Genomic DNA, 55,445 nt, shown 5'->3' with positions numbered 1-55,445 from the left:
CGGGTGTCCGCCGGCAACGCGGCCAGATGCGTCGCGAAACTGCGTTCGATGCGGCGCGACAGCGGCCGTCCGTGTCCGACCAGTCCGAAGCCGCCGGCGAGGGCCGGCAGGTTCGCCGTGCGGGGCAGTTCCCGCAGGGCCAACGGGTTGCCCCGCGCCTCGGCGAGAATCCGCTCCCGCACCCGCTCGTCCATCGGACCGGGCATCGTCGTCGCCAGCAGGGTCCGTGAATCCCGGTCGCAGAGCCCGGTCAGAACCAGCTCGGGCAGCTGCGCCAGGCCCGCCAGAGCCGCGTTCTCCCGGCTGTCACGGACCGCGAACACCATCGCCACCGGATCCGCCCGCAACCGGCGCGCGACGATCGACAACGTCCGTACCGAGGCACTGTCGAGCCACTGCGCGTCGTCGACGACGCACACCAGGGGTTGCTCCGTGGCCGCGGCCGCCAGCAAGGTCAGCACGGCCAGCCCGACCAGGAACAAGTCCGGCGGCTTACCCTCGGCGAGGCCGAACGCGGTGGCCAGCGCGGTGCGTTGCGGAGCCGGCAGGCGATCGAGCCCGTCGAGGTGCGGCGCGCACACCTGGTGCACACCGGAGAAGGCCAGCTCCGCCTCCGACTCCGCACCCGACACGTGGATGACCTGCAGATCGGCAGCCCGCGTGACCGCGTGATTCAGCAACGAGGTCTTGCCGACGCCTGCCTCGCCACGCACCACCAGCACGGCGCTGCGCCCGTGGCGCACCTCGTCCAGCATCTTGTCGAGCAGCTCGGCCTCGCCGCGCCGGCCGAGCAGGTCCGGATCGCCGCCGCCGATCATCGAAATCCCACGGCCGAGCCGGGTCTCATGACACTCCAGAAAGCGAAAAAAGGGCATTGAGTCACGTCAGGCTCGATATCAACGCACGGCGACGTGCACCCGATTTCGCTTCCGATCGACCGCCGCGGGGGCGCTCGGGACCGGCGTTCGCGTATCCACTCGAAGCCTTGGCCGCGCCGACCGCGCGTCGCGGGTCGATGCCGGACCGCACGAGCGAGGGATGAAAGTGAAGAAGCTTCACCTGTCGGCGGAGAGCGAACCGGTGAAGCTCCGGCGAAGCCTCGAGGTGGATCTCGGTTCGATCACCTGACACAGCCGAAGCCTAACCGCGCTTCACCGCGGAGTACACCCCGCCTCGGCCATTTGTGGACTTTTGCGTCCACTGTCACAGCGGCACCGGACTGCGGACGTCGGCGGGACGCCCGCAGTCCTTTCGGTGCGGTGCTTGTGTTGTGCGCCCGGGCTAGTTGCGGCCGGCCATGACACCACCGTCGACGTCGACGATCGCGCCGGTCATCCAGCTCGCCTTGTCCGACAGCAGGAAGGACACCGCGTTCCCGATGTCCTCCGCGGTGCCGACGCGCCCCAGCGGGTGGAAGCCCGCGAAGCTGTCGACGCTTTCGTCGAGCTTGTCCGCGCCGAACACGCCGAGGTACAAGGGAGTCTTCACGACCGCAGGCGCGACCGCGTTGACCCGGATGCGGTGCGGCGCCAGCTCGATCGCGAGCGCCTTGGTGAGCGAGTGGAGCCCGCCCTTCTGCACCGAGTAGCCCGCGTGCGGGGTCGCCGCGATGCCCTGGTGCGCCCACATCGAGCCGACGTTGACGATGGCGCCGCCGTTGCCGCCGGCGATCATCCCCGAGACGACGGTCTGCGTGATGAAGAACAGCGCCCGGTTCAACTCGTTGTACGAGTCGTAGAACGCTTCGTCGTACTCGATGAACGGCTTCGGGACGAAGAAGCCCGCGGCGTTGACGAGCAGGGTCGCGTCGGCGTGCTCGGCCGCGAGCTGCTTCCGCAGTTCGGGCACCTGGCCGCGATCGGTCAGCTCCGCCGGGATGCCCCACGCTTTCCCGTGCTGCGACAACGCTTCGACCGCCGCTCGGAGCTTGTCCGGGTCCCGGCCGGTGATGACCGCACTGCCGCCTCCGGCGACCACCTGCTGCGCCGCGGCCAGACCCATGCCGCTGCTGCCGCCGGCCACCACGACTTTCCGGCCCTCGAAGTTCTCACTCATGACACGTTTCTTCCTTCCGCAATCACACCCGAATTGTGCTGGCAGACCCCGGAATCACCGGGTGCGAGGCGACATCCGCAGAAGCGCTGCCGGCCTTACGAGAACCTCGCCGACAGAGAAATGCCGGCGGACCGGCCGAATGTAGCCTCGGCAGAACTGGTCGGTCAAGTCCACTTTCGAGGCCGCAACGGTGCTCCGTCCAGGCGCCGGAACCCGGTTCGTGGACGGCCGATCACGCGATGAACTCGTTCTCGACCAGGTAGGCGTGAATGTTGCGCCGGGCTTCGAAGATCGCTTTGTAGATCGCATTCCGGTTGGTACCCAGTTGCTCGACGAGGGCGTCCACGGGAACCCCGTCGATCGCCACGGCGACGAAGACGCGCCGCTGACGCGCGGTCAGTGCCCTCTCGATGGCGTGGCCGAGGGCGGCGCTGAGCTCGACGGCCTGCACCCGCTGAGGTGGTTCGTCGCCGGCCGCGGCGCGCACGCCGTCCGCCTCGCCCTGGTTCGGGAACACCCGGTGGTCCCGCCAGAAGTGCCGCCCGACCTTGCTCGAGACCTCGAGGGCGACGAACCTGAAGGCCCAGGTCTTGAACTGCGCGTCACCGCGGAAATCACCGATCTTGCGGGTGATCCGCATGAGGGCGTCCGCCGCGGCCTGGTGGGCGAGGTCGTCGAGCTCGGGGCCGCCGATCCTCGAGGCCGAAGACCTGCGCGCAGCCTCACTCCTGGCGATCTTGACGAGCATCGCGTAGAGCCGGCGGCAGGCATCGTCGAACTTCGAGCTGCCGGGGCTCAGCTCCTCGACCCAGACGGCGGACTCGCGGTCGAAACTCCGCCCGCCGACCAGGACTCGTCCGGCGAACCCCGAAACGGTCGTGGCGGTGGTTCCCGTCCGGCGCCGGCGACATCCGCCGTCCGCACGCGGTTCGCTCCTGGTGCCCTGTCCGCTCACCGTCTCCGTCACTGTCGACATCCCCACCGCACGTTCCCAGATCCTTGATCGCGTCTCGAACCGACTCGTGCACGACCCGGGGGATCCTGCTCCGGTTCCAGTGAGCCCCACCGGGGTCACGGACGGGACCCGTGGCGATCCCGGGTGAACAAGACCGGTGGACCGCAGGACCCCGGAGGCCGGCCCATCATATGGACTTTATGGTCCACGAAGGGCAGGATCGGCACGGTCCACAATCAACCGAGGAAGACGGCAAACATGATTACTACCAGAGGTTTCGTCGGGCGCCGGCGCTCTGGTCAAGACCCGCGGCTGCCACCAGGCCAGCACGACGCGGGTGGCGACTGGCCGGTTCTGCACGCGGAAGCGACTCCCTCGATCGACACCGGGGACTGGACTTTCACCATCGACGGCCTCGTCGACACACCGACCAGCTGGACCTGGGACGAGATCCACGCTCTCGCGCCCGGCCGTTACGAAGGCGCCATCCACTGCGTCACGACGTGGTCCAAGTTCGACATGGCCTTCGACGGGGTCTCCGTCGACACGCTGCTCGACATCACCGGGCTGCACGACGATGCGGCGTACGTCATGGCGCGCTCGCACACCGGCTACACGACCAACCTCCCGATCGAGGATGTCGTCGACGGTCAGGCCTGGGTGGTGTGGGACGTCAACGGCGCGCCGCTGGACGACATCCACGGCGGGCCGGCCCGCCTGCTGGTGCCGCACCTGTACTTCTGGAAGAGCGCCAAATGGGTCTCCGGGCTTAAGTTCATGGCCGAGGACGAGCCCGGTTTCTGGGAGCGCAACGGGTACCACGACCACGGCGACCCGTGGCTCGAGCAGCGTTACCAGGGTGACTGATGACCGTCACTTCATCCTGGCAAACCGGTGTCGTGACCGCGATCGTCGCGGAGACACCGCACGCGAAAACCTTCCGGCTGCGGCTGACCGAGCCCAGAACTCATCACGCCGGCCAGTTCTACGTCATCCGGCTGACCGCTCCCGACGGTTACCACGCCCAGCGCGACTACTCGGTGGCCAGCACTCCCGGCGGAGACGAGATCGAGGTCACGGTCGAGCTGCTGCCGGACGGCGAGGTGTCGACGTTTCTCCACAGCACCGTCGAAGTCGGCGATGTCCTGCAGGTCCGCGGCCCCGTCGGCAGGTTCTTCTCCTGGGACGGCACCGCACCGATCCTGGGCGTCGCCGGCGGCTCCGGAGTCGTCCCGCTCATGTCGATGCTGCGGCTCGCCCGAAGCACCGGCCGCACCGACCTGATGCGCCTGATCGTGTCCGTCCGATCGCCTGCCGACCTGTACTACGCCGACGAAATTCGCGGTCCCGAGACCACGGTCGTCTACACCCGTGATTCGCCCGCGGGCAGTGCACGGCCGGCGGGACGCCTCACACCCGACGACGTCCGGCCTCTGGTCGAGGCCGATCGCGAGGTCTACGTCTGCGGTTCACCGGGCTTCTGCGACGGGGCGACCGCATTGCTGGCCGGGGCCGGCGTCGACGTCAAGCGGATCCGCGTCAGCCGGTTCGGTCCGACCGGCTGAGCCGCGGCTCTGGCCCTGCGCAAGATCGTCGAGCTGTTCCGTCGTGAACAGGATGACGGCCCTTGCGCAGGGCCACGTTTCCTAGCCGTCCGTTCCGGTTCGAGTGCTCGGCGGCTCGTGCCGTGCCGCCGGATCCACCGCCGGGGCCGTCGTGTCGAGCGGAACCGCGGCCGATCGGACGAGCCCGAGCTGGACGGACTGGTGTCCCAGGACGGCGTTCAGCAGCCAGTCGACCGCCGTCCGAATCCGGTTTCCCGGCATCGACAGCAGGTGGTAGCCGCGCGTGACGATCTTCGCGATCCACCCCGACATCGGGACGTGGAGCGGGTTCGCGGCCGCTTGTTTCCCGCCGAGATCGACGACGAACCCGAGGTCGTGGTGCTTGTACTCGGCCAGGTGACCGTATCCGAGTGACGCCGCGACGTTCCGTCCCGCGAGTGTGCCCTGGCGGCTCGCGTGTTGTGCCGTCATCGCCGTGACCTCGCCGGGCCGGGTGACGTCGGGGACCGCCGCGGCGTCGCCGCACGCGAACACCCGGGACTGTCCCGGGACGGCGAGTGTGGTGTCGACGACCAACCGGCCCTTCTGCGTCTCGAAGCCCGCGCCGTGGACCAGCGGATCGGGCCGGACCCCGACACACCACGCGATCGTGCGAGTCGGGACGAACTCTCCCGTGGTGAGCCGCACACCGTCGGTCGTCGCCTCGCTCACCGAGGTGCCGGTGAGCACTTCGACGCCCCGCTTGCGCAGCACCCGGTCCGCGGCCCGCGAGAGCCGCGGATCGAGCTCGGGCAGCACTTTCGGTGCGAGGTCCAGCAGGAGCCAGCGCATCTTCTGACCGCTGAGCTCAGGGTGGCGCCGGGCTACCGCCTGGGTGAACAGCGGGCCCTGCGCGGCGACTTCCGTTCCGGTGTAGCCGGCGCCGACGACGACAAACGTGCACCGCGCCGCTCGTTCGTCCGGATCGTCGGTCGCGTCCGCCAGCTCCACCTGGCGAATGACGTGGTCTCGCAGGTACAGAGCCTCCGCCACTCCCCGAAAGCCGTGCGCGTGCTCGGCGACGCCCGGAATCGGCAACAGTTTGTTGACGCTGCCCACGGCAAGGATCAACCGGTCGTATCGCAGCTCGTGCGCCCGCCCCTCCGGATCCGTGTAAGACAGCGAATCCTTGTCCGGCGCGATCGCGGTCACCTCACCGAGCGCGAGCCGCACCCCGGGAAGCGTCCCCGGAATCGGCACGGTCACCCGCCGCGGATCGACCACCGCGGCCGCCACTTCGGGCAGCAGCGGGAGGTAAAGAAAGTAGTCCGTCCGGTTCACCAAGACGATCTCGACATCAGCCTTGCGCGGAAGGGCGCGGCGCAACGCACGAGCCGCGTTGAAACCGGCAAAGCCGCCGCCGACAATGACCACTCTCGTCGGTTCCCCACTCATCGATCAACCTCTCTGCGGCGTATTTCCGGCACCATCGGAATCACATTCGGGAATTCCCCGACACCTTGTCTCACACCTTGGCTGGATCGGGGAGCCGGGCGGCCGGCACGCACACGGTAGCCCAGGTGCTGCGTTCCGGCGGCGTTCGTCACCCCGGTTCCGCCCTCCGGCCCCGTGCCACCCACGGGTTTCCTTCACCCGGGCCGGGCACGGGTCCTCCCCACGCCGGTCACCGAGACCACAATGGACTATAGAGTTCACCGAATCGACCCGATCGGGTCCGGACCGGACGCAGGGAGGCGCCGAATGAAGGCGATCGTGGTGACAGATCAAGCCGCGGGACGGGCTGGGATGACGTTGGCCGAGCGGCCCGGTCCGGACGCCGAGCGGCTCGCCGACCTCGCGGGCGCCAACTACGGTGACGTCGTCGTCGAGGTTCACGCTTCGGGGTTCACCTGGGACGAGCTGTCGTGGCCGTCGACGTGGGTCGACCGGCTCGGCCGTGACCGGACGCCGTCGATTCCCGGCCACGAGGTGGCCGGAACCGTTACCGCTCTCAGCTACGGCACGGCCGGGCTCGCGGTGGGACAGCGCGTGTTCGGGCTGACGGACTGGACTCGCGACGGCACCCTCGCGGAGTATGTGGTCGTGGAGGCGCGGAACCTCGCGCCACTGCCGGGCGACGTCGACTTCACCACCGGCGCGGGCCTCGTCATGTCGGGCCTGACCGCGTGGCAGGGGCTGTTCGAACACGGCCGTCTGCGAGCCGGCCAGAGCGTTCTCGTGCACGGTGCGGCCGGCGTGGTCGGGTCGATGGCGGCGCAGCTCGCACGGGAGGCAGGAGCCTATGTCATCGGCACCGGACGCGCGGCCGGCCGCCAGGCGGCACTCGACTTCGGCGCGCAGGAGTTCGTCGACCTCGAGAGCGACAGCCTGGACGAGGTCGGTGCGGTCGATCTGGTCTTCGATGTGTTCGGCGGCGACATCGGGCGGCGGTCAGCGCGCCTGGTCCGTCCCGGAGGAACGCTGGTGGGCATCGCCGGTCCGCCCGAGGCCCGGCCTGCGGAGGGCCTGGCGGTCGACTTCGTGGTCGTGCCCGATCGCATGCAACTGGACGAGATCGTCCGGCGGACGCGCGAGGGCCGCCTGCGGACGAACATCGGCACCGTCGCGGCCCTCGACGACGCCGTCGCCGCCTTCAACCCGGCCGAGCACCCCAAGGGCAAGACGATCATCCGCGTCCGCCCCTGAGGCGCGGCGAAGTGAGACAAGCATCCCCGTTGTGTCGCCGGAACGAGCGAAGATCGGCTCGGCATCGGTTTCACTGCTGTATCGAAACTGTATTGGACGCTATCGTCCAGGAAGCCACGGCAGGTGGCCAAAGGGCGCCGAAGTGACCGTGAAACATGGAGGTAGAGGATGAAGGCGATCGTCGTGACCGACCAGGCCGCGGGGGCGGCCGGGTTGACGTTGGCGGACCGTCCGACCCCGGATCCCGCGGGGAATGACGTGCTGGTCGAGGTGCACGCGTCGGGTTACACCCCTGGTGAGCTGACCTGGGAGGGGACGTGGACCGACCGGCTGGGGCGGGACCGTACGCCTTCGGTCCCCGGCCACGAGATGGCCGGCGTGGTGGCCGCGCTCGGGTACGGAACCGCCGGGCTGGCGGTCGGACAGCGGGTGTTCGGCCTGGCCGACTGGACCCGCGACGGCACGCTGGCGGAGTACGTGGCCATTGAGGCCCGCAATGTCGCGCCGCTGCCCGGCGATGTCGATTTCACGGTCGGTGCGAGCTTGGTGATCTCCGGTTTGACGGCCTGGCAGGGACTGTTCGTGCACGGCCAGGTGCAGTCCGGCCAGAGCATCCTGGTGCACGGGGCGGCCGGCGGCGTCGGGTCGATCGTCACCCAGCTGGCCAAGGAGGCGGGCGCCTACATCATCGGCACCGGGCGCGCGGCCGACCGCCACGCCGCGCTCGGTTACGGCGCGCAGGAGTTCGTCGATCTGGAGAACGACTCGCTGGCCGACGTCGGTGGCGTCGACCTCGTGTTCGATGTCATCGGTGGCGACATCGGGGCGCAGTCCGCCGCGCTGATCCGGCCTGGCGGCACCCTCGTGACGATCGCCGGGCCGCCCGAAGTCTGGCCCACCCACGGCCGAGCGATCGATTTCGTGGTCGAGGCCGACCGTGCGCAGCTGGGTGAGCTGGCCGCACGAGTACGGGATGGACGGTTGCGCACCAACATCGACAACGTCGTTTCCCTTGACGACGCCGTCACCGCGCTCAACCCGAAGACGCGCGCGAAAGGGAAGACGATCGTCCGCGTCCGTCCCTGAGGTCACGGCGACGACGGGCACGGCGTGTTCAGGCACAGGCCGCGGTCAGAACTTCCGGTAGTGCCACCGCCGTCCCCGTCCCCGTCCCCCACCGCACACCGGGCTCGTCACGCGGCGGACGTCGCGGATGTACTTCTCGCCCGGGGCGCTCGTCCGGGCTCCAGGTTGTCGATTTTCCGAGCGCGGCGAAGCGCGCGCTCGCGCGGCCGGAGTCCTCGTCATCACGGGTCGGGCATCACACGATGCCCGCCTTGATTTGGACCAAGTCGTCCAAGTAGCGTTCGTCGTGCTCCGAGCTGAGCCTTCGAGAGGAAATCATGCGGACAGCAGCACCCCGTCCTGTCGCGACCCGTCCTTTTCCCACGCGGGAAACGGTCAAGGGTTCGTACCTGCTGCGGTTGTTCCGCACGACGGACCACAAGCAGATCGGCATCATGTATCTGGTCACCGCCTTCGCGTTCTTCATGGCGGGCGGAGCGATGGCCATGCTGATCCGCACGGAGCTCGCGCGGCCGGGGCTGCAGTTCCTGTCGCAGGAGCAGTACAACCAGCTGTTCACCATGCACGGCACGGTGATGCTGCTGCTCTACGCGACCCCGATCCTCTTCGGATTCGCGAACTTCGTGCTGCCGCTGCAGATCGGTGCGCCCGACGTCGCGTTCCCGCGGCTCAACGCGTTCTCGTACTGGCTCTACCTTTTCGGTGGGCTGATCGTGATCGCGGGCTTCCTGACGCCCGGAGGGGCGGCGGAGTTCGGCTGGACCGCGTATACCCCGCTCTCGGAGGCCACGCACACCCCCGGGGCCGGCACGGATATGTGGATCATGGGCCTGATCATCGGCGGCCTGGGCACGATCCTAGGTGCCGTCAACATGATCACCACGGTCGTTTGCCTGCGTGCGCCGGGCATGACGATGTACCGGATGCCGATCTTCACCTGGAACATCCTGGTCACGAGCATCCTGATCCTCGTCGCGTTCCCGATCCTGACGGCCGCGTTCTTCGGGCTGGAGGCCGACCGGCGCTTGGGCGCCCACGTCTTCGACCCGGCCAACGGCGGCGCGATCCTCTGGCAGCACATGTTCTGGTTCTTCGGCCATCCCGAGGTGTACATCATCGCGCTGCCGTTCTTCGGGATCGTGTCGGAGATCTTCCCGGTCTTCAGCCGCAAACCGATCTTCGGTTACAAGGGCCTCGTCTTCGCGACGCTCGCCATCGCAGCGCTCTCGTTCTCGGTGTGGGCACACCACCTCTATGCCACCGGCGCCGTGCTGCTGCCGTTCTTCTCGTTCATGACGTTCCTGATCGCCGTGCCCACAGGCGTGAAGTTCTTCAACTGGATCGGCACGATGTGGAAGGGCCAGCTGTCCTTCGAGACGCCGATGATCTTCTCCGTCGGATTCCTGGTCACCTTCCTGTTCGGTGGCCTCACCGGCATTCTCCTGGCCGCGCCGGCCATCGACTTCCACGTGTCGGACAGCTACTTCGTGGTCGCGCACTTCCACTACGTCCTCTACGGCACGATCGCCTTCGCGACCTTCGCCGGCATCTACTTCTGGTTCCCGAAGATCACGGGCCGGATGATGGACGAGAAGCTCGGCAAGTGGCACTTCTGGACCACGTTCATCGGCTTCCACGGCACGTTCCTCGTGCAGCACTGGCTCGGCGCCGAGGGCATGCCCCGCCGCTACGCCGATTACCTGTCATCGGACGGGTTCACCGTGTTGAACACGATCTCCACGATCGGCGCGTACATCCTCGGCGCGTCCACGCTTCCGTTCATCTGGAACGTGTTCAAGAGCTACCGCTACGGCGAGATCGTCACGGTCGACGACCCGTGGGGCTACGGCAACTCCCTCGAATGGGCCACCTCGTGCCCGCCGCCGCGGCACAACTTCACCGAACTCCCCCGCATCCGCTCCGAGCGCCCCGCGTTCGAGCTGCACTACCCGCACATGGTCGAGCGCATGCACACCGAAGGCGAGATCGGCTTCTTCGGCAAGCCGCGCCACCAAGCCACGCCCTCGCAGAAGCTGACCGAGGCGAGCGTGTCGGACGGTGAAGGCTGATCGATGCCGGGGAGGCGTGTCACACCGAACACCGCCGGCTGCGGATCACACCTCGAAGCCGCGGACGTAGTCGATGGCCATGTCCAGCGCGATTTTCATCGGCTTCACGTCTTGCGTCGTCTGCGCCAGGAGGAACGCCCCTTGAAGGGCGCTCATCAATCCCGTCGCCAGGCCTTCCGGATCCGCTTCCGGACGCAGCTTCCCCGCCGCGCGCATCCGTTCGAACGCGTCCGACATCAGGCGCAGCCACGTGCCGAAGTGGCCCGCGAGCGCGGCGCGGGCAGGCTCGTTCTGATCGGACAGCTCACTCGCCAGCGAACCGAGCTGGCAGCCGTGCGCGCCACCACGCAGAGCGCTGCGCTGGACGATCGCGTCCCGCCAGCGTTCCAGGCCCTTGATGGAGTTCAGCCTGCGGAGGTATCCCTCTTCGCGATCCAGCAGGTCACGAGCTTGCAGCTCGATGACCTCCTGGACCAGCGCGTCCTTGTCCGCGAAGTAGTGGTACAGCTGCGACTTGCTCGTGCCACTCGCCGACCGGACCTCGTCCAGCGTCGTCGCCGCCACGCCCTTCACGCGCATCAGCTCGGCCGCGACCTGCAACATCCTGGCCTTGGTCGCTTCTCCTCGCGCGGTCAGCCGGGCCGGCTTGACGCTGTGTTCCGATTGCACCACTGACCCAGGCTACCGGTGGACCTCCGGGGTGCGCGCGCCTCGTGCGGAAACGTGTAACGAAATGGGACCATCTGGACTAGGTTTACGCGTCACCCTGCGCCGCTCGGGCGGTCGCGCGGCTACGCCTGCTTTCCCGGCACCTTCGCCCGCGGGAGCCCGCCGACCACGAGACGGTAAGAGTCGGTGACGAGCCTCTTCACCAGCTCCTCCTCGATGGTGCCGCCACCCTCGACCGTGATCCAGTGCTTCTTGTTCATGTGATAGCCGGGGGTGATGTCCGCATGCTGTTCACGCAGGGTCTCGGCGTCGTCGGGATCGGCTTTCAGGATCACGACGGGGTGCCCGGGCATGTCGGTCATGAGCATGAAGACCTTGTCGCGCACCTTGTAGACGTCCCAGTCGGGGCCGACGCGATGCTCCACGTCGGCGCCGGGTAGTTCCAGGCCACGGTCGCCCGCGAACTTCTGCAGCTGCTGTCCGTCCAAGACGATCAACTCCTCTGTCGATTCGAGTGCTCCGGCCGCCGGCGGTCACGGGGCCGGCCACGCTCACACCCGCTCGAGCACCACCACGGGGATCTCGCGGTCGGTCCTCTTCGTGTAGTCGTTGTAATACGGCCACACCTGGGCCATCTTGTCCCACAGCTGCGCCCGCTCCTCCCCCTCGGCCGTGCGGGCGCGCGCGGTGAACCTGTCGGCGCCCACCTGCACGCGGACCTCGGGGTTCGCCTGCAGATTGAGGTACCAGCTCGGGTGCTTCGGCGCTCCGCCATTGGACGCGACGACAACCGGGTTGCCCGCCGCCTCCTGGTAGATCAACGCGAGCTTGCGGTCGGCACCGCTCTTGCGGCCCTTGGTCGTGAGGACCAGCGCCGGCACGCCGGGCTGCCAGTCGTGGCCGACTTCGCCGTCGGTTTCCTCGTACCGGCGGACGTGCTCGTCACCTTCAAGCATTCGTGTTCCCCTCTGATTCGGTGGTTTTGAGCACGGCGTCTCAGTGCCCGAGGTTCTTACTCCGCGGCCGGTTCGTGTGACCGAGCGCACTGCTGTCACCAGCCGAAACCTGCCCGGCAGACCATCTTGCAGTGGACCTTATAGTCCATATAATGTGTCGACGGCCGTGACCCAGCACATCGAGAGGGTGTCATTCCAGTGGGATGGACAAGCAGTTCCGCACGGGCTTGGTCGAGGGCGGCATGAGCTCGCTGACCACGCCCACCCGAGACGTCTCCGCGCTCGAGAAGACCGCCGCCGCGGGCGCGAACTGGATCGACGACCGCTTCAAGGTCGCGAAGCTGCGCCACAGCCTCAACAAGGTCTTCCCCACGCACTGGTCGTACTTGCTCGGCGAGGTGTCGCTCTACAGCTTTCTCGTGGTGATCGCGTCGGGTGTGTACCTCACCCTGTTCTTCGATCCCTCCATGCAGGAGGTCACGTACCACGGCAGCTTCCAGAACATGCAGGGCCTCGAGATGTCGAAGGCCTTCGCCAGCACCCTCGACCTCTCGTTCGACGTGCGCGGCGGGCTGTTCGTGCGCCAGCTGCACCACTGGGGCGCGCTGATCTTCATCGCAGCCACCTTCCTCCACACGTTCCGGATCTTCTTCACCGGCGCGTTCCGGCGTCCGCGCGAGGCGAACTGGGTGATCGGGGTACTGCTGCTCCTGATCAGCATGTTCGAAGGCTTCTTCGGCTACTCGCTGCCGGACGACCTGCTGTCGGGCACCGGTATCCGCGCGACCCTGTCGGGCATCGTCCTGTCGGTGCCGGTCGTCGGCACCTGGATCCACTGGGCGCTGTTCGGCGGCGAGTTCCCGGGCGACCAGATCATCCCGCGCCTGTACACGATCCACATCCTGATCCTGCCCGGGGTGCTGTTCGCCCTGGTCGGGGTGCACCTCGTGCTGGTGTGGTTCCAGAAGCACACGCAGTTCCCCAGCCACCGGGCCAAGGAAACGAACGTCGTCGGCATCCGCATCATGCCGGAGTTCGCTCTGCACGGGGGCTCGCTCGCCGTACTGGTCACGGGCGTGATCGCGCTGATGGCCGGGCTGTTCCAGATCAATCCGGTGTGGAACTTCGGGCCGTACAACCCCTCGATGGTGTCGGCGGGCTCCCAACCGGACTGGTACATGGCCTGGGCCGACGGCATGCTGCGCATCTGGCCGGCCTGGGAGGTCTACCTCGGGAACTACACGATCCCCGCGGTGTTCTTCCCCGGCGCGGTCGGGATGCCGCTGCTGTTCACCATTCTGATCGTGTATCCGTGGATCGAGCGGAAGCTGTCGAAGGACACCGCGCACCACAACCTGCTGCAACGCCCGCGCGACGCGCCGGTCCGCACTTCGCTGGGGATGATGGCCCTCGCCTTCTTCGCGGTGATCGAACTGTCCGGGTTCAACGACATCATCGCCGACCAGTTCAACATCTCCCTGAATGTCACCACGTGGGCCGGCCGTATCGGCGTGCTGTTACTGCCTCCCCTCGCCTACTACGTGACGTACCGGATCTGCCTCAGTTTGCAGCGGGCGGATCGGGAAGTGCTCGAACACGGCATCGAAACCGGCATCATCAGGCGCGAGCCGAACGGCCAGTTCATCGAAATCCACCAGCCGCTGGCCGGCGTGGACGACCACGGCCACGCCATCCCGTTGTCCTACCAAGGCGCCAGCGTGCCGAAGAAGATGAACAAGCTCGGCGCCGCCGGCCGCGCGGTCCCCGGCTCCCTGCTCACCCCGGACCCTCCCGAGGAGACGGCCGCGCTCGAACGCGCGGCCACCGAACACCCCGCCCGCTCCGAACACGGCTGATCGTCCACCAAGCAGCTCCGACGACAAGTACAGGATTCGATGGATACCCCCTTGCTCACCGACCGCCTCGTGATCCGGGACTGGTCGGCCGACGACGCCGAGGCCGCCCTGGCCATCTACGGCTCCTCCGACGTCACCCGCTGGCTGACACCGGCGATGGACCAGGTACCCGACCTGCCCGCGATGCGCGCGGTGCTGGAGGCGTGGCGCGAAGCGCAGCCCAACCTGCTCGTCCCTCGTGGCAGGTGGGCCGTCGAACTCCGCGAGACGGGCGCCGTGGTCGGCGGCCTCAACATCCGGCTGCTGCCGCCGTACGAAGAGGATCTGGAGATCAGCTGGCAGATCCATCCCGACCACTGGCACCGGGGGTACGCGACGGAGGCGAGCCAGGCGCTGATCGACTGGGTGTTCGCCGAAGACGCCGAGGAGCTCTTCGCCGTCGCCCGCCCGCACAACGTGCGCGCGATCGCCACGGCGAAGCGCCTCGGGATGGAATGGGTCGGCGAAACCTCGAAGTACTACAACCTGCGGCTGCAGGTGTACCGGATCAGGCCGGCAGACCGGATCCGATGAGGACCCCGGCCGCGGCCTTCTGGCGCCGCGGCCGAGAAGAACACAGGCACGTCGCGATCATCAAGTCCCCGCGTGGCCGGCCCTGACATCGGCGACGCGGCCCTCGGCCGGGCTGCGCATCCTCGGGTTCGACATCCCGCGCAGCCAGGCCCCCTTGTGTGGAGCGCAATCCGTCGCCGAAACCGCGCCGCCGTCGGTAAGACAGCACGCCGGGCCGACACCAACCATCCACACGATGACGGCGGTCGCCAGCCGCGGCGCACTCCGAAGGAGGAGAAATGACCGACACCACGCAGCGGGCCGAGGATCTCGCGATCCTCGAGAAGCTCAACCTCGACTACGTCGTGGCCGACCAGGCCAGCGACGCCGCCCGCTTCAGCACGTTGCTCGCCGAGGATTTCGTCGTGCAGACCCCGGGTGTCACGCGCAATCGCGAGGAGTTCCTCGAGTACATCGCCAAGCCGCGGCCCTTCAAGGATCTCGCCGTGCACGACGTGAAGATTCGCATCCTCAGCGATGTCGCTCTGATCCACGGCCGCAGCACGTACACCATGGTCGCCGACGGCGCGGAGCAGGAAGCGCTGTACACGGACGCATACCAGAAGCGTGAGGGCACCTGGGTGTGCGTCTCGGCCTGCGCGATCGCTCCGGGCACCTGACCATCGGCGGGATCCGCCCGCCCCGGAAGGTTCAGCGACGATCCGATGGTCCGGCGTCCGATGCGTTGGCGACCGCGATGATGTGGGTCACCGTCGCGACGTCGAAGTACTCCTCGATTCGCGTGATTCTGCCGTCGGAGACAGCGAGATACATCGCGATCTCGAGAGCGGACTCCTCACCGTTGGGCAGCCGGCCGCGGAGGACGTGCTGCTGGAAGACTCCGTCTCCGACGTCGACGCGGCGCGAGACGTCGAAGTGCAGGCCGCGAATGGCACGGCTGAACAAGCCGAGGATGTCGAGATTTGCTTCGAGGCCTTGGTCGCCGCCGCCGTCGTTGTGCCAGACCGTCGCGTCGGGGGCGTAGATGGCGCGCACCGCGTCGATGTCACCGCGCTCAATGGCCCGGAAGAAGTTGTCCACCACGGAGGTGTTGGTGTGGGGCATGGATGTCTCCTTGACCGGAGGGAGTGTCGAGATTTTCCGTAGCCCGCCGCGGCCGGCGATCATCAGGAGCCCAGTGCGATCGACACCCGGCGGGCGAGCTCGGGTACGACGTCGGCCGTGAACCAGGAGTTCTTCGCGTGCCAGCGGTAGTTGAGCGGCGACGGGTGCACCAGCGGGAACTCGCCCGGGAGGTAGTCGCCGTACGACCGCACGGTCTCGGTGAGATTGGCCTTGGCCCGGCCGGCGAGGTAGAACCGCTGAGCGTATGTCCCGATGAGCACGCGGAGCGTGATGTCCGGCATCCCGGCGAGAATCCGCGGATGCCACCGCGGCGCGAAGTCCTTGCGCGGCGGCAGGTCGCCCGTCTTGCCCTTCCCCGGGAAGTAAAAATCCATCGGCACGATGGCGAACAGCGCCGGGTCGTAGAACTGCTCGTCGCGCACGCCGAGCCACGAGCGCAAGCGCGCGCCGCTGGCGTCGTCCCACGGGATGCCGCTCTCCTGGGCGAGCCGGCCCGGCGCCTGGCCGATGATCGCGATCCGGGAGGCCGCGGACCCGGCCCACACGGGGCGGTAACCGAGGTCGCGGGCCCACGCGTTCGACGGGTCGGACGTCAGCTCGTCCGTGACTGCACGCAAAACGTCGCTCAACTGCACTCCGGGTCAGTGGGCAGGGAAAGTCCTTTGTGGCCTCGCGGTGGCACCGTCGGCATCCTATAGCTGGACCATAAAGTCCATCAACTTGGCGCGCACCGTGCGCGACGCGCAGCTCCGGCCAAGAAATCTGACACTCAGCAGCCGTTCGCGCTAGGGCAGGCTCGGATCCAGCCACGGCCCTTCGGGCAGCTCCGGCACCGCGAACCGCTCGTCGAACGAGCACAGCGGCAGGCGCTCGCCGAGGAACCGCAGCAGGACGGACCCGACGATCGCCGAGCAGAGCGAACCTCCGAGAACTCCGACCTTGGCCTGCTGCTGCAAGCCGGGATCGGTGAAGGCGAGGTCGGTGATGAAGAGCGCGATCGTGAAACCGATCCCGGCCAGCATCGCGCCACCGATGAGGTGGCCGTAGCGGACGCGGCCCGGCAGGGTACCCAGCCCGGTTCGCAGGGCGATTCCCGCCCCGAGCGAGATACCGGCCGCGTTGCCGACGATCAGCCCGACCGCCACACCCAGTGTCACGGTGGAGGAAGCCGCAGCCCGCAGCGCGCCGCCGTCGAGCTGGACGCCGGCGTTCGCCAGGCCGAAGGCGGGGATGATCACGAACGCGCTGATCGGGTGGAGAATCGCCTGCAGCCGTTCGTTGGCGGAAAGCGTCGCCTTGATCGCGGTGGTCGCGAGCCGCACCCGCACGGCGTCCGCGCGCTCGATCACCGCGCGGCCGTAGAGGCGGAGCCGCTCACCGCTGTGCGCGTCGACCTCGCCGGCCGGCACGATCAGTCCGACGAGGACGCCGGCCAGCGTCGGATGCACTCCCGAAGCGTCGACAGCCGCCCACAACCCGATCCCGACGACGAGATACGGCGTCAACCGCCACACCCCCAGCCACCGCAGCCCGAGCAAAGCCAGGATCAGCACCACCGCGACAGCGAGCGCCGGCACGGACACGTGCTGCGTGTAGAACACGGCCATCACCGTGATCGCACCGATGTCGTCGCCGATCGCGAGCGTGAGCAGGAAGAGCCGCAACTGGTCCGGGCAGCGTGGCCCGAACAGCGCGAGCACGCCGATCAGGAACGCGGTGTCGCTCGACATCGGGATGCCCCACCCGACCGCGGCGACGCCGGAGCTGTTGAACAGGAAGTAGATCACCGCGGGCAGCACCAGTCCACCGAGCGCGCCGCAGGCCGGGACGACGATCGAACGCCGTTCGCGCAGCTCGCCGACGGCCACCTCGCGGCTGATCTCGAGACCCACCACGGCGAAGAACACCGCCATGGCAACGTCGTTGACCCAGTCGCGGAGGTTCAGCGAGAAATGCGCGGCGCCGACTTCCGCGCCCGCCGGGGTCGCCCAGAACGCGTCGTAGTTCGCGCCCGCCACGTTCGCCCACACGAGCGCGGCCACCGTGGCGGCCAGAAGCAGGACGGCGCTGCCCGCTTCGGTGAGCAGGAACCGGCGGAACCCGGCGGAAACATAGGGCAGCGGCACGTTCACCCGACGGGTCGCCGAGGGCATCCGCGGGAGGAGCCCGTCGGTGAATCGGCTCGAGTCGGCGTTCACGAGCCGAGTATGACCGACGCGCCCTCGACCGGATTGTGTAGCGTCGGCCAGACCGGCGGGACGCCGGCCGGTTCGACAGCGACCTCGCGGCGAGGCTGTCCGGAGTGGATCACCTGACCGCGGAGGGATCGCACGTGACGACGAGGAGCGACGTCGACCTGGACCGGCACGTCTACGGCGATCCCTCCGCCCGCGTCACGGTGGTCGAGTACGGGGACTTCGAGTGCCCGTACTGCGCCGCGGCCGCACCGGAGCTGCGCAAGCTGGTCGACAGCTCGGACGGCTCGATCCGCCTGGTGTTCCGCCATTTCCCGCTCTTCACGATTCACCCGTACGCGCTCACGGCCGCCCTCGCGGCCGAGGCGTCCGGCGAGCGGTTCTGGGCCATGCACGACCTGCTGCTCACCCACCAGACCAAGCTGACGGACGCCCACCTGCGGACGTACGCGACCCGCATCGGGGCCGGCGACGTCACCGGCGAAGCCGCTCAGCAGTTCCGTCCGGCCGTCGTGGCCGACTACACCTCCGGCGCCGAGCTCGACGTCCGCGGCACGCCGACGCTGTTCATCAACGGCCGCGCGTATCGGGGCCGGGTCAGCTTCCAGGCGCTCCGATCAGCAGTGCGCCCGACCGGCTGACCGGCAGTCGAAAACCCTCACTCATCACACCAAGTGGACCTCCAAGTCCGCCATGTGATCAAGGACGGCCGCGTTCAGGGTCTTGAAGCGCACCTTCGATCTGTGGCACGATCCACACTCTCACCGGAACCCCAAGGCCCGGCGCGCGCACTGCACGATCAGCCGGCAAAACCTGCCCTCAGCCACGGGATACCCTAGTGGACTGGATAGTCCTCTGTGGTGCATGATGGGCGCGCCGGACAAACGAACTTGAACCAGCAGAGCGCTGAGCCACTGACTGGGCAAACTGCGCCTGCGCTCCGTCGCACAGGACGCGAGAAGGGTCTACACACGGTGAGCGAGCAGCCGGGCTTCAAGCCGATTTCGCCGGCTACCAGCCTTCCCTTGAAATTGTCGTCAGCGATCATCACGGCTGACGACAGCAGCCGGTCTCACGACGTCGGAATCGAGCGCCGCTGGCCGCGGGAGCTCTCGATCAGCGTCCGCGTGCTGGGCGAGCTGGAAGTCATGCTCGCCACCAGCCACGAGGCGCCGCAGGCCACTTCCGGTCTTCCCGAAGCGAGCCGGGCAGCCGAACAGCTCGAACTGCAGGTCAACTCGATCTTCCTCAGTTCGCTGCCTCGCGTCATCCACGTCTCCGGCCGGCACCACGGCGCACACCTCGACGAAGCGGCCACGCAGTCGTACCGGCTGACGATGACCTTCTCCGACGGGAGCGCCACCAGCATGTTCTGGAGCACGACCTTCGAGGTTCCCCCCACGCCACTTCACGAATCCAGGTGGCGGCTGAACGTGCCGTTCAGCCACTCCCTGACCCCGGCGACCTTCGACGCCGCACCCCACCGCTGAAGCACGATCAGGAGAAACCCCATGGACAACGACATGAATCTGCAGAAGAACAGCCAAGGCGGATCGTACGAGGCCGTCGTCGACGGACGGGTCGTCGGCATGATCGTCTACCACACACCGCACGGCAATCAGCGCGTGACACTCAGCCACACCATCGTCGAACCCGAGTACCGCGGCCAAGGGATCGCCACCCGGCTCGTCAAGCATGCTCTGGACGACCTTCGCGCGAACGACCTGAAGCTCACGAACTACTGCCCGTTCGTCGCGGACTACATCGCCGACCACCCCGAATACACGGACCTTGTCGACAGCCGCTACCCGGGCGGCGCCGCGGTACCCGATCGCGCACCGCGCGAACGCACCAACTGACGTACTCCGAGGGTCGCACCGGAGGGGCGCTTGCCGCACCCTCGAAACCAGTAAAGAAGTTCAGAGGACTCCGGAGGAGACATGACCATGCGCGGAACCCTGCCCGATCGGTGCGGCACTTTCACGATCGGAGGTCACCAGATCACGCGACTCGGACTCGGCACGGCCCAGATGAGCGAGTCCGGTGTGTGGGGCCATCCGGAAGACGCCACCGAAGCGGCGAAGGTTCTCCGGGAAGCCGTCGATCTCGGGGTGAACCTCATCGACATCGCCGAATCGTCCGGCCCGTTCGACTACGAAGAACTCATCGTTCGAGCGCTGAGCCCGTATCCCGAAGATTTGCTGCTGATGGTCAAGGGCGGGCTGCTTCGATCGGCGGAAGGCCAGTGGGAGCCGGTGATCCGGCCTTCGTTCCTTCGCAAGCAGATCGAAATGCGCCTCTGGTACCTCAAGCTCGATCACATTCCACTGTTCCAGCTGCACGGGTTCAGCCCGAACGCGCCCATCTCCGATCAGATCGGAATGCTCGCCGACCTGCAGCGAGAAGGGAAAATCGGGCTGATCGGCTTGGCGGAGGTGACGGTCGAGGAACTGGCGGAAGCGCGAAAGTTCGCAGAGATCGCCACGGTTCAAGCCGAATACAATCTCGTCAACCGGGCCACGGAGCCGTTGCTGGACTACGCGGAGGCAGCGGGCATCGGGTTCATCCCCTGGCTTCCGCTGGCCACCGGGGCGCTGGCTGACCGGGAGGGCCCGCTGGCCGAGATGGCGCGACAGCGTGGGGTCGCCCCCGCGCAGCTCGCTCTTGCCTGGCTGTTGAAGCGTTCACCCGCGATGCTCCCCGTTCCCGGAACGTTGAGCGTCCGGCATCTGGCCGACAATGTTTCCGCAGTGGACATTCCGTTGACGGCCACCGAACTCGACGAGCTCGATCGACTGACGCCCCAGCCGTAATCGAGCGTTCCGGACAATCGTCCGACACGCTTGTCCGGATGACGCCGAGAAGGAGAACGAGGTGGCCGATACCGAGGTCACCCTGCCACGACCGGTGGGTGTTCCGGTCCGCTCGCCGCAAGGTCGGCGGATCCTGGTCGCGACCGTCCTCGGCGCCAGCATCGCCGGCATCGACACCAGCGTCGTGACCGTCACGCTCCCGGACATCGGCCGGGACTTCGGCGCGAGCTTCGCTTCACTGCAGTGGACCGTCACCGGATACACCCTGAGCCTCGCCTCGCTCATCCTCCTCGCGGGCGGGCTCGGCGATCGATACGGCCGCCGGCGGATCTTTCTCGTCGGCGTCACCGTGTTCACCCTCGCCTCCGTGTTGTGCGCGATCGTGCCCGACGTCGGAAGCCTCGTCGGCGCGCGCATCCTGCAAGGGATCGGCGGCGCCTTCATGGCGCCGGCGAGCATGGCCATCCTGCAGTCCACGATCACCCCGGACGACCGGCCGCGGGCGATCGGCACGTGGTCCGGGTTCGCCGGAATCGCCGGAGTTCTCGCGCCGTTCGTCGGCGGGTGGCTGCTGTCGCTGGGTTCGTGGCGCTGGATCTTCCTGATCAACGTGCCCGTCGCCGTCATCGTCCTGCTGGTGACGGTGCGGCACGTTCCCGAGACCCGCGACGGCCGAACGTCGCGAATGGACTGGGGTGGATCGGCCTTGGCCGTCGTGGCCCTCGCCGCGGCGAGTTACGCCTTGACCGGCTTACCGGTGAACCCGAGAGACCCCTGGGCGGTGACGAGCGTGGGCGTCGCCATCGCGGCGGCGCTCGGCTTCGTCTGGTGGGAACGGCGCACCGCGTCCCCGATGCTGCCGGCGTTGCTGATGAAGTGCCGGCCGTTCGTCACCATCAACGTGATCACCTTCATCGTCTACGGTGCGTTCGGTGTGTTCTCCCTGATCTTCACGATCGCATTGGAGACCGTCTCCGGGTACAGCCCCACCAAGGCCGGCAGCGCACTCTTGCCGATCACGGTCATCAGCCTGCTTCTGGCCCCGTCCAGTGGCAAACTCGCGGCCCGCATCGGGCCGGGATTACAGCTGGCTGTCGGTCCCGCACTGTGCGGTGTGGCGGCGCTGATGGCCCTGCAGGTCAACCCGGACACCAGTTACTGGGGTGTGGTGATCCCCCTCGAGTGTGTGTTCGGTCTGGGGATCGCCGCGATGGTGGCGCCCTTGACGGCCGTCGCGCTGTCGTCGGCGCCGGACGAGCGCGCCGGCGTGGCGTCCGCGGTGAACAACGCGGTCGCACGCGGTGGTGGCCTGTTGTGGATCGCGGCGCTTCCGCCGATCGTGGGGCTGACCGGCTCGTCGTACACCCGGTCCGAGGCTTTCCTTCCGGGTTATCGGCTGATCTGCGTCATCTGCGCAGTCGCCTTTGTCGTCTCCGGCACCATCGCGGCGGCGGTTTTCCGCAGCCACGCTCCGTGCGACCGGCGCGTCCTGCTCGCGCACCCGATGCCGCACCCGCTGTGCCGATAGCGCAATCGCCGTCGGTCAGACGACTCCTCCGTTGGCGCGGACGACCTGCCCGTTGACCCACCGGCCATCCGGTCCGGCGAGGAAGGAGACGACCGCGGCGACGTCGTCGGGTGCGCCCAGCCGCGCCGACGGCGGCAGATCGGCCAGCTCCCACCGCTCCTCGGCCGATGTGCTGTTCAGGAAACTCGCCGTCGCGGTCGGGCCGGGCGCCACGGAGTTCACCGTCACGTCCCGGCCCCGGAGCTCCTTGGCCAGGATCCGGGTCAACGTGTCCACTGTGGCCTTGGAGGCCGTGTAGGCGCTGAGCGCCGGAGGCGCCAGCCGCACGGCCGTCGACGAGATGTTGATGACGGCTCCGCCCGCGCGGACCCTGCGCGCCGCCTGCTGGTTCACCACGAACGTGCCACGAACGTTGACGCGGAAGACCGCGTCGAAGTCGGCCCAGTCGAGGTCGGTCAGCATCGCGGTGCGATTGATCCCCGCCGTGTGCACGACGACGTCGATGCCCCCGAAATGCCAGACGACGTCGTCGAACACCCGGCGCATCTCGTCTTCGTCCGCGACGTCCCCTGTGAACGCGGCACAGCGGCGTCCGAGCCCGTCGATCGCCACCATGGTCTCCTTCGGCGCGGCCGCGCGGCCGTGCGCGAGAGCGACGTCGAATCCGTCCGCCGCGAGCCTCCTGGCGATGACCCCGCCCATTCCCCCCGTCGCACCGGTGACAAGCGCGGTCCTCGGTCGCGGCGTACCGCCTGCCGATCGTGTCATCCGGCGTTCCTTCCACGTCAGCGTCTCCCCCGACTGGTGTTCGTCGGTAGGTCTGCTGCCGCAACGCCGTGACTTCTTACCTTCCTCCCCCTGATTCGAACCGGTTCCGGCGCGGCCGGTGATCTGGGCGAGGCGGTCCGCGCTTGGCCGGAGCGAGCTAGTCGATGCGGATGATCGTCTTCCCGCGGTTGTGCTGTCCGGGTGCGAAGGCAGCCGGTGCGTCGGCGAGGGGGTGCACGGAGCCGACCAGCACGCGCAGGCGCCCGTCGCGGACGCGCTGTGCCAGGTCGGCCAGGCGGGCGCGGTCGGCTTCGACGACGAAGAACACGGCCCGGCCGTCGCGTGGCTTCACGGTCGGAGGGCCCGCGATGGTGACCAAGGTGCCGCCGGCGCGGACGAGGCTCGCCGAGCGGTCGAGGATCTCGCCGCCGAGCACGTCCAGGACCACGTCGACCTCGCCCGCGTCCTCCAGCCGGTCGGTCTGCAGATCGAGGAAGGAGTCGGCGCCGAGGTCCAGGACCACGTCGCGGCCGGCCGCACGCCCGGTGCCGATGACCGTCGCGCCCGCCTGGTGGGCGAGCTGCACCGCGATCGAACCGACGCCGCCCGCCGCGCCGTGGATCAGCACGGTCTGCCCGGCCTCGAGCCGGGCGTGGTCGAACAGCGCCTGCCACGCGGTCAGACCGGAGATCGGCAATGCCGCGCCGACGGTGTGGTCGATGCCCGCCGGGAGCGGTGCGAGGTTGCGCGCCTCCACGGCGGAGAATTCCGCGAGGGACCCGTCGCGGGTCCAATCGGCGAGCCCGAACACGCGCTGCCCGACCGTGAGGCCGGTGGTTCCGTAGCCGAGCTCGGCGACGACGCCGGACAGCTCGTGCCCGGGCACGCTCGGCGTCCGATCGCGCCCGGCACGGTCGGCCCAGGTCCCGGGCCACTCGAGCTCGCCGGGGGTGAATCCGGCCGCACAGACCCGCACGATCACGTCGTTCTCCGACGCGTGCGGGTAGGGGCGCTCCGTCAGGGACATGCCGCCGGGGCCGGCGTCGCGGTCCTGGACGGTGATGGCTCTCATATCAGTCCTCGGTGGTCTGGCGAAGGTTTTCAGCCGGCCTGGGTGCGGGCGCTCGGGTGGCGGAGGTGGTCCCGCGCCGCGATCTCGGCGGGTTCGAGCATGGTGATCATCTCCACGCCGGGCGCGCAGATGCACACGGCGACGAACCGGCTCCACTTCTCCGGTTCCAGGTTCGCGACCTGGTAGTGCACCACGTCGCCACCGGGCTCCCAGAACGCCTCACCGGCAGTGATCTCCCGAGGGGCTTCGCCTTCGAGCTCGAAGAGGATCTTGCCCTCGAGCACGTAGCCGAAGACCGGTCCGCTGTGACGGTGCGGACGCAGTCCCTCGTCCGCCGGCGGCAGCTCGACGAGCTGCGTCATGGCGTGCGAGCCCTCGGGGATCCGCGGCGGGGTGATGGACAGCAGGTCGGAGACCTTGACGTTTCCAACGGCCAACATGGTCCCGACGCTAACGCCGTTTCGGACCACAACCTGGGACCACTCGGCGGCCTTGAACGGGGACCACTTCGCCCAGCCACGCTTACGGCAACTGGCGTACCAACGCCTCGAGCGCTCCCGACCACGCGCTGGGCGACGGCGTGGCGAACCCGGCGACGAGACCGTCGCGAACCGACCTCGATTCCGGGTGCCGGAACAGGTCGAGTGGTTCGACGGCGAGCCGTCTCCACGCGGCCTGACGCCCGTCCGCGCTGGTCAGACGGCCGGCCTGCTCCAGCAGCACGTGCAGTCCCGCCGGCACGCCGCCGACCGACGAAGCCGGCGAGTGCTGCTTGACCGCCTCGACCAGCTGGTGCCGGCGCCGCCCGTACTGGGACCGCATGGCCCGGATGTGGCGGTCGTACGCGCCGGACTCGATGAAGTCCGCCATCGCCAGCTGGTTGACGAACCCGACGGTCTCCTCGGTTTCCCCCTTCTGCCCGGCCACGGCGTCGACCAGGTGGTCCGGCACCACGAGCCAGCCGAGGCGCAGGCCCGGCGCCAGCGATTTGCTCGCCGTGCCCAGGAAAATCACGTGCTCGGGGTCCAGCCCCTGCAACGCGCCGACGGGCGCGCGGTCGTAGCGGAACTCACCGTCGTAATCGTCTTCGATGATCACCGAGCGGCGGCGACGGGCCCATTCGACCACGGCCGCGCGCCGGTCCGGGTGCAACGCCACCCCCAGCGGAAACTGGTGCGACGGTGTCAGCAGCACCGCTCCCACGTTCGGCCGGCCGTCGAGCACCGCGATGTCGGCTCCGTCGGTGTCGATCGGGATCGCCGGGGCCGCCAGCCCGGCCTTCTCCAAGGTCCGGCGCTGTGCGGGCAGCCCGAACTCCTCGACCGCCACCGCCTTCACGCCGGAGGCCGCCAGTGCTGCCGCCACCAGGCGCAGTCCCTCGGCGGCTCCGCTGCACACGATGATGTTGTCCGCCTGCGTCCGCAAACCTCGAGCGCGCGCCAGGTATCGGGCGAGAGCCTCACGCAATTCGACCCGGCCCGACGTGTCGGAATATCCGAACGCGTCGAGCGGCGCGGCCCCGACGGCCCGTTTCACCGCGCGAACCCATTCCTCCCGCGGAAACGACGACAAATCCGGGCACCCCGGCCGAAGATCGTGCACCGGCCGCCGCAACGCCTGCGCCGCCCGCAGCCGGGGCCGCGCACGCACCGATTCCGCCCCACGCTGCGACACCTCGGTCCCCGACCCGTGGCGGGCGGTGAGCCACCCTTCGTTGACGAGCTCCGAGTAGGTGCGCACCACGGTGTTGCGCCCCACCCCGAGATCCGCCGCCAGCGCACGGCTCGACGGAAGCCGCGTCCCGGGAAGCAACCGCCCGGACCGGATCGCTTCCCGGAAAGCATCCATCAGGCCCGCGCGCGCACCACCGCCGCAGCGAATCAGGTGCAGGTCCAAACCGGAAACCCGTGCACTGCCGGCGGCCCCCTGATCACTCACGCCGGGCAACGCTACTACACCGCGCGGAATACGAGCTGCGTAAGAACATCCCGTTTCTTCTCACGCATTCGATCAGATGGACAATCCACCGCCGCCGGACACGACGATCTCCTGCCCGGTGATGTACGCGGCCCCGTCCGAAGCCAGGAACGCGACCGTCTCGGCGATGTCCTCCGGCGTGCCGAGGCGACCGAACGGGTTCTGCTCCGCCATGGCCGCCAGCGTCACGGCGACCTCGTCGGGTCCCATGTGGGCCCGTGTCATGGGGGTGTCGGTGAGTCCCGGGCTGACGGCGTTGACCCGGATGCGGCGCGGGGCGAGCTCCAGGGCCAGCGTCGGGATCATGGCCAGCATCGCGCCGTGCGATCCGGCCGCGACGCTGTTGCCGGGCAGGTTGCGCGTCGCTCCGATGCCGACGGTGAAAATGACCGAAGCTCCGTCGCACAGCAGCGGCAGCGCTTTGACCAAGGTGAAGAACTGGCCTTTGGTGTTGACGGCGAACACATCGTCGTAGGCGGCTTCGTCCCAGGCGTCCAGCGTCATCGGACGGCTGACGCCGGCGTTGAGGAACAGCGTCGTCAGCGTCCCGAATCGGTCCTGGACCTCGGACACCACCTTGTCGGTGTCGGCGAGCGAGCGAGCGTCGGCACGCAGCACCAGGACGTCCTCGGGCAGCTCCTCGCGCGCCCGGGCGACGCTTTCCGGACGCTGCCCGGTGACCGCGACGCGGTAGCCGCGGCTGTGCAGAACCTCCGCAGTCGCCTTCCCGATCCCGCTGGTGCCACCGGTGATCAGAGCTGCAGGTGCCGGCATGGTGATCTCACTCCACATTGGTTGGTGTACTGCGCCGAGTTCACGCTCAGGCGCGGCGCGGTGCAGGCAGCGAGCGCCACCGAGTTCGCCTGACGCAACTCTGCCGTTCCGAGCGTCCATCATGCCCCACTGCGGACTATCTAGTCCACTCAGGTGAGCCACGCACGTCGAGTAACCACCGGTATGCATCCTGACGCTGCCACTGTTGCGCCCTCACCTATCTGGACTATCTGGGCCACATTTGCCACGCTTGCGAGGTGACCATGACTCGCACGGGCAAGCGCGCGACCAAGGAACAGCGTGCCGCATCGAAGTACCTGGGCTCGCTCGGCGACTCACTCGCCAGGTGGGTGCGGTCGGCCGGACCGATTGATGCCTACGAGATGCACCTCCCCGTCGACGTCCGCAGTCCGCTCGAATGGTTCTCCTTCACCATCGCCTCGCGGCAGCTCAGCAGGGCGACGGCGGTTTCGATCTACGACCGGTTCGTCGCCCAGCTGGGTGGCTCCGTCACCGCCGAGCGGGTCATCGCGACCGACGAGCCGACGCTGCGCGGCGTCGGCTTGTCCTACCCCAAGGCCAGGGCGATCCGAGCGTTGGCCGAACACGCCGACGACGGTCTGCTCGATCCGGACGGTCTCTCTACCCGGTCGGATGCCGAGATTGAAAGCGAACTCGTGGCCATACCGGGTATCGGTCCGTCGTCAGCGCAGCGGTTCATGATGCTGTACCTGCGCAGACCCGACATCTTCCCGGCCGGCGACCTCACGGTGCGCGCCGCGATCACGGCGTTCGACGGGCTCGAGAAGAGGATCACGCCGAAGGTTGCGGAGCAGCGCAGCGAATTGTGGCGGCCGTATCGCTCGTACGCGACGTCGTACCTGTGGGGCTACATGTGGGAGCATCGTTCTCCGGCGCCCGACCGGTTCTCGCAGGCGCGATAGGCGTAGAGCCAGGATCGCGCTCCATACACGGCCGACCTGCTCAGGCCGTCGGCCACGTGGTCGAGGTCGGCGTCTGCCATCGCGGCCCACTCAGGACGGACCAGTCCCGGTGCCGCCGCGACGACGTCGGCGAAATTGACCATGCCCGCCCGTGATACCGCGACGCCCTGCGGACCCTGGTGGTGACGGCTGCACGCGGCATCGATCGCCCGCACGGCGGCCATGGACTCCGCAGACCATTCGAGATCGTCGGTGCCGGGCACTCGGAACAGGGTGTCCACCAGCTGCTGGGCCAGCGGGACCAGCGCAACCACGAACGCGTCACCTTGCTCACGGGTCATGAACGTCCACACCGGCGTCGCCGGACGCGCGGTGGCCGGAACGTCGGCGCGCGTCCAGGTGTCGATGAAGAACATCAGCAGCTCCGGGATCGGTTCCGTGGCCGAATGCACGGAACTGTCCGAACCGCCGCCGGGGTACTGCGAGGTCCAGACTGCGCGATCCCCGCCCTTGTCACGGATCGGCGCGTGCACGCGCCAGTCGGCGCAGAAGAACGACAGCTCGCCGGTCCGGACATTGAGCAGGACTCGCTGGTAGTGGCCGACCCAGCGGTCCGCCTGGGCCGGCAGCGGCGGCAGCTCCACGCCATCGGGAACCGGCCGGTGCACAACCTCGACTGCGTTGACATAACGAGTGACGGGCATCGTCGGCGTCCTCCCCGTCAACCGAGTGACGTGGAACTTGTTTCGTATTCAAAACCCTGCAGGTGATCCAGTTTCCCGGTAGAACGTCGCGATTTCGCCGTTGTAGTGCCGACAATCACTCAGAGGTAAGACGTTCCGAAGTGGACATACGACCGGCTCGTCACCGGAACCGCTGGGCCCGGGGCGCACGATGGCCACGCCGCGGCGCCGTGCCGGGAGTGAGTTCGAGGATCCGCACCACCCGATAACGGTGTGGCCTCCACGGCCGGTAAAACGCCTCGATCTCGTCGTCGGCGAGGGGATGGCCGGCGAGGGCCAGCCCGGTCATCCGGCCGAGGTGGAAGTCGCCGAGCGGCAGCGCGTCGGCATCCCCGAGCGCCCGGTGCCCGACCTGCGCCGCGGTCCACACGCCGACGCCCGGCATCAGCGACATCAGTTCGTACGCGCGGGCGGGGTCGCCGGCGGCACGGTCGAGCTTGGCCGCATGCCGTGAAACGAAGGTGATCGTCCTCGACCGCTGGAGGTCGACCCCGGCGCGCCGCCATTCCCAGACCGGGATCTTCGCCCATTCCTCGGGAGAGGGCATGACCCGCATCGTCTCGTGCGCCGGTCCCGGTGCCGCACCGCCGTGCGCCCGGACGAGGCGGGCCCAGGCGGCCATGGCGTCCAGGCCGACCACCCGCTGCTCCAGCACGGCGGGGACGAGCGCCTCGAACAGCCGCCCCGTACGCGGAACGCGGAGTCCCGGCAGCCGCTTCCAGGCCCGTTCCAGCACCGGATGCCCCGGCCGGAACTCCTCGGGGCGATCGTGCTCCCCCAGCTCGCTGCGGATGTTCCCGACGAGCTCCTCGGCCCCCGGCCCCCACGCGTCGACGTCCAGATCGTCCAGGCGCTGCTGCCGAATCCGGTAGGTGACCAGCCCTGACGAGGTGCGGGCCGTGCGCCACAGCGTCCCGTCGGCTTCCACCCGGTGGGTGGGGTCGTACCGGCCGCGCCGCAGGCTCTTGAGCGTCAGCTTCGCGTCCACGGGAAAGCCGGGCTCCCAGTGCGTCGACTGGTCCGGTGGCATTTCCAACGTCCCCTCCCTCGAGACGGTTCTCCGGGCGGTCTGCCTCGAGGACCGGAGATGACGGTGGAGGTTCCAGCGCGCCGGGCCGGCGCAGCGGGCTTGTTGGTTGCGCCCGCGCCGCCGACCTGCTCGCGCACTGCTCGGCGGGAGGCGACTGTACCTCGGTAGTGCAGGCGCAGGTCATGGAGCCCGTCTCGGCAGCCAGCCGGGAGTTTCAGCTTTGCCGAAGATTGCCGATCACGAATTCGGCCATTTTCGCGAGTCCGCCGCAGCGGTCGTTGTCCCAGTAGCTGCCGGGCAGGTCTTCGCCTTGGATGTCGAAGGTGAGCATCTGGTCATGGGTGACTTGGACGGAGACGGAGCACTCGTAGGTGTGCCGGAAGACGTGGTAGACGACCGCGGGGAGGCCGGCGATCGACGTCTCGGTCCACGGGTCGAGTTTGCCGTCCTTCTTCAGGCCGTCCACCGACAGTTCGGCGAGTGTCTTAGGGCCGTCGATCGGCTTCAAGGCCGAGATCAGCGCACCGAGGTGGTTGGTCCAGGAACACCCGAAGTCAGAAGGGCCGTTTCGCACGTTCGCGCGGATGTCGTTGGGCGGGTCAGCCACGACGGCCGCGGCCTGGTCCTTGGTGAGCAGGCTGCACGGGTCCGAGTCGAACTTGGCCAGGTCGACGGGCCGGTCAACCTGGGTGAACGGCAGCGGCGCCCCGGTCTGCGCCGGAGCCGGAGGCTGCGAGAGCAGACGGTGCGGCTTGGCCGAACCACACCCGCTGAGCAGACCCGCGGCGAGCACCACAAGCCCGGCCAACGCCCACGCCCTCATGCCCGCGCCACCGACGGCTCGACCCACCACTGCTTCTCGTCGCCCGACGGGCGTGGCGCCGCCATGACCGCTCGCGGCGTCGTGCATCCGGCTCCCCTACTCTGGGTTCCGTCGATTAACGGAACGTAACTATCGGATCTTACTGCGAATCGCCGACAATGCAGAACCGGACGAGGGACGGCCGCGCCGGCCGACCGCGAGCGACCGTACGTGGTGTCGAACCGGCCCGGAACATCGGTGCGGCGTTCGACAACATCGCGAAAGCGGTTGTGACAAACGAAATTCTTCGTCAACGGCGCGTGCGAAAGCGAGTTCTGTTCTCGCTACGCTGCCATGGCAAAGGCCGTCAATGCCTGGGGGATGTGTGAAGGACGAAGCCGCAGCCGTTTCCACTGAGCACGTGCAGTCGAACGGGCTGTTGTTCCGCAATCGTGACTACACCGGCTGGTGGATCGGAGACACCTTCTCGGATTTCGGTAGTGCGCTGTCCGTTGTCGCCTATCCGTTGTTGGTGCTGGCGGTCACCGGGTCGGTCGCGGGCGCGGGTGTTGTCGAAGCGGCCGTGATTGTCGGCAGCCTGATGACGATGTTGTTCGGCGGCGTGCTCGCGGACAGATTCTCCCGGAGGGCGATTCTCGTCATCGGCCCGCTGGTCCAGGCCGCCGCGGTGAGCGGCGTCGTGGTCGCGGTGCTGACCGGCCACGTCGCGGTGAGCGGTCTTGCCGCGGTCGGGTTCGTGCAGGGGCTCGCCGGCGGACTGACTCAGGGGGCGCAACTCGCGGCGCTGCGGCGCCTCGTGCCGGACGAGCAGATGGCGGCCGCTTGGGGCCAGTACGAGGCCAGGGTCAGGACGATCAAGCTGGCCGGCCCCGCGGTCGGCGGTTTCCTGTTCGGCGTCACGCGCTGGGTGCCGTTCCTCTCGGACGCCCTGTCGTTCCTGGCGAGCGCGGTCGGCGTGCTGCTCATCAAGCGCCCGCTCGGCCCGGACCGTGACGACGAGGACAGCGGTCCCGGAGAGTCGGTCTTCGCGAGCATCGGCGCCGGCTTGAAGTTCATCCGGGGCAACGCCTACCTGCGGTTCACGGCAGCGTGGGTCTCCCTGGTCTCGGCTTGCTACAGCGGCCTGGTCCTGCTCGTGATCGTGATCGTCCAGGGCCGCAGCGGTGATGCCTCACTCGTCGGTGCCGTGAGTTCGATCGGCGCCCTCGGCGGGCTCGCCGGGGCACTTCTCTCGAGCCGGATCGTGAAGCGGTTCCCCGGACGGCTGCTGGTCATCACCATGTCCTGGACGATGGCCGTCGTGGCGCTCGCCATGGGTTTGGTCCCCGGCACGTGGCCGGTCGGCGCGCTGCTGGCCGTGATGATGTTCCTCCTCTCGCCGCTCAACGTCGTCTTCGCGACCTACGAGATGAAGATCATCCCGGACGAGCTGATGGGCCGGGTGCAGAGCGCGATGAGCGTCGCGTCGACGTCGATCCAATGGCTCGGCCCGATCGCCGCTGGGTTGCTGGCCTCGGCCTTGAGCCCGACAGCGGCCACGATCGTGTTCGCCGGCGTGATGGCAGTGCTCGCGATCGCCACGCACTTCTCCGGCGGCCTGCGAGCGCTCACCGGTCCCGCCGCGGCGCCCGCCCGCTAGTCACGAGTCGGGTGCAGGAGCAGTTCGGCGATGGCTTGCACGCGGGCACGGGTGATACCGGTGCCCTGTTCAACCGCCAGCGGGTGGTCGGTGGGCTCGAGTTCCACGGTCGGCCGGACGCCGACGGGCTGGCTGTGCAGGTTGGTTTTCAGGTTCAAGGTCGTCGGCTCGTACGTGGGGAGTTCGGTGGCGAGCCAGCCGAAGTAGGGCGGTTCCTGCACTCGTTCCGGCTTGGTCCACAGTTCGGCGACGCGCGCGAAGTTGGCCTCGCTGAGCGACACCCACACGCCCCATTCGAAGTCGTCGCCGGTGTCCAGGGTCGGCAGGACCAGGCGCGCCCTGATGAAGAAGTGTTCGCCATCGATCACGCATTGCTCGTCGCCGAGGATGCTGCCGGGATTGCCGGTCAGGCCGTCGTGCCAGTAGGCGGGCGCGAATGTTCCGTAGCCCAAGGGGAGCTCGTCGTGGTGCCGGCCGCAGCAGGAACAGTCGTACCCGAGGTCGGTGGTCATGGCACACAGCATAGGGATGCTCGGAGCCTCAGCACATGAGTTCGCGCCCATCCACCGAAAGCCACCGCGACGGCAAATCCTGCGGTCCATCGGCCAAGCGGGCAGGATCGGAATTCGGAGGAGAATCGAGGGGGTAGATCTGCGGTGAAGGCTTCCGAGAAGGCCAGGATGTGGGCCTGCCTCGCCGTGTCAGGGGTGCTGGCGGTGACCGCGTGCAGCTCGTCGATTGCGGGCCGGGCTCACCCGGCGAACTCCCCTGAGGCGAAGCAGGCCGAGACCGGGATTGCCCTTGAGAACCTGACCGTGGCTCCGGCCGAGGCGATGACGTACGCCGGTCAGCCCGTCTACGACGCCTGCGCGATCATGAACCCGTTCCTGATGCAGCAGGCGGGGTTCGTGATCAATCCCGAGAAGACCTTCATACAGATGAAGTTCACCGGCAATGACGGTCCCCCGGCCCCCGGTTCTGTCACCTACGATCCGTCCGGGACGCACAGCTCGCCGGAACCCGCGTCCGAGTGCCTGATGACGGGCAGAGACGACAAGTACCAGCTCGGCCTGAGTATCGACCAGAAGCAGTACGAGAGCGACGGCTTTTCGAGCGACCGGGACACCATCTGGCGCCTGGCCACCAATCCCGAGTCGCAACAGAGCACCCAGTCCCACACCGTCAGCCACGAGACGCGTGGCGACATGCAGATCTATGTGACGATGGGGACGTCCGTCTATCCCGATGAGTACGAGGTGTATTTCTTCTGGGGTGGCGACCAGTACTGGGCCACGTTGACCATGCACGCCAGCGACTACGGCACCCCTGAGGACAGCCCGGGCATCTCCCAGGAACCCGCCGACGCTCTGAAGTTCCTGATCGATCAGATCGCCGGCAAGCTGGCCGCCGGGCCCGGCAAGGTGGGACTCTCCAAGTACCGGTTCGCGCCACCCTGGAACGTGCCGAACGCATGTGACGTGTACCGGCCCGAAGACTGGGGGCTGTCGTTCACGGACGACACCGCGTCCGGCCGGGTTCAGGAACAGTCGTCGATCGGTCCGGTGCGGTTCACCGCCGATGCCCAGGACTCCGGCAAGGGGCCGTGGAAATACGTGTGGAGCAGCTGCTATCGCATGAATCATGCCAACACGGGCAACTTGATCGACCAGGATGGATTGACGGTTCAGCTCGACACGTACGACAACCTTGATGGCGCAACGTACTCCAACCAGGTGCAATGCCACCCGCACACCCCCGGACCGGGTGGCGCGCCTTCGGAGGAGACCGAAGCCGAGCTCGGAGACGGCGACACTTGCTGGGTACCCACGGGCGGCAGCCCTCACCTGCTGTTCAAGGTCGGCCGCCACGTGGTCACCCTGTGGGCCTTCAAGCACGAGGACTACCAGCAGCCCGCGCTCAACGCGGTTTTCGGGAAGGTCGTGAACACGATCGTCGACCGGTTGAAGCGAATTCCTTGACCTCGTTGGCCACCGCCGAGATCACGTCGGACGGTGATCGCGCGCGGGCACAGAACATCCGTGGCCGGGCCCCGAAAACCCGGGCCCGGCCACGAACGGCCGCTGCGATCAGGCCGAGGGGGCGGGCGAGCGCAGGCCGGCTTCTTCCAGGCGCGGCAGGACGTCGGCGGCCAGGCGTTCCAGGCCGGTCTCGTAGTCGAGCCACAGGAGCATCAGGCCGTCGACGCCGGCGGCCGAGAGTTCGGTCATGCGGGTCGCGATGTCGGTGGCCGTGCCGACGAGGGGGTAGGCGCCGTAGCCGGCCTTGAATTCGTTGGCCATGTCGGCCATGCGTTCGGGCGGCATGGTCTTGGCGTTCGGGATGTTGGCGGCGATGAACTCCTCGACCGCCTTGTCGTCGCCCTGGGTCACGATGTAGTCGTGGGCGTACGCTTCGGCTTCGGCTTTGGTGTCCTTCTGCACGACGTAGGCGGAGAGCCAGATCTGGATTTCCTTGCCGAACTTCTTGCGCGCTTCTTCGCGGTATTCGGCCACTCGCGCCTGCACCGCGCGGGGGTCCGGGTCGTCCGGGATGGTGAAGGCGACTTCGGCGTGCTGGGCGGCGAAGTGGCGGCCGCGGGGTGAGCCCCCGGCATTCAGCAGCACCGGACGGGACTGGAGGGGGTGCGGTTGTGAAATGGCGTTCTTGAGCTCGAAGGAGTCATTCTTGAGATCGAAGGATTCGGTCGAGGACCACAGTTTGTCGAACACCTCCATCCAGTCGTCGCCGTAGGCGTAGCGGTCGCCGTGTTCCTTCATGGCGACACCGAAGAGGTCGAACTCGGGCTGGAACCAGCCGCACACCAGGTTCATTCCCGCGCGGCCGCGGGAAATGAGGTCGAGCGTGGCTTCCGCCTTCGCGACGAACGCCGGATTGACCAGCGTGATCGGCACGGTGCTGATGACGCTGATGCGCTCGGTGATCGAGGCGACGGCACCGGCCCAGGAGAGCGTTTCCATGACGTCCCCCGAATAGTGCCCGTCACCGCCGAAAGGGTGCCAGCGCGACGCGGAGACGAACCCTTCGATGCCGAGCGCGTCCGCCCGTTTCGCGAGGCGCGCGGTGGCCTCCCAGTCGCCGGAGAACCGGTCCGGGTGAAAGGTGAAGGACGCGCCCCCGCCGTTCATGCCGAAGATGCTCAGCTTGAGCTTGTTGGCCGAATCCCGAATGGGATTGGGCTTGACGACGTTTTCTTCCACGGAAGAACTCATTCCTCGTAATGGAGACGGCTGATGGAAAAACCAACCCAGGTGCCGGACAGTTTCGCGCCGGGAACCTCCGAATCGCCATACCCCTCAGGTGTTATTTCCCGCCCTGCACATCACTCCACTGGCCACAGGGGCGCCGCCCGGAGGCCGAGGCGGCCCAGCGCCGTGTCGGCGGCCCGGTCGACGTCCCGCTTGAGCTGCTCGACGTCGACGGTCTTGAGCTGCTTGCCCTCCAGCACCACGCGGCCGTCGATCACGACCGTCTCGGCGTCGGTGCCGCTGCCGGAGTAGACGAGGTCGGCGATCGGGTTGGCCAGCCGGTTCGGGGACCAGGACAGGCCGGTGGCGTCGAAGACCACGAGGTCGGCGGCGCGGCCGGGCGCGATCGAGCCGATCTCGGCGGACCAGCCCAGCGCGTCGGCGGCGTTGACCGTCGCCATTTCGAACACCGAGTGCGCACCCATGATCAGGGGGTCGCGGCGCACGTCCTTGTGCGCGGCGGCCGCCACGTACATCACCCGCACCAGGTCCAGGAACCGGCTGATCGCCGCGCCGTCCGTGCCGAGCGTGACGTTCACGCCGGCGGCCACGAGCTCCGGGATCACGCCGTGGGTGACCCAGCCGTTGCCGCCGGTGAGGCTGGCGGACGGCGAGTGGGCGACGGACACATTCGCGGCCCGCAGCAACTCGATGTCGCTTTCGGGCAGCCACGCGATGTGGGCCAGGAGCAGCCGCTGGTCGAGCACGCCGAACCGTTCGTACCGCTCGAGATCCGGGTTGCGGCTCGCGTCCGTCCGCGCACCGATGAAGTGACCGAGGATGCCGGTGTCGCGTTCGTTCGCCCGCTTGACGACGCCCTCGAGCAGCCGATCGCTGACGGCCGGCGGGATGTCGAGGTCGTACCAGACTTTCAGGCGGCCGTCGCCGGCGCCGTGGAACCGGTCGTGGATGTCGTCGGCCTCGGCCAGGCATTCCTCGGCGGTCGGGACGCTTCCGCCGAACGGCCCGGCCTGGTCACCGGACTTCGCCGCGAGCACCCCGCGGATGCCGATGTCGAGCGCGGCCCGCGCCGTGGCGGCGGTGCGCGGCCCGGCGCCGTCGGCGAAGCAGGTGGTGCCGTGGCGGATCAGCTCGGCAAAGCTCGCCGAGGCCGCGGTGTAGGCCTCGTCCTCGGTCAGCTGGTCCTCGTGCGGGATGACGCGTTCCTTCAGGCGGTTCACCTGCAGCTGCTCGTCGACGACACCGCTGATCAGGAACGCGCCCGCCGGGTGGTGGTGGCAGTCGATCAGGCCGGGTGTGAGCAGGCCGCCCGGCCGGTCGATCAGCTTCGCGGGCGCGTGGGCGGCGAGGATCTCGTCGCGTTTGCCGACCGCGACGATCCGGTTGCCGGTGACGGCCACCGCGCCGTCGCGGATGATCCGGCGGGTCGCGTCCATCGTCGCGATCGCGCCCGCCGTGATGACCAGGTCCGTTCGCGCTGGCGCGCCGACGTCGTGCGTCACTCGAATCGTCCTCTCGCAAGATGGGCGGGGCCGGTTTTCGGGACCCCGGGCACCCACCCTGTTCCGCGAGAGCGGCCGTGGCCATAACCCTCAGGTGGTATTCCGGTCAGCCGGACTGCGCCAGTCGCTCGGTGCTGCTCATCGTCTCCAGACGGGACCGGGCGCCGAGCTGTCGATCGACGTGACCAGCGTGCGACGGTGGTGCCGGTCGAGCACATTGGTCTTCCACGAGTTGCCTCCAGTTGTCGCTTCGGAAGCCCTGGAAACGTCGCTGCACCACCAGGTTTGACGGCCCTCCGCCACCATATCGGTGTCGGCCGTCGAACGGTTTTCAACAGAACGGCAAGATCAATGGTTCACCGAGGCCGCGGACTCGGGCGACAGCAGTGCTGTGTTCGACTGCGTACTCAAACTGTCGGGTCGAAGGCACCGAGAACGTCGCGCCGTCGGGGCCCGTCGGGGTGCCGGTTGCCCGGGATCGCGGCGAGGAGTTCGCGGGTGTACTCGTGGCCCGGGTTGGTGAACAGGGCGTCGGTGGTGCCGGTTTCCACGATCCGGCCCTGGCGCATCACGGCGACGTCGTGGGCGATCTGGCGGACGACGGCGAGGTCGTGGGAAATGAACAGGTACGCGAGGCCGGTGTCGGCTTGGAGTTCGGCCAGCAGGTCGAGCACCTGGGCCTGGACGGAGACGTCGAGCGCCGAGACGGGTTCGTCGCACACCACCAGGTCCGGGGACAGCGCGAGGGCCCGCGCGATGGCGACGCGCTGGCGTTGCCCGCCGGACAGTTCGGCCGGGCAGCGGGAGAGCGTGGCCGCGGGGAGCGCGACGCGGTCGAGGAGGTCGCGGGCGCGCGAGAGGCGGGAGACGCGGTCCCCCACGCCGAAGGCCCGCAACGGTTCCGTGATCACCTCGCCGATCGAGAACCGCGGATCGAGTGAGGCGTACGGGTTCTGGTAGATCAGCTGGGCGCGGCGGCGCAGCTGCCGCACCTCGGCGCCGCGGGCGGTGGTGACGTCGGTGCCGTCGAAGCGGATCTCGCCGGCGGTCGGGTCGGTCAGGCGCAGCACCAGGCGGGCGGTGGTCGACTTGCCGGAGCCGGATTCGCCGACGAGGGCGAGCGTCCGGCCGCGGTGGAGGGTGAAGCTGACGTCGTCGACCGCGCGCAACGTCCGAGCCGGGCCCGCCACGCGCGGCAGCCGGAACTCCTTGACGGCGTTGCGGACTTCGACCAGCGCCGCGGATCCGATCGGCGCCGGCGCCGAGACCCGAGGGTGAGCCGTGGTCAGGCTCGGCGCGCTGGCCAGCAGCCGCCGCGTGTACTCGTGCTGCGGGTCGGCCAGCAGGCCGGCCGCGGGGCCGGTCTCGACGACCCGGCCTTCGGACATCACCACGATCCGGTCGGCCCGGTCGGCCGCGACGCCGAGGTCGTGGGTGACCAGCAGCACCGAGGTGCCCGACTCCTCCGTCAGCCGCTGCAGGTGGTCGAGGATGACCCGCTGCACGGTCACGTCGAGCGCGCTGGTCGGCTCGTCGGCGATGATCAGCCGCGGGTTCGCGGCGATGGCCACCGCGATCAGGGCGCGTTGCCGCATGCCGCCGGACAGCTCGTGGGGGTACTGGCGCGCGCGGGTGGCCGCGTCCGGCAGGCCGGCCCGGTCCAGGACCTCGATCGCGGCCGGCCACGCGGCGCGCCGGCTCGCCAGGCGGTGGATCCGCAGCACCTCGGCGACCTGCTCGCCGATGCGCTTGACCGGGTTGAGCGACACGGTCGGGTCCTGGGGCACGAGCCCGATCTGCGCGCCGCGGACCGTCCGCAGTTCCCGCTCGGACAACGCAGTGAGCTCGTGCCGGCCGAACCGGACCGTACCCGTGTCGAGGTGGCCGTTCACCGCGAGGAGCCGGATGATCGCGTGTGCAGTGGTGCTCTTGCCGGAGCCGGATTCCCCGACCACCGCGACGACCTCGCCGGCGCCGACGTCGAGGTCGACTCCACGCACCGCACTCACCTGCCCGCCTCGCGTGCGGTAGGTCACCGACAGCTCACGCACCCGCAGCAGCGGTTCGGGCTCGGTCATCGCTGTCGCGCCCATTCGCCGTCCAGGGCCCGGGCGATCCGGTTGGTGGCCAGCACGGTCACCGCGATCGTCAGGCCCGGCAGCGCGGTGAGCCACCACGCGTTGGCCAGGTAGTTGCGTCCGTCGGAGATCAACGTGCCCCATTCCGGCGCCGGCGGCGGCGCTCCGTAGCCCAGGAAACTCAGCGAGGACACGGCCAGGATCGCCGTGCCGATCTCGACGGTCGCCAGCACGACCACCGGGCCGATCGCGTTGGGCAGCACGTGGCGCAGCAGCACCGAGTACCACCGCACACCGCACGAGCGGGCCGCCTCGACGAACACGGCCTGGCGCGCCCTGAGCACCTCGGCGCGCATCACCCGGGCGAACCCCGCGACGCTCGCGATGCCGACGGCGATCGCGACCTTCACCGTGCCGTAGCCCAGCGCGGTGACCAGCGCGAGCGACAGGAACAGGGCCGGGATCGAGAGCAGCACGTCGACGAACCGCATCAGCACGTCTTCGACCCAGCGCCCGACGAACCCGGCGACCAGCCCCAGCAGCCCGCCCGCCACGAACGCGACGGCCAGCGCGATCAGCGTGGCCTGCAAGGAAAGCTGCGCTCCGTGCACGACCCTCGTGAACACATCGCGGCCGAGCTCGTCGGTGCCGAACCAGTGCGCGCCGCCCGGGGCCTGGAACAGCTGCGCCGGCGTGCCGCGCAGCGGATCCCGCGAGGTGAACAGATCCGGCCAGAACGCGGCCAGCACCACGAGGACCACCACGACGACCGAGGCCACCAGGCCCGGGCGCCGCAGGAGGAACCGCGCCACCCCACGGCGCTTTCCCGGCGTCCCCCCGGCGTCGGCCGGCTCGGGGCCGAGAACCGCCCCGGCCGCGACGTCGTCGACAAGTCCCTGGCTCACGCGACACCCACCCGTCTCCCGGTCGCGACCACGATCCGCGGGTCCAGCAGCAGGTAGACGAGGTCGACGACGAGGTTCACCACCACGAAGACCAACGACCCGAACACCACCACTCCCTGGACCAGCGGAATGTCCTGCACCGTCACGGCGCCCGCGGTCACGCGGCCCAGCCCGTCGCGCGAGAACACCGTCTCGATCACCACCGAGTTCGCCATCAGCTGCCCGGCCAGCAGACCGACGACGGTCAACGCGGGCAGCGAGGCGTTGCGCAGCGCGTGTCCCCAGTGGATCCGCGCACGCCCGGCGCCTTTCGCCCTCGCTGTCTCCACGTACGCCTCGTCCAGCGCGGTCAAGAGGCTCTTGGCGAGCACCTGGGCCACGATCGCGCCCGTCGGGACCGCCAGCGCCACGGCCGGCAGCACCAGCCCGCGCACCCCCTCGCCGCCGAAGGCCGGGAACAACCGCAGGCGGAAGGAAAAGAGCTCCACGAGCATCAGCCCGATCCAGAACGTCGGCACCGACACCCCCAGCGGCGGCAGGGACAACAGCAGCTGACGCAGCCACCGCTGCGTGGTGTAGGTGGCCAGCACCGCCAGTCCCCCACCGAAGACGACGGCCAGCAGCAGCGCCGCCCCGGCGAGAGCAAGCGTCTGCGGCAACGCGTCGGCGAGCGTGGCCGTGACCGGTCGGCCGGTGGAGATCGAGTCGCCGAAGTCGCCCCGCACCGCCCTGCCGAGGTAGTCGAGGTATTGCAGGATCACGGGTTTGTCGAACCCGTACTCGTGACGCAGGCGGGCGAGCTGCGCGGGGTCGACCGGCCCCGAGTCCGTGCCGGCGCCCGCCATCGCCGACACCGGGTCGCCGGGCAGGAAGTCCAGCACGAGGAACGAGATCGTGTAGGCCGCCCACAGCACGCCCACCGCCTGGGCGATGCGGCGGATCACGTAGCGACGCATGGCGTTTTCACCTCCTGGGCCGGGGACATCCGGGGCTTGGCTAGCTCAGCCACGTGTCGTGCAGCTGGATCCGGCTGGAGGCCTCGAAGTCGAGGTCGTGCACCTTCGGCGCGACGCCGAGCTCCGTCTGCAGCTCCACGACGGGGATGACGTAGGCGTTGCGCACGACCTCCTGCTGCGCCTGTGCGACAACCGCCTTGCGCTGAGCGCCGTCGGTCGTCGCCGCCTGCCGCGTCAGCAACTCGTCGATTCCGGGCGCGGGGATGCGGTAGACATTGGCCAGCTGCGTCGAGTACTGGCCGCGCAGGATGTCGGGATCCGCCCGAGTCAGATTGCCCCACAACAGATCGAAGTCACCGGCGGTCTGCGCCTGCGCGAGCTGCGCGATCGGCAGCTGCTTGAGCACGACGTCGACGCCTACGGCCTTCAGCTGCTGCTGCACCAGCTCGAGCGCGGGCTGGTTGGTGGCCGAGTTGGCGAACCACACCAGGTTCAGGCTGAGCCGGGCGCCGTTGCGCTGCCGGATGCCGTCGCCGCCGGGCGTCCAGCCGGCGGAGTCCAGCAGCGCCTTGGCTTTCGCCGCGTCGAACGCCAGCGCCGGGCCTTGGTCGGCATAGTCCGGTGTCGTGTGCGACAGGACGCTGGTCGCCGGCCGGGTCCCGGTCGGGAACACGGTGTCGACGATCTGCTGCCGGTCGACCGCGACCTGCAGTGCCTGGCGCACCCGCTCGTCCCGCAGTGCCGGACGGGAGTTGTTCAGACCGAGGTTGAACACCGCGCCGGGATTCGCCCTCGCCAGCAACGTGACACCGGCCGCCTTCAGCGCGGCCTCGTCGGCCTTGCCGACGCTGCCGATCGCGTCGACCTGACCGGACTGCAGGCTGCCCTGGCGCACCCCGGCCTCCGGCACCACCTTGAACACGACCTGGTCGAGGTAGGCCTCGCCCTTCTTGCGCCGGAGCGAGGAACCCCAGTCGTAGCCCGTGCGCTTGGCCAGCGTGGTCGACTGGTTCGCCACGTGCTGCTTCAGCACGAACTGACCGGACCCGATCACGCCCTGGCTGCACTTGTCCTGCGGCCGTTTCCTCGCGCTCGCCGAGGATTCGATCCCGAGCGAGAACGTGGAGGTCGCCTGCAGGAACTGGGCATTGGGCCGGCTGAACTGCACGCGGACGGTGCTCGGATCGACCACCGTGGTGGCCTGGACCCCGCTCAGATAGCCCTCGGCCAGCACCCCGAGGGTGCCCAGTTTCGGCACCGCGTCGAAGTTGTCCTTGACCACCTGCGCGGTCAGTGGCGAGCCGTCGCTGAAGGTCACGCCGGGGCGAAGGTGGAAGGTGAACGTGGTCGCGTCCGGGCTGATGTCCCAGCTCTGCGCCAGCCACGGCACGATCTTGCCGGTCGCGGGATCCTGGTCGGTCAGCGAATCGACGATCTGGCGCAGCGAATAGATCGTGTCGTTGCTGCTGACCTGTTGCGGATCCACGCAACCGGCGTCCGAGCCCACCGCGAAGGTCAACGTGCCACCGCTGTGGGGCGGCCCGCTCGCGGTGCTCGTGGCGCCGCCTTCCCCACAGGCGCTGAGCGTCAAGGCAGTGGCTGCCGCCAGTGCGGCGAGGGCCACTCGACTGGTCCGGCGCCGGTGTAGAGACGGTCTCACGGTCGGGTACTCCTAGCTCGTCGAAGGCACGGCGGAACACGACGTCGTGTCTCGCGGCCGGATCACGCGAATGTCGGCGGGAATTCCCACGGCGGGAAAGAATGCGTCCTCACGATTCGGGCATCCTCCGGCCGGGTTTGCCGTCGGTTCGGGATGCCGCTCGCCGCGAACTCTAATGACCGTTTCTCGCACCGGTCAACGGCGCCGGACAAGCGCGGAAATCCTCCCATCAGACGAGATCCGGCCGTACAAAGAAATGCTTCGGCCGGTGCACGGGTTGTTCCCGGCATGACCATCGGAGTCTCGCTCAACACGACCACCGGAGTCGCCAACTACGTCGACGCCGTCGTCGAACAGGCCCGCGCGGCCGCCGAGGCCGGAATCCGCTCCGCGTGGGTGGGCCAGCGTCTTGACTACGACGCCGCCGCCCTCGCCACCGTGCTGGGACGCGAGCTCCCGGGGCTGCACGTGGGCACGTCCGCGATCCCCGTGTTCGGCCGCCACCCCGTGCTCGTGTCGTCCCAGGCGCAAACCGCGCAGGCCGCGACCCACGGGCACTTCCACCTCGGGCTCGCGCTCGGCGCCCGGTTCATCGTCGAGAAGACGTTCGGGCTGCCGTTCGAGCGGCCCGTCGCGCTGCTGCGCGAGTTCCTGACCTCGCTGAGGGCGTTGCTGGACACCGGCACCGCCGACTTCCACGGCGACCGGCTCACCGTCGCGCCGATCCTGCCGGTCACCGTGCCCGGCGCGCAGCCGACGGTGCCGGTGCTCGTCGCCGCGATGGGGCCGAAAGCCTTGCGGGTCACCGGCGAACTCGCCGACGGCACACTCCCCTACCTGGCCTCACCGCGCGTGCTCGGCGAGCACATCGTCCCCGCCATCGCCCAAGCGGCCGACGAGGCCGGCCGCCCCGCACCGCGGATCGTCGCCTTCGTGGCGGGCACGGTCACGGCGAACGCCGGTGATGTCCGGGAAAAAGCGTTGCGGGACATGGCGTTCTACGACCAGATCCCCTCCTACCAGCGCGTCGTGTCTCTGGCGGGCGCGCGGCACGCGGGTGAGCTCGCCGTCATCGGGGACGAATCGGCCATCGCCGCCGCGGTGCGCAGTTACTTCGACGCCGGAGCGACCGAAGTGGTGTTCACGCAGACCGATCTCGGCGGTCCCGAAGACCAGGCCCGCACCTTCGAAGTCCTCGGTGGCCTGGCCTGACCGCGCAGACCACTGTGGACAGTCACTCGGACGCGGCGAAGTCGTGCACGATCCGCCGGAACATCTCACGCTCACGGCGCGACAGCGGCACGCTCGGCTCATCGGCCGCGGCCGACCGCGGCACGGGTATGACGAACCCGAAGTCGAGCGGCGCGGACGGAGGTGCGAGCACCCAGCCGTAGCCGGTGACCGCTCGGGTCAATGCCCGGATCGCACGCTTCATCGTCAGCCTCCCGTACCGGACCGCCTTCCATTCTCGTCGCGGTCGCGGCCGTGTCCAGCCCCGTCCAGCCGGCGGGAGAACAAAACCGCCCACATCCTGGGCTCGCGTGCAGCCGGGCGGTGAAAAATGCTTGGCTGTGGGGAAAGATTTCGTCGGGCACAGCTCCGCGCCGATCGGCAGTCTCGCGCAGGCCGCCGAATTGTGGCCGGTCGGTGCGGTCGCGGTCGTACGGTCCGATGTGGATGTTGAGGTATTCGGCGACTCGGCCGATCGGTCGGGTGGCCCAGCCTCGCGCGGTCAGCGGGTGCGGCGCCGGCGAGCGGTGAGGATGAGCAGGCCTGTTCCCACGGCCACGAGGAGGAGGCCGGCGCCGAGCGAGGGACCGGCCGAGGTGCCGGTGGTGGCGAGTGGGCCGTTCGGGGTGGTGCGGGTCGCGGGCGGGACGACGATGCCGCTGCTTGTCGTCGTGGACTGGGCGGAGGTCGGCTCGGTGGTTGACACGTCGGTCGGGTGTGACGATGTGGGCGGCGTCGTCGTGGGCGGCGTCGTCGTCGGTGGTTTCGGCCGGCAGGTGAGGGCGAAGTCCACGTCGGGGACGTCGGCGGAGGTCGTGTCGGCCGGGGTGGTGGCGGGGCCGTCCACGGTGAAGCCTTCCGTCGGCACAACCTGGACCTCGTAGCGGTCCGCCGCGACGGACGGGAAGGCGTAGCTGCCGTCGGGCTCGGAGGTGGTTTCCGCGAGGACCGCGCCGCTGCCGGTCAGCAGGCGCACCGTGCCCGTGGCGGGCCGGCCGTCGCACGCGCCGGCCAGAGTGCCGCTCACCGTGCGGGTGAGGGCGGCGAGCCAGACCTGGTAGACGGGCCGGCCGGTCAGCACCGTCATGCGCAGGGTCAGCGAGGAGATCGCCGCGGTCGGGCGGAACCAGCCGCTCGCGCCCTCGGTGTCGGGGCCGTTGCCGCGCAGCGTCGCGGTGCCCGGGTCCCACGTCGGCCGGTCGCCGGCGCTCCCGCTGCCGCACGACGCCGGCTTGGGCGTGCCGCCGCAGTAGTTGAAGGCGCCCTGATAACCGAGCGACGCGACGTCGACGCGGCTGCCGTCCGCGCCGGTCGCGCTGACCTGGACGGTGTCGGCATCGACGTCACCGAGGGTGAACCCCCAGCTCGACGCCGGGGCCGGGTGGGCGAAGCTGATCGTGGTCGTCGACGGCGCGCTGCCCGCGGCGGGCCGGATCACCGCGTAGGGCCGCCCGCGCGAGCTGCCGAAGACCTGTCCGAACGGCGTGTCCGCCGCCAGGTACGTGGTCCCGCCGCTCGTCGCGGTCGCGGAGGTCGCGTCGGTCGAGAAGGCGCCGGCCGGGAAACCCGCCACCGGCACCGTCACCGAACCCTCGCCGGACCGCAGGTCCCAGGTCGCGTACGCCGACCCGGCCGCGCCGGCCGGCTGCGCACCGAGCACGCCCAGCAGCGCGGCCAACCCCATGGACACAGCCGGCACCAGCGCGCCTCGACCTCGCCCATCGACACTCCTCACCCCGCCCGTCCCTCGAGGCAACCACCCTGACCTGCGCCGACGCAGCACATCTCGGCGCAATCGGTCCCCTTTCACGCAAACGTGTGAAGCCGACGCGGAGATGGCTACGCCTGTTCGGTCCTCGGCAGCCAGGTGCGGTCGGGGGACGCCCGCCGCCTCGGCGATGCGGCGGCGGGACTCGAGCAGGCGGGACCGCAGGGCCGGCAACGGGAGGTCCACGAGGTGACCGTCGCGTTTGACCACGCGGCGGGCGACGAGCACGGTGTCGACCAGGCCCGGGTGGCCGGCGCCGACGATCGTGCCGCTCAGCTCCGTCAGACCGCGAAGCCGCAGGACAGCCCGGTAAAATCCGGTAGGTGACCGAGCCGCGCGCAGCCGAACCGAGGACCCCGCGACCGGGACCGTCGCGGCGGGACGCGAAGGCGAACCTCGCACGGGTCCTGGACGCCGCCGCCGAGGTCTTCGCGGAGCACGGCTGCAGTGCCACCCTCGCCGACGTCGCCAAGGCGGCCGGGGTCGGCGTGGCCACGGTGTACCGCACGTTCCCGACGAAGGACGACCTGATCCACGACGTCTACGCGCCGCTGTTCGAGCTCGCCGAGAACCAGGCGATCGACGCGAGCCTCGACCCGGACCCGTGGGCGGGCATCGCCGGATTCCTGGAGAAGTCGGTCACCACCCTCGCTCCCGACAAGGGGTTCCGGGAGCTGCTCAGCGGCTCCTACAGCGAGTCGCTCGGCTGGTCGCGGCCCCGCACGCCTCACCGGCTGGCGAAGCTGGTCGAGGACACCCACAACCGCACCGGCAAGCACCTCGGCCGGCTCGTGCAGCGGGCGCGCGAGTCCGGTCGCGTGCGCGACGACCTCGTGGCCGGCGACCTGCTGCTGATGTCGATGGCCGTGCAGACGTCCGTCGAGTTCGGCGGCGCGGCCCACCCCCGCCTGTATCGCCGGATGATCGGCTTCCTGATGGACAGCCTCCAGCCCGCCCGCGACACCCCCACGCCACTGCCCGAACCCGGGCTCACCGACCGGCAGATCTCCGCGCTGGAGCGCGGCCGGCGCCGGCGGATCTCGGGCGACGGCTAGGGCGCGGCCGAATCCCGGCCGCGCCCCGGCGGAATCCCGGGTCAGGCCGCCGCCGTCTTGATCACCTCGACCACCGCGGCCGCTTGAGACTCGAACAACGAGTGACTCGCCGCCACCTCCGTCACCGTCGCCCCGGCCCGCTCCGCCATCGCGTGCTGCGCGGGCGGCGGAATCATCCGGTCCTCCGTCGCCACCAGATACCAGCTCGGCTTCACCCGCCACGCCGGCTGACTCACCGCGCCCGCGAGAGCGTCCACACCCCACGGCACCTGCGAGTCGGCCAGGAACCGCGCGCGCTCCGGCGTGAGGTCACCCGAGAACGACTCGTGGAACTTCTCCTTGTCCAGGAACAGAAATCCGTTCTGCGGCGGAAGAATCGGCGGCACCGGCGCCCCCGGAGGCGGGTCGGCGATCAGCGTGTTCACCGACTCCCCCTTGTCCGGCGCGAACGCGGCGATATAAGCCAACGCCGCCACGTTGTCGTGAGTACCCGCCTCACTGATCACCGCGCCGCCGTAGGAGTGTCCGACCAGGACAGTCGGGCCGTCCTGCTGATCGAGGATCATCCGGGTCGCCGCGGCGTCGCCCTCCAGCGACAGCGTCGGGTTCTGCACGACGCTCACCGAGTAGCCGTCGCGGACGAGCAGATCGTGGACCTGCGCCCAGCGCGAACCGTCCACGAACCCCCGTGGACGAGCACGACATTGCGCGCTCCTGCGCTCATGATTGTCTCCTCAAGACCGTGCGCCCGGTGCCGCTTCCGCCGAATGACCTGGTACGCCATCATGCTATGATCCGGAATAGCTATTCCGATACCGGGTTTTTCACGGAGGTGCGGATGGGGCCCGGTTCGGCGACGCCGGGGTGTCCTCCCCGGATGCCACGCAGCATTCTGGGGTGGGGCGGTGGCGCTGAACCCCGGCAAGTCGAAGGAACCGTCCCACGAGCCCGAAGCGGTCTCGCCGCACGCCGGCTGATGTGCACGACCAGGAGGAACCATGGCCCAGCCCCGGCCTGCCGGCGTGCTCGCCCGCGCGATCGGCGCCGTCCACCGCGTGGCGTTCGGCCTGCCCAAGGGCGGCCGGCGCTACACGGTCGAGCGGGCGGTACCCGTGCTCACCCGCGACGGGGCGCAGCTGCTCACCGACCTCTACCTGCCCGTCGGCGAGGCGCACGGCACCGTGCTCATCCGCTCGCCGTACGGCCGCGGCCTGCCCGAAAGCCTGTTCCACGGCCGCGCGTTCGCCGAGCGCGGGTACCAGGTCGTGGTGCAGAGCGTCCGCGGGACGGGCGGGTCCACCGGCGCGTTCCGGCCCATCGCGCAGGAGACGGCCGACAGCCAGGACGCGGTCGCGTGGCTGCGCGAGCAGGCGTGGTTCACCGGCCGGCTCGCGACCCTCGGCGGTTCCTACCTCGGCTGGACGCAGTGGGCGCTGCTGCAGGACCCGCCACCTGAGCTGCGGGCGGCCGTCGTCCTCGTCGGGCCGCACGACTTCGCCCGCGCCATCCGCGGCACCGGTTCCGTGGCCCTGGCCGACTTCCTCGGCTGGAGCACCACCGTGCAGGCCCGGGGACCGCGCGCGATGCTCGCCGCGCGCCGCCGCGTCGACGCCGCGCTGCGCGAGCCGACGCCGGAAGCCGCCGCGGTGAAGGCCCTGGGCCCCGACCACCCGTGGTTCACCGACTGGCTCGCCCACCCCGACCTCGAAGATCCCTTTTGGACCGACTACGACGCCTCGGCGGCGCTCACCGCGACGCGGATCCCCGTCCTGCTCATCGGCGGCTGGCACGACGTGTTCGTGGACCAGACGCTGGAGCAGTACCGCCGCCTCGACGCCGACGTCGCCCTGACGATCGGCCCGTGGACACACCTGGACACGGCCTTCAAATCCTCGCGCGTCACCGACCCCGAGGCCCTGGCCTGGTTCGACGAGCACCTCGCCGGTGCTCCGTCGCGGCGGCCCGCGCCCGTGCGGATCCACGTGACCGGCGCCGGACAGTGGCGGTCGATGCCGTCGTGGCCACCCAAGACCGAGCAACGCGTGCTGGGCCTGACCTCGACCGGCGGTCTCGGCGCCGAAAGTGGCCCGGGCACCGTCGAGTTCACCTACGACCCGGCGGACCCGACACCGTCGGTGGGCGGGCGCCACATGTCCGCCAAGGCCGGCCGCCAGGACAACAGCGCACTCGAAGCCCGTGACGACGTGGTCACCTTCACCTCCGCTCCGCTGGACACACCGCTCGAAGTCCTGGGCGCGCCGTCGGTGCACCTGCGGATTACCGCCGGCACCACGCCCGACGTGTTCGTGCGACTGTGCGAAGTGGACGAACGCGGCCGCTCGTGGAACGTCACCGAGGTCTTCACCCGCCTCACCACCACCGACGCCCCAGTCACCCTCTCGCTCGGCACCTGCGCCCACCGCTTCGCGCCCGGCCGGCGCCTGCGCCTGCAGATCTCCGGCGGGGCCCACCCACGCTTCGCCCGCAACCCGGAGCCGTGCCAGTACACGATCTCGTGCGAGGGTTCGCACCTGACGCTGCCGGTCGCGGCTCTCTGAAGCAAAAAAAGGGGTGAGACCGTCCGGAACCGGCCTCACCTTCCTGATCGCCCGCCGGCGTCAGTCCTGGTGCGCGGTGGCGGCCGACTTTGCCGCCTGCCCGGGCTGAGGTGAGGTGACGGCGCGGGCTCACGCCCGGCAGGAAGGGCCGGTCCGCATCGGAGCGGGCCGGAGCAGCTCGCTCGTGGCGAAGAACTCGGACGAGTCCAGCCGTTCCAACATCCGCCGGACGGCGGGGGAGAAAATCAGCGACAGCTCGGTCGAAGCCTCCCGGCAGTGCCGTTGCAGACTGAGCAGCACCGCGATTCCCCGCACCGACAGGAAGTTCACCCCGCTCAAGTCGACGACCACGCTGTGGTGCGGCGTCCGGCACAGCGCGTTCACCTCGTCGGCCAGCCGCGGCGCCGTGGCCAAGTCGACTTCGCCGCCCACCATCACCAGTGCCTGGCCGGGCCGGGGATGGCGGGTTTCCACCGCCAACGACGAACGTCCGCTGGTGTCGATACTTTTGAAGGAGCGAGCCATCTGAGCTCCCGCGCTCGGATCCGAGGCAACCGAAAGGCGGGGCTGGGCCAGACGAAAACCATGACGTGGCTCTGTGTTCCACCACGTGAAGACCACCATAGCCGCGCGGTACGTCCCGGACAACCGCACCGTGGCGCTGGGTGGCACCGCCGCGCGGCGGGCGGGTGGACGACCGCGGGCCGGTTGGGCGGTCCGGGGCGGGGTACCCGAGGCTCGATTCCGCGAAGAGCCCAGCCGGCCGAAGCACCGGCCGACGAGTTCGGCAGCAAAGGAGACGATCCATGGTCGAGGTGACCCGCAAGTTCGCCGTCGCCGCCGCGCCGGCCGAGGTACAGGACTACCTGAAGGACTTCGCCAACGCCGAAGAGTGGGATCCGGGGACCGTCTCGTGCGACCCGCTCGGCCGCGGGCCGGTCGAGGTCGGGTCCCGATGGCGCAACGTCTCGAAGATCGCGGGCGTCAAGACGGAGCTGACGTACGAGCTGACGTGGCTCGAACCCGGCCGGGTGGTGTTCGTCGGCCGCAACGACACCGCGACTTCCACCGACGACATCGGCCTCGCCGCCGACGGCGCGGGCACCACGATCACATACCACGCCACGATCGAGTTCCACGGAGCCGCCAAGCTCGCGGCGCCACTCGCCAAGGTCGTGTTCGAAAAGGTCGGCGCCGACACCGAAAAAAGCCTCACCCGGATCCTCGGCGCACCGGAGTGACGCGGTGGCAGGGAAACGGCTCCCGCCGACCAGCTGCATGACCGGCGGGAGCCGCTCCGACCGCGATACCCCCTCGGGCGGGAACCAAACTTCTCCAGGTCGCAGAGGTTTTTCGCACACCAGGATCTCGCCGGCGGCGGTTACCTTCCCCGGCCGCGGGTACCCGGGGTGCGGAACGTCGGCAGCGATGGGGACAACCCGAGGAGAGAACGATGATCGAAGTGACCCGCCTCGTCCGGGCTTCGCCTGCGGCGGTGTTCGCCGTCCTCGCCGACGGGTGGTCCTACGCCGGCTGGGTCGTCGGCAGTTCGCACATCCGCGACGTCGACGCGACGTGGCCGGCGGTCGGCAGCCGCCTGCACCACAGCGTCGGCGCCTGGCCGGCGCAAGTTCAGGACAGCACGGTGGTTCTCGCCGTGCGACCGGGTGAATCCGTGAAGCTCGAAGCCCAGGCGTGGCCGTTCGGCACAGCCGAGGTCGAAGTGACGTTGTCCGTCCAAGATGGACAGACTCTGGTCAGGATGTCCGAGCGGGCGCTGCGCGGACCCGGCAAGCTGCTCCCCGAGGCGGTTCAGGCGCTGGTGCTGCGGCCGCGCAACCAGGAATCCCTGGCCCGTTTGGCCGATGTGGTCGAGGGCCGAGAGCGGGCGCGGGTCCGGCCGTAGCGACACCACCGCCGCGCCGCCCGCTTCATCAGCCGTACACCGCGCGATGGGCCGCGCGGATCAGTGCCGCGTATCCCCCACCGAGCGCGCCGTCGCGCGCCAGGGCGGCGCGAGCGGCGTTGGCACCCGGTCCACCGTGGACCGCGCCGCCGGGGTGGGCCGAGGCACCGGCGAGGTAGAGGCGGTCGACCGGCGTGTCCGCGCGGCCGAGACCCGGGACGGGCCGGAAGAACAGCTGCTGGTGGAGCGCCGTGGTACCACCGTTCACCGCGCCACCCACGAGGCTCGGGTCGTGACCGGCGAGCTCGGCCGGGCCCTGCACGCAGCGGCCGACGATCCGGTCGCGGAAGCCCGGCGCCTGCCGCTCGATCGTGTCTTCGATCGCGTCGGCTCGGCGGGCCGACTCCGACGCGGTCGCCACGGACCCACGCGGCACATGGGTGTACGCCCACACGGCTTCGGTCCCGGCCGGCGAACGCGTGGGATCCGCGGTGGTCATCTGGCCGAGCAGCAGGAACGGCCGGCGCGGGACCCGGCCCCGGCCCAGCTCCGCGCCGAACGTCGCGAGACCGTCCTCGTCGCAGCCCAGGTGGACGGTGCCGGCGCCCGCGGCGTCCGGCGCGGTCCACGGGACCGGGCCGCTCAAGGCCCAGTCGACCTTCACCGTCGCGCTGTCCCACTCGAACGCCTCGAGATCCCGCAGCAGACGGGCCGGCAGCCACTCCGGCGCCACGAGCTGCCCGTACAACGCGGGCGCCGGCACGTCGGCCAGCACCGCCCGGCGCGCGCGGACCACCGTCCCGTCGGCGCAGCGCACCCCCACCGCGCGGCCGCCGGCCACCAGGATCTCGGTCACCCCGTGTTCACAGTGGACGGCTCCGCGTCCACCCAGCCTGCGCAGCAATGCCGCCACCAGCTCGCCCGCTCCGCCTTCGGGCACGGGAAACCCGACGTCCTGGGCGAGCATCGTCAGCAGCCAGCCGAACACCGCGCTGCCCGCGTTGTCCACGGACAGGTCGCTGTGCGCGGCGTTGCCCGCCAGCAGCAGCCGCGCGCCTTCGCCGGCGAACCGTTCCTGCCCGAACCGCCGTGCGGGCAACGTCAGCATCCGCGCCAGCCGCAGCGCGTCGGCGGTACCGGCGCGCCGCAGCAGCTTCACGGCGGGCCGCACCGGAGGGAACGGCGTGAACAGCGCGTCCAGCAGTGGATCACGCAGCCCTTGCCACTGGGTGAACAGCTCCCGCCACGCGTCCCCGTCGGCGGGCGCGAACCGAGCCACCGACCGGGCCGTGCGGTCCACATCGCGCGAGAGCACCACGCATCGGTTGTCCGGCAGGACGTGCGCGAGCACGTCGGGCGCGTGCCGCCAGCGCAGCCCGTGTTCCTCCAGGCCGAGGCCACGCAGGATCGGCGACGCGGCGGCCATCGGGAAGAAGGCACTGCACAGGTCGTTGCGGAAACCCGGCGACGTCACCTCCGCGGTGCGCACGGCCCCGCCCGGGGCGTCCGTGGCTTCGAGCACCAGGACGTCCCAGCCGGCGTCGGCGAGCAGGTTCGCCGCGACGAGCCCGTTGTGCCCCGCCCCGACCACGATCGCGTCGACGGTCTCCATCACGCCGACGCCGTGCCGAGGTTCCCGGTCGCGCCGGTGATCACGATGCGCACGCCTCCCGGATAACCCCGGTTCGGCCGGCGGAAACCCGGAAATCGTCCGGCGGCCGCGGCGGTCGCCGGCGAGTCGGCTTGAGCGGGGCGCGGGCGGGGTACCCGGGGCCGGTGAACGACGACGTCACGGAAGCCGTGACCATCACCCCGTACGAAGACGGGCCGCTGCTGGTCCGCGGTGCCTTCGAGCTCCGCTCACCGGACGGCGAGGTCATCGACCCCGGCCGGAGCACGGTCGCGTTGTGCCGGTGCGGGCTCTCGGCCGTCAAACCGTTCTGCGACGGCACTCACAAGGTGCGGGGCTTCCGCGCGGCCGCCGGCGGGCGCTGACCCCGGCGCCGGGCGCAGGGACGAGCGTCCTTCGTCCCAGTGCGTGAGCAGCATCCGGCCGAACTCCCCTTCCACCGCCAGCGCGCACGCCGCTCCGAAGAGGACATCGCCCGCGGCCGACGGGTTCTCACGGGCGAACGTGCCGCACAGATCGTGCGCGGCGATCTGCTCGTGGACGGCGTCGGCCTCGACGTGCTCGTCGTAGAACCGCGTGGCGGCGGCATCGCCACCCAGCCGGCGCAGTCCGTTGCCGTAGCGGCGATTCGGCAACGACGACGTCATCTCGAACGCGGCCAGGTGCCCGAGCGCCGCGCCCAGCCAGCGGCGGTGAAACCCGAACAGGGACATGAGGTTGCTGACCGCGAGCGTCACCGCCGGGACGCGGTCGACGTAGTGGCCGTAGCCGTCGTCCAGCCCCAGCGAGCGCAGGGTGCCCCGGAAGAGCTCCGAGTGCATCCGCGCGAGCCGGCCCTGCCCGTATTCGTCGGCCTGGATCTCGACCAGTGCCGCCTTGGCCGCGCCGGAAAGCCGGGGAATGGCCCAGCTGTGCGGATCGGCCTCTTTGAGGTGGTAGACCGAGCGCTGCGCCACGAACTCCCGGAACTGCTCCTCGGAAGCGCGCCGCTGCAGGAACTTCGCCACGGGTGGCCCTTCGTCCGCCCGCACCAGGTCGGCCAACGCCTGCGCCACCGCGTCCGGCCGCACCGGGGTGGGCGGCACGAGCTCGTGCAGACCGGCCACCCATCTGCGTTCCAGCTGCCGTCGCATGCCCGTGACGAAGGGAGCGTGCTCCCAGGCGGCGTCGACGTCGTCGAAACCGCGGTAGCTCAGCTCGTAACAGATCCACAGGGTGAGCTGCAGGTCTTCGTCGTGGCACACTGGCCCGCCGGCGCCGGCCGGTACCGCACTGGCCGCCGCGTCGTCCGGCTCGGACCCGAGCCGGGTGACGACCGCGGAACTCGCCGGACCGCGAGGATGGGGCAGACGCATGGAACCTCCTGGTACCCGGGGGAAATGTGCCCCACCGGCCAGGGTGGCCGGTGGGGACTCCTCAGCGGTGGCCGAGCGCCGTCCGGATACCCTCCGGTTCGGACCGGGAAACCGGGGGCGGCGCGGGAAGGTCACAGGCGGGACAGAGCAGCCTGAGCGCGGGCGGCGGGATCTGTCCTCAAGCCCGGTCCGCCAGCCCGGCCGGCCTCACCCCTGGACGAACTCCTCCGAGTGCTCGTTCCACCAGCGGGCGATGTCGGCCCGGCGGGCGAACCAGACGCCGCCCTTGGCCTGGGCGTATTCGATGAACTCCCGCAGCGCCCCGGTGCGTGCCGCCTGGCCCACCAGGCGGGGGTGGAGGCCGATGGACATCATCTTGGGCCGGCCCTTCGAGCCTTCGAGCCACAGTTCGTCGAAGCCGCGCTTGAGGTAGTCGAGGAACAGGCTCGGTGACCGGGTGCCCTGGATGTCGTTGTAGGTCAGCGAATACGGGACGACGAGCTGCCGGACTCCGTTCACGTCGACGTAGTAGGGCAGGTCGTCGTTGTAGGCGTCCGAGTCGTACAGGAATCCGCCGTGCTCCACGACCAGCTCGCGCGTGTTGATCGAGGGGCCGTAGCGGCAGTACCAGCCACTGGGCGCTTCGCCCCACGTCTGGGTGAAGGAGGCGACGGCTTTCTTGATCCGGTCGGCCTCTTCCTCGCGCGACAAGCGCCAGTGCTCTTCCCAGCGCCACCCGTGCCCGAGCAGGTCGTGGCCGGCTTCGCGGGCCGCCGACGCGACCTCGGGGTTGCGTTCGAAGGCCACTGCGCAGCCGAAGAACGTGGCTTTCACGTCGTACTCGTCGAAGAGGCGGAGCAGGCGCCACACGCCGACGCGGCTGCCGTACTCGTACATCGATTCCTTCGCCAGATCCCGCAGATGAGCCGGGAAGGCGTAGTCCACTTCGGCGAGACTGTCGTTCTCACCGTCTCCCATCTCGTGGGAGTATTCGGAACCCTCCTCGTAGTTCACCACGAGGTTGACCGCCACCTTGGCGTCGCCGGGCCACCGGACAGCCGGCACGTCCTTGCCGTAGCCGACCAGGTCCCGGCTGAGATTGCTCGGAATTTCTCGCATCGACCGCAAATCCTCACTCACGAAGTTTTCGTTCTACTTGGCGGATCCGTGCAGGACCTCGAGGGGCACCCGGTGGGTTTCCGGAACGAACAGCGCCGCCAGCGCCAGCCCCAGGTACATCACCGCCACGATGGCGAACACCCAGAACTCGCCGACCCCCTGCAGCAGCGAGCTGGCGACGAGCGGCAGAAGCGCGCCGCCGACGAATCCGGTGTTGACGACGACAGCTGTGCCGAAACTGCGGACCCGCGTCGGGAAGAGCTCCGGCGCCCACGTCCAGATGGTGGTGTTGACCAGGAGCACGAAGATCTGGAACACGAAACCCAGCGTCAGGATGAGCCCGTCGCCTTGCGCGAAGATGGCGAAGGCGAGCACGGCCACGGCACCGCACACCGCACCCACACAGACCACGGTCCGCCGCGAAATGGCGAACCCGCCGTAGGAGGCGATCGCGCAGCCGAGGAGACCGCCCAGGTTCTGCAGCATCGTGAAGGTCACGCTGCCCTGCACCGAATAGCCTCGGTCGACCAGCATGATGGGCATCAGCAGCACCACGCTGAACTCCGCGCCCCACGCCAGGAACGCCGCGATCCCCA

Annotated in this window: 55 protein-coding genes and 1 pseudogene (2 of these 56 running past the window's edge); 23 read left to right on the top strand and 33 right to left on the bottom strand. The window is 69.3% G+C overall.

The features are described 5' to 3' along the window. The 3 genes from ACQPXB_RS20410 to ACQPXB_RS20400 all read right to left on the bottom strand — a co-directional run. Window positions 1-818, bottom strand: the 5' end (the start) of a protein-coding gene (locus ACQPXB_RS20410) for an AAA family ATPase (RefSeq protein WP_432854530.1). 1,969 nt of this gene lie to the left of the window's left edge; the window shows 818 of its 2,787 coding nt (coding positions 1-818); its start codon is at window positions 816-818; its stop codon lies off the left edge, out of view. A gap of 463 nt (window positions 819-1,281) precedes the next feature. Further along, a complete protein-coding gene (locus ACQPXB_RS20405) occupies window positions 1,282-2,055 on the bottom strand; it encodes an SDR family NAD(P)-dependent oxidoreductase (RefSeq protein WP_366581804.1) in 774 nt (257 codons plus the stop codon). Window positions 2,056-2,287: 232 nt separating this feature from the next. Next, entirely contained in the window at window positions 2,288-3,031 is a 744-nt protein-coding gene (locus tag ACQPXB_RS20400; protein ID WP_432854527.1) for an RNA polymerase sigma factor, read from the bottom strand. 237 nt (window positions 3,032-3,268) lie between these two features. Between ACQPXB_RS20400 and ACQPXB_RS20395 the strand changes: the two genes are divergently transcribed. Beyond that, window positions 3,269-3,877 (top strand): molybdopterin-dependent oxidoreductase, encoded by a 609-nt coding sequence (locus tag ACQPXB_RS20395; RefSeq protein ID WP_366581802.1) that lies wholly within the window; start codon window positions 3,269-3,271, stop codon window positions 3,875-3,877. Beyond that, on the top strand, window positions 3,877-4,575 hold the full coding sequence (locus tag ACQPXB_RS20390) for an FAD-binding oxidoreductase (protein WP_386955600.1): 699 nt from the start codon (window positions 3,877-3,879) through the stop codon (window positions 4,573-4,575). Before ACQPXB_RS20395 ends, ACQPXB_RS20390 begins: the two co-directional genes overlap by 1 nt. Window positions 4,576-4,656: 81 nt before the next feature. Here the strand turns inward: ACQPXB_RS20390 and ACQPXB_RS20385 are convergent, their stop codons facing one another. Beyond that, window positions 4,657-6,009 (bottom strand): NAD(P)/FAD-dependent oxidoreductase, encoded by a 1,353-nt coding sequence (locus tag ACQPXB_RS20385; protein WP_432854522.1) that lies wholly within the window; start codon window positions 6,007-6,009, stop codon window positions 4,657-4,659. A 306-nt stretch (window positions 6,010-6,315) separates the two neighbouring features. Here ACQPXB_RS20385 and ACQPXB_RS20380 point away from each other — a divergent pair, with 306 nt between their 5' ends. The 3 genes from ACQPXB_RS20380 (at window position 6,316) to ctaD (ending at window position 10,415) form a co-directional block, all read left to right on the top strand. After that, on the top strand, window positions 6,316-7,260 hold the full coding sequence (locus ACQPXB_RS20380) for an NADP-dependent oxidoreductase (protein WP_432854519.1): 945 nt from the start codon (window positions 6,316-6,318) through the stop codon (window positions 7,258-7,260). Between the two features lie 168 nt (window positions 7,261-7,428). Continuing rightward, window positions 7,429-8,346, top strand: coding sequence for an NADP-dependent oxidoreductase (locus tag ACQPXB_RS20375; protein ID WP_432854516.1), 918 nt, complete (start codon window positions 7,429-7,431; stop codon window positions 8,344-8,346). A gap of 317 nt (window positions 8,347-8,663) precedes the next feature. Continuing rightward, window positions 8,664-10,415, top strand: coding sequence for an aa3-type cytochrome oxidase subunit I (ctaD, locus tag ACQPXB_RS20370; protein ID WP_366581797.1), 1,752 nt, complete (start codon window positions 8,664-8,666; stop codon window positions 10,413-10,415). Between the two features lie 45 nt (window positions 10,416-10,460). Here ctaD and ACQPXB_RS20365 read toward each other — a convergent pair whose 3' ends face one another. From ACQPXB_RS20365 to ACQPXB_RS20355, 3 genes are all read right to left on the bottom strand, one after another. Continuing rightward, window positions 10,461-11,087: a TetR/AcrR family transcriptional regulator gene (locus ACQPXB_RS20365; protein WP_386955593.1), complete on the bottom strand. Its 627-nt coding sequence runs from the start codon at window positions 11,085-11,087 to the stop codon at window positions 10,461-10,463. A gap of 119 nt (window positions 11,088-11,206) precedes the next feature. Beyond that, window positions 11,207-11,572 carry an MmcQ/YjbR family DNA-binding protein gene (locus ACQPXB_RS20360; protein WP_432854512.1) on the bottom strand — a complete coding sequence of 122 codons (366 nt, stop codon included), beginning with the start codon at window positions 11,570-11,572 and terminating at the stop codon, window positions 11,207-11,209. A gap of 63 nt (window positions 11,573-11,635) precedes the next feature. Next, a complete protein-coding gene (locus ACQPXB_RS20355; protein WP_432854509.1) occupies window positions 11,636-12,040 on the bottom strand; it encodes a nitroreductase family deazaflavin-dependent oxidoreductase in 405 nt (134 codons plus the stop codon). A gap of 242 nt (window positions 12,041-12,282) precedes the next feature. Between ACQPXB_RS20355 and qcrB the strand changes: the two genes are divergently transcribed. The 3 genes from qcrB to ACQPXB_RS20340 all read left to right on the top strand — a co-directional run bounded on the left by qcrB (window position 12,283) and on the right by ACQPXB_RS20340 (window position 15,128). Next, window positions 12,283-13,896, top strand: coding sequence for a cytochrome bc1 complex cytochrome b subunit (qcrB, locus tag ACQPXB_RS20350; RefSeq protein WP_432856713.1), 1,614 nt, complete (start codon window positions 12,283-12,285; stop codon window positions 13,894-13,896). Between the two features lie 39 nt (window positions 13,897-13,935). Then, on the top strand, window positions 13,936-14,469 hold the full coding sequence (locus ACQPXB_RS20345) for a GNAT family N-acetyltransferase (protein WP_432854506.1): 534 nt from the start codon (window positions 13,936-13,938) through the stop codon (window positions 14,467-14,469). A 278-nt stretch (window positions 14,470-14,747) separates the two neighbouring features. Then, the gene (locus tag ACQPXB_RS20340) at window positions 14,748-15,128 is read left to right on the top strand and encodes a nuclear transport factor 2 family protein (RefSeq protein ID WP_432854503.1); all 381 of its coding nucleotides are present in this window, start codon (window positions 14,748-14,750) and stop codon (window positions 15,126-15,128) included. Window positions 15,129-15,159: 31 nt separating this feature from the next. Here ACQPXB_RS20340 and ACQPXB_RS20335 read toward each other — a convergent pair whose 3' ends face one another. The 3 genes from ACQPXB_RS20335 to nhaA form a co-directional block, all read right to left on the bottom strand. Next, complete coding sequence (locus tag ACQPXB_RS20335; protein WP_432854500.1) at window positions 15,160-15,573, bottom strand: nuclear transport factor 2 family protein; 414 nt, start codon at window positions 15,571-15,573, stop codon at window positions 15,160-15,162. A gap of 62 nt (window positions 15,574-15,635) precedes the next feature. Further along, a complete protein-coding gene (locus ACQPXB_RS20330; RefSeq protein WP_386955582.1) occupies window positions 15,636-16,223 on the bottom strand; it encodes a uracil-DNA glycosylase family protein in 588 nt (195 codons plus the stop codon). 156 nt (window positions 16,224-16,379) lie between these two features. Beyond that, window positions 16,380-17,792, bottom strand: a complete 1,413-nt coding sequence (nhaA, locus tag ACQPXB_RS20325; RefSeq protein ID WP_366581790.1) for a Na+/H+ antiporter NhaA — start codon at window positions 17,790-17,792, stop codon at window positions 16,380-16,382. A gap of 134 nt (window positions 17,793-17,926) precedes the next feature. On the opposite strand from nhaA, the gene ACQPXB_RS20320 reads away from it, so the two are divergent. The 5 genes from ACQPXB_RS20320 (at window position 17,927) to ACQPXB_RS20300 (ending at window position 22,130) form a co-directional block, all read left to right on the top strand. After that, window positions 17,927-18,430 carry a DsbA family protein gene (locus ACQPXB_RS20320; protein WP_366581789.1) on the top strand — a complete coding sequence of 168 codons (504 nt, stop codon included), beginning with the start codon at window positions 17,927-17,929 and terminating at the stop codon, window positions 18,428-18,430. 333 nt (window positions 18,431-18,763) lie between these two features. Continuing rightward, a complete protein-coding gene (locus ACQPXB_RS20315) occupies window positions 18,764-19,279 on the top strand; it encodes a hypothetical protein (protein ID WP_386955579.1) in 516 nt (171 codons plus the stop codon). A 21-nt stretch (window positions 19,280-19,300) separates the two neighbouring features. Next, window positions 19,301-19,648, top strand: a complete 348-nt coding sequence (locus tag ACQPXB_RS20310) for a GNAT family N-acetyltransferase (protein WP_366581787.1) — start codon at window positions 19,301-19,303, stop codon at window positions 19,646-19,648. Window positions 19,649-19,735: 87 nt separating this feature from the next. After that, window positions 19,736-20,602 carry an aldo/keto reductase gene (locus ACQPXB_RS20305; RefSeq protein ID WP_366581786.1) on the top strand — a complete coding sequence of 289 codons (867 nt, stop codon included), beginning with the start codon at window positions 19,736-19,738 and terminating at the stop codon, window positions 20,600-20,602. Window positions 20,603-20,663: 61 nt separating this feature from the next. Then, entirely contained in the window at window positions 20,664-22,130 is a 1,467-nt protein-coding gene (locus ACQPXB_RS20300; RefSeq protein WP_432854493.1) for an MFS transporter, read from the top strand. A 15-nt stretch (window positions 22,131-22,145) separates the two neighbouring features. Here ACQPXB_RS20300 and ACQPXB_RS20295 read toward each other — a convergent pair whose 3' ends face one another. The 5 genes from ACQPXB_RS20295 to ACQPXB_RS20275 all read right to left on the bottom strand — a co-directional run bounded on the left by ACQPXB_RS20295 (window position 22,146) and on the right by ACQPXB_RS20275 (window position 26,721). Next, entirely contained in the window at window positions 22,146-22,898 is a 753-nt protein-coding gene (locus tag ACQPXB_RS20295) for an SDR family oxidoreductase (RefSeq protein WP_432854490.1), read from the bottom strand. Between the two features lie 157 nt (window positions 22,899-23,055). Beyond that, complete coding sequence (locus tag ACQPXB_RS20290) at window positions 23,056-23,970, bottom strand: NADP-dependent oxidoreductase (RefSeq protein ID WP_432854487.1); 915 nt, start codon at window positions 23,968-23,970, stop codon at window positions 23,056-23,058. 29 nt (window positions 23,971-23,999) lie between these two features. Continuing rightward, window positions 24,000-24,410, bottom strand: coding sequence for a cupin domain-containing protein (locus ACQPXB_RS20285; RefSeq protein WP_366581782.1), 411 nt, complete (start codon window positions 24,408-24,410; stop codon window positions 24,000-24,002). An 82-nt stretch (window positions 24,411-24,492) separates the two neighbouring features. Next, a complete protein-coding gene (locus tag ACQPXB_RS20280) occupies window positions 24,493-25,908 on the bottom strand; it encodes a PLP-dependent aminotransferase family protein (RefSeq protein WP_432854483.1) in 1,416 nt (471 codons plus the stop codon). A gap of 72 nt (window positions 25,909-25,980) precedes the next feature. Next, window positions 25,981-26,721 carry an SDR family oxidoreductase gene (locus ACQPXB_RS20275; protein WP_432854480.1) on the bottom strand — a complete coding sequence of 247 codons (741 nt, stop codon included), beginning with the start codon at window positions 26,719-26,721 and terminating at the stop codon, window positions 25,981-25,983. 263 nt (window positions 26,722-26,984) lie between these two features. Between ACQPXB_RS20275 and ACQPXB_RS20270 the strand changes: the two genes are divergently transcribed. Next, window positions 26,985-27,665: a DNA-3-methyladenine glycosylase family protein gene (locus ACQPXB_RS20270; RefSeq protein ID WP_432856710.1), complete on the top strand. Its 681-nt coding sequence runs from the start codon at window positions 26,985-26,987 to the stop codon at window positions 27,663-27,665. Here ACQPXB_RS20270 and ACQPXB_RS20265 read toward each other — a convergent pair. From ACQPXB_RS20265 to ACQPXB_RS20255, 3 genes are all read right to left on the bottom strand, one after another. Next, window positions 27,611-28,369, bottom strand: a complete 759-nt coding sequence (locus ACQPXB_RS20265; protein WP_432854477.1) for a hypothetical protein — start codon at window positions 28,367-28,369, stop codon at window positions 27,611-27,613. The two genes, ACQPXB_RS20270 and ACQPXB_RS20265, sit on opposite strands and share 55 nt — an antisense overlap. A gap of 160 nt (window positions 28,370-28,529) precedes the next feature. Then, window positions 28,530-29,438: a DNA-3-methyladenine glycosylase family protein gene (locus ACQPXB_RS20260; protein ID WP_432854474.1), complete on the bottom strand. Its 909-nt coding sequence runs from the start codon at window positions 29,436-29,438 to the stop codon at window positions 28,530-28,532. Window positions 29,439-29,652: 214 nt separating this feature from the next. Next, a complete protein-coding gene (locus ACQPXB_RS20255; RefSeq protein WP_432854471.1) occupies window positions 29,653-30,288 on the bottom strand; it encodes a DUF3558 domain-containing protein in 636 nt (211 codons plus the stop codon). A 337-nt stretch (window positions 30,289-30,625) separates the two neighbouring features. Here ACQPXB_RS20255 and ACQPXB_RS20250 point away from each other — a divergent pair, with 337 nt between their 5' ends. Then, complete coding sequence (locus ACQPXB_RS20250; protein ID WP_432854468.1) at window positions 30,626-31,900, top strand: MFS transporter; 1,275 nt, start codon at window positions 30,626-30,628, stop codon at window positions 31,898-31,900. On the opposite strand, the gene ACQPXB_RS20245 is transcribed toward ACQPXB_RS20250, so the two are convergent. Beyond that, a complete protein-coding gene (locus tag ACQPXB_RS20245; protein WP_432854465.1) occupies window positions 31,897-32,412 on the bottom strand; it encodes a DUF2199 domain-containing protein in 516 nt (171 codons plus the stop codon). The genes ACQPXB_RS20250 and ACQPXB_RS20245 overlap by 4 nt on opposite strands. A gap of 144 nt (window positions 32,413-32,556) precedes the next feature. Here ACQPXB_RS20245 and ACQPXB_RS20240 point away from each other — a divergent pair, with 144 nt between their 5' ends. After that, on the top strand, window positions 32,557-33,879 hold the full coding sequence (locus ACQPXB_RS20240; RefSeq protein WP_432854462.1) for a hypothetical protein: 1,323 nt from the start codon (window positions 32,557-32,559) through the stop codon (window positions 33,877-33,879). Window positions 33,880-33,987: 108 nt separating this feature from the next. Here the strand turns inward: ACQPXB_RS20240 and ACQPXB_RS20235 are convergent, their stop codons facing one another. The 6 genes from ACQPXB_RS20235 to ACQPXB_RS20210 form a co-directional block, all read right to left on the bottom strand. Continuing rightward, window positions 33,988-35,130: an LLM class flavin-dependent oxidoreductase gene (locus tag ACQPXB_RS20235; protein WP_432854459.1), complete on the bottom strand. Its 1,143-nt coding sequence runs from the start codon at window positions 35,128-35,130 to the stop codon at window positions 33,988-33,990. A 110-nt stretch (window positions 35,131-35,240) separates the two neighbouring features. Next, entirely contained in the window at window positions 35,241-36,629 is a 1,389-nt protein-coding gene (locus ACQPXB_RS20230; protein WP_432854456.1) for an amidohydrolase family protein, read from the bottom strand. A 407-nt stretch (window positions 36,630-37,036) separates the two neighbouring features. Then, window positions 37,037-38,707 (bottom strand): dipeptide ABC transporter ATP-binding protein, encoded by a 1,671-nt coding sequence (locus tag ACQPXB_RS20225; RefSeq protein ID WP_432854453.1) that lies wholly within the window; start codon window positions 38,705-38,707, stop codon window positions 37,037-37,039. Next, on the bottom strand, window positions 38,704-39,612 hold the full coding sequence (locus ACQPXB_RS20220) for an ABC transporter permease (protein ID WP_432854451.1): 909 nt from the start codon (window positions 39,610-39,612) through the stop codon (window positions 38,704-38,706). Before ACQPXB_RS20220 ends, ACQPXB_RS20225 begins: the two co-directional genes overlap by 4 nt. After that, a complete protein-coding gene (locus ACQPXB_RS20215) occupies window positions 39,609-40,568 on the bottom strand; it encodes an ABC transporter permease (protein WP_432854448.1) in 960 nt (319 codons plus the stop codon). The genes ACQPXB_RS20220 and ACQPXB_RS20215 overlap by 4 nt, the downstream gene beginning before the upstream one ends. 40 nt (window positions 40,569-40,608) lie before the next feature. Then, window positions 40,609-42,087 carry an ABC transporter substrate-binding protein gene (locus ACQPXB_RS20210; RefSeq protein WP_432854445.1) on the bottom strand — a complete coding sequence of 493 codons (1,479 nt, stop codon included), beginning with the start codon at window positions 42,085-42,087 and terminating at the stop codon, window positions 40,609-40,611. Between the two features lie 429 nt (window positions 42,088-42,516). Between ACQPXB_RS20210 and ACQPXB_RS20205 the strand changes: the two genes are divergently transcribed. Next, window positions 42,517-43,440 (top strand): TIGR03564 family F420-dependent LLM class oxidoreductase, encoded by a 924-nt coding sequence (locus ACQPXB_RS20205; protein WP_432854442.1) that lies wholly within the window; start codon window positions 42,517-42,519, stop codon window positions 43,438-43,440. A gap of 22 nt (window positions 43,441-43,462) precedes the next feature. On the opposite strand, the gene ACQPXB_RS20200 is transcribed toward ACQPXB_RS20205, so the two are convergent. Continuing rightward, entirely contained in the window at window positions 43,463-43,663 is a 201-nt protein-coding gene (locus ACQPXB_RS20200) for a hypothetical protein (RefSeq protein ID WP_366581767.1), read from the bottom strand. A gap of 297 nt (window positions 43,664-43,960) precedes the next feature. Next, window positions 43,961-45,148 carry a hypothetical protein gene (locus tag ACQPXB_RS20195; RefSeq protein ID WP_432854439.1) on the bottom strand — a complete coding sequence of 396 codons (1,188 nt, stop codon included), beginning with the start codon at window positions 45,146-45,148 and terminating at the stop codon, window positions 43,961-43,963. Window positions 45,149-45,415: 267 nt separating this feature from the next. On the opposite strand from ACQPXB_RS20195, the gene ACQPXB_RS20190 reads away from it, so the two are divergent. Beyond that, window positions 45,416-45,553 (top strand): hypothetical protein, encoded by a 138-nt coding sequence (locus ACQPXB_RS20190; protein WP_432854436.1) that lies wholly within the window; start codon window positions 45,416-45,418, stop codon window positions 45,551-45,553. After that, window positions 45,550-46,281: a TetR/AcrR family transcriptional regulator gene (locus tag ACQPXB_RS20185; protein ID WP_366581765.1), complete on the top strand. Its 732-nt coding sequence runs from the start codon at window positions 45,550-45,552 to the stop codon at window positions 46,279-46,281. The genes ACQPXB_RS20190 and ACQPXB_RS20185 overlap by 4 nt, the downstream gene beginning before the upstream one ends. 41 nt (window positions 46,282-46,322) lie before the next feature. On the opposite strand, the gene ACQPXB_RS20180 is transcribed toward ACQPXB_RS20185, so the two are convergent. Then, window positions 46,323-46,961, bottom strand: a complete 639-nt coding sequence (locus ACQPXB_RS20180) for an alpha/beta hydrolase (RefSeq protein ID WP_432854433.1) — start codon at window positions 46,959-46,961, stop codon at window positions 46,323-46,325. A gap of 318 nt (window positions 46,962-47,279) precedes the next feature. On the opposite strand from ACQPXB_RS20180, the gene ACQPXB_RS20175 reads away from it, so the two are divergent. Next, window positions 47,280-48,839 carry a CocE/NonD family hydrolase gene (locus ACQPXB_RS20175; RefSeq protein ID WP_432854430.1) on the top strand — a complete coding sequence of 520 codons (1,560 nt, stop codon included), beginning with the start codon at window positions 47,280-47,282 and terminating at the stop codon, window positions 48,837-48,839. 129 nt (window positions 48,840-48,968) lie between these two features. On the opposite strand, the gene ACQPXB_RS20170 is transcribed toward ACQPXB_RS20175, so the two are convergent. Further along, window positions 48,969-49,463: an STAS domain-containing protein gene (locus ACQPXB_RS20170; protein ID WP_432854427.1), complete on the bottom strand. Its 495-nt coding sequence runs from the start codon at window positions 49,461-49,463 to the stop codon at window positions 48,969-48,971. Window positions 49,464-49,645: 182 nt separating this feature from the next. Between ACQPXB_RS20170 and ACQPXB_RS20165 the strand changes: the two genes are divergently transcribed. Beyond that, window positions 49,646-50,080, top strand: coding sequence for an SRPBCC family protein (locus ACQPXB_RS20165; protein ID WP_366581761.1), 435 nt, complete (start codon window positions 49,646-49,648; stop codon window positions 50,078-50,080). A gap of 212 nt (window positions 50,081-50,292) precedes the next feature. Further along, window positions 50,293-50,745, top strand: coding sequence for an SRPBCC family protein (locus ACQPXB_RS20160; protein ID WP_366581760.1), 453 nt, complete (start codon window positions 50,293-50,295; stop codon window positions 50,743-50,745). Between the two features lie 28 nt (window positions 50,746-50,773). On the opposite strand, the gene ACQPXB_RS20155 is transcribed toward ACQPXB_RS20160, so the two are convergent. Then, a complete protein-coding gene (locus ACQPXB_RS20155) occupies window positions 50,774-52,357 on the bottom strand; it encodes a phytoene desaturase family protein (protein WP_432854423.1) in 1,584 nt (527 codons plus the stop codon). Between the two features lie 164 nt (window positions 52,358-52,521). Between ACQPXB_RS20155 and ACQPXB_RS20150 the strand changes: the two are divergent. Next, window positions 52,522-52,644, top strand: a pseudogene (locus ACQPXB_RS20150) (hypothetical protein); the annotation flags it as partial. Here ACQPXB_RS20150 and ACQPXB_RS20145 read toward each other — a convergent pair. From ACQPXB_RS20145 to ACQPXB_RS20135, 3 genes are all read right to left on the bottom strand, one after another. Then, entirely contained in the window at window positions 52,606-53,730 is a 1,125-nt protein-coding gene (locus ACQPXB_RS20145; RefSeq protein WP_432854420.1) for an iron-containing redox enzyme family protein, read from the bottom strand. The pseudogene ACQPXB_RS20150 and the gene ACQPXB_RS20145 sit on opposite strands and share 39 nt — an antisense overlap. A 207-nt stretch (window positions 53,731-53,937) precedes the next feature. Next, the gene (locus ACQPXB_RS20140; RefSeq protein ID WP_366581758.1) at window positions 53,938-54,849 is read right to left on the bottom strand and encodes a polysaccharide deacetylase family protein; all 912 of its coding nucleotides are present in this window, start codon (window positions 54,847-54,849) and stop codon (window positions 53,938-53,940) included. Window positions 54,850-54,882: 33 nt separating this feature from the next. After that, on the bottom strand, window positions 54,883-55,445 hold the 3' end of the coding sequence (locus tag ACQPXB_RS20135; protein ID WP_432854417.1) for an MFS transporter. It continues 802 nt past the right edge of the window; the window shows 563 of its 1,365 coding nt (coding positions 803-1,365); its start codon lies off the right edge, out of view — the gene reads right to left on this strand; it ends in the stop codon at window positions 54,883-54,885.

The organism is Amycolatopsis sp. CA-161197 (assembly GCF_050942255.1).
Classification (GTDB): domain Bacteria; phylum Actinomycetota; class Actinomycetes; order Mycobacteriales; family Pseudonocardiaceae; genus Amycolatopsis.
Note: the sequence above shows the minus strand (reverse complement) of the source record. Positions and strands in the feature narration are given on the sequence as shown.

Bases quoted from the DNA above. Each gene is read 5' to 3' on its own strand.
- ACQPXB_RS20140 (WP_366581758.1), bottom strand. From the start codon at position 54,849: ATGCGAGAAATTCCGAGCAATCTCAGCCGGGACCTGGTCGGCTACGGC.
- ACQPXB_RS20345 (WP_432854506.1), top strand. From the start codon at position 13,936: ATGGATACCCCCTTGCTCACCGACCGCCTCGTGATCCGGGACTGGTCG.
- ACQPXB_RS20310 (WP_366581787.1), top strand. From the start codon at position 19,301: ATGGACAACGACATGAATCTGCAGAAGAACAGCCAAGGCGGATCGTAC.
- ACQPXB_RS20165 (WP_366581761.1), top strand. From the start codon at position 49,646: ATGGTCGAGGTGACCCGCAAGTTCGCCGTCGCCGCCGCGCCGGCCGAG.
- ACQPXB_RS20305 (WP_366581786.1), top strand. From the start codon at position 19,736: ATGCGCGGAACCCTGCCCGATCGGTGCGGCACTTTCACGATCGGAGGT.
- qcrB (WP_432856713.1), top strand. From the start codon at position 12,283: ATGAGCTCGCTGACCACGCCCACCCGAGACGTCTCCGCGCTCGAGAAG.
- ACQPXB_RS20340 (WP_432854503.1), top strand. From the start codon at position 14,748: ATGACCGACACCACGCAGCGGGCCGAGGATCTCGCGATCCTCGAGAAG.
- ACQPXB_RS20290 (WP_432854487.1), bottom strand. From the start codon at position 23,970: ATGAGAGCCATCACCGTCCAGGACCGCGACGCCGGCCCCGGCGGCATG.
- ACQPXB_RS20295 (WP_432854490.1), bottom strand. From the start codon at position 22,898: ATGACACGATCGGCAGGCGGTACGCCGCGACCGAGGACCGCGCTTGTC.
- ACQPXB_RS20200 (WP_366581767.1), bottom strand. From the start codon at position 43,663: ATGAAGCGTGCGATCCGGGCATTGACCCGAGCGGTCACCGGCTACGGC.
- ACQPXB_RS20235 (WP_432854459.1), bottom strand. From the start codon at position 35,130: ATGAGTTCTTCCGTGGAAGAAAACGTCGTCAAGCCCAATCCCATTCGG.
- ACQPXB_RS20145 (WP_432854420.1), bottom strand. From the start codon at position 53,730: ATGCGTCTGCCCCATCCTCGCGGTCCGGCGAGTTCCGCGGTCGTCACC.
- ACQPXB_RS20175 (WP_432854430.1), top strand. From the start codon at position 47,280: ATGGCCCAGCCCCGGCCTGCCGGCGTGCTCGCCCGCGCGATCGGCGCC.
- ACQPXB_RS20270 (WP_432856710.1), top strand. From the start codon at position 26,985: ATGACTCGCACGGGCAAGCGCGCGACCAAGGAACAGCGTGCCGCATCG.
- ACQPXB_RS20285 (WP_366581782.1), bottom strand. From the start codon at position 24,410: ATGTTGGCCGTTGGAAACGTCAAGGTCTCCGACCTGCTGTCCATCACC.
- ACQPXB_RS20380 (WP_432854519.1), top strand. From the start codon at position 6,316: ATGAAGGCGATCGTGGTGACAGATCAAGCCGCGGGACGGGCTGGGATG.
- ACQPXB_RS20160 (WP_366581760.1), top strand. From the start codon at position 50,293: ATGATCGAAGTGACCCGCCTCGTCCGGGCTTCGCCTGCGGCGGTGTTC.
- ACQPXB_RS20335 (WP_432854500.1), bottom strand. From the start codon at position 15,573: ATGCCCCACACCAACACCTCCGTGGTGGACAACTTCTTCCGGGCCATT.
- ACQPXB_RS20395 (WP_366581802.1), top strand. From the start codon at position 3,269: ATGATTACTACCAGAGGTTTCGTCGGGCGCCGGCGCTCTGGTCAAGAC.
- ACQPXB_RS20265 (WP_432854477.1), bottom strand. From the start codon at position 28,369: ATGCCCGTCACTCGTTATGTCAACGCAGTCGAGGTTGTGCACCGGCCG.
- ctaD (WP_366581797.1), top strand. From the start codon at position 8,664: ATGCGGACAGCAGCACCCCGTCCTGTCGCGACCCGTCCTTTTCCCACG.
- ACQPXB_RS20205 (WP_432854442.1), top strand. From the start codon at position 42,517: ATGACCATCGGAGTCTCGCTCAACACGACCACCGGAGTCGCCAACTAC.
- ACQPXB_RS20375 (WP_432854516.1), top strand. From the start codon at position 7,429: ATGAAGGCGATCGTCGTGACCGACCAGGCCGCGGGGGCGGCCGGGTTG.
- ACQPXB_RS20390 (WP_386955600.1), top strand. From the start codon at position 3,877: ATGACCGTCACTTCATCCTGGCAAACCGGTGTCGTGACCGCGATCGTC.
- ACQPXB_RS20245 (WP_432854465.1), bottom strand. From the start codon at position 32,412: ATGACCACCGACCTCGGGTACGACTGTTCCTGCTGCGGCCGGCACCAC.
- ACQPXB_RS20260 (WP_432854474.1), bottom strand. From the start codon at position 29,438: ATGCCACCGGACCAGTCGACGCACTGGGAGCCCGGCTTTCCCGTGGAC.
- ACQPXB_RS20405 (WP_366581804.1), bottom strand. From the start codon at position 2,055: ATGAGTGAGAACTTCGAGGGCCGGAAAGTCGTGGTGGCCGGCGGCAGC.
- ACQPXB_RS20170 (WP_432854427.1), bottom strand. From the start codon at position 49,463: ATGGTGGTCTTCACGTGGTGGAACACAGAGCCACGTCATGGTTTTCGT.
- ACQPXB_RS20400 (WP_432854527.1), bottom strand. From the start codon at position 3,031: ATGTCGACAGTGACGGAGACGGTGAGCGGACAGGGCACCAGGAGCGAA.
- ACQPXB_RS20275 (WP_432854480.1), bottom strand. From the start codon at position 26,721: ATGCCGGCACCTGCAGCTCTGATCACCGGTGGCACCAGCGGGATCGGG.
- ACQPXB_RS20355 (WP_432854509.1), bottom strand. From the start codon at position 12,040: ATGCTTGAAGGTGACGAGCACGTCCGCCGGTACGAGGAAACCGACGGC.
- ACQPXB_RS20155 (WP_432854423.1), bottom strand. From the start codon at position 52,357: ATGGAGACCGTCGACGCGATCGTGGTCGGGGCGGGGCACAACGGGCTC.
- ACQPXB_RS20215 (WP_432854448.1), bottom strand. From the start codon at position 40,568: ATGCGTCGCTACGTGATCCGCCGCATCGCCCAGGCGGTGGGCGTGCTG.
- ACQPXB_RS20385 (WP_432854522.1), bottom strand. From the start codon at position 6,009: ATGAGTGGGGAACCGACGAGAGTGGTCATTGTCGGCGGCGGCTTTGCC.
- ACQPXB_RS20225 (WP_432854453.1), bottom strand. From the start codon at position 38,707: ATGACCGAGCCCGAACCGCTGCTGCGGGTGCGTGAGCTGTCGGTGACC.